Source organism: Plantibacter sp. MDV22-iso1, assembly GCF_058408345.1.
Genome location: NZ_JBZVDY010000001.1, coordinates 622,306 through 677,091 on the forward strand (window position 1 = coordinate 622,306; position 54,786 = coordinate 677,091).

At 68.8% G+C, this 54,786-nt stretch carries 59 protein-coding genes and 2 tRNA genes (1 of these 61 only partly in view); 31 read left to right on the top strand and 30 right to left on the bottom strand.

All coding sequences use genetic code 11. The features are described from left to right. Positions 1–261: hypothetical protein (locus AC4PMY_RS02930; protein WP_491621953.1), on the bottom strand; the 261-nt coding region annotated here is incomplete at its 3' end. Positions 262–390: 129 nt separating this feature from the next. On the opposite strand from AC4PMY_RS02930, the gene AC4PMY_RS02935 reads away from it, so the two are divergent. The 3 genes from AC4PMY_RS02935 to AC4PMY_RS02945 all read left to right on the top strand — a co-directional run bounded on the left by AC4PMY_RS02935 (position 391) and on the right by AC4PMY_RS02945 (position 3,052). Then, a complete protein-coding gene (locus AC4PMY_RS02935; protein WP_491621954.1) occupies positions 391–1,737 on the top strand; it encodes an MFS transporter in 1,347 nt (448 codons plus the stop codon). A gap of 72 nt (positions 1,738–1,809) precedes the next feature. Beyond that, on the top strand, positions 1,810–2,775 hold the full coding sequence (locus tag AC4PMY_RS02940; protein ID WP_491621955.1) for an aldose 1-epimerase family protein: 966 nt from the start codon (positions 1,810–1,812) through the stop codon (positions 2,773–2,775). Positions 2,776–2,800: 25 nt separating this feature from the next. Further along, a complete protein-coding gene (locus tag AC4PMY_RS02945; RefSeq protein ID WP_079001938.1) occupies positions 2,801–3,052 on the top strand; it encodes a response regulator in 252 nt (83 codons plus the stop codon). Positions 3,053–3,114: 62 nt separating this feature from the next. Here the strand turns inward: AC4PMY_RS02945 and AC4PMY_RS02950 are convergent, their stop codons facing one another. After that, positions 3,115–4,575 (bottom strand): serine hydrolase domain-containing protein, encoded by a 1,461-nt coding sequence (locus AC4PMY_RS02950; RefSeq protein WP_491621956.1) that lies wholly within the window; start codon positions 4,573–4,575, stop codon positions 3,115–3,117. A gap of 229 nt (positions 4,576–4,804) precedes the next feature. On the opposite strand from AC4PMY_RS02950, the gene AC4PMY_RS02955 reads away from it, so the two are divergent. Further along, complete coding sequence (locus AC4PMY_RS02955; RefSeq protein ID WP_491621957.1) at positions 4,805–6,268, top strand: MFS transporter; 1,464 nt, start codon at positions 4,805–4,807, stop codon at positions 6,266–6,268. Positions 6,269–6,281: 13 nt separating this feature from the next. Here AC4PMY_RS02955 and AC4PMY_RS02960 read toward each other — a convergent pair whose 3' ends face one another. From AC4PMY_RS02960 to AC4PMY_RS02975, 4 genes are all read right to left on the bottom strand, one after another. Beyond that, positions 6,282–6,944, bottom strand: coding sequence for a MurR/RpiR family transcriptional regulator (locus AC4PMY_RS02960; RefSeq protein WP_491621958.1), 663 nt, complete (start codon positions 6,942–6,944; stop codon positions 6,282–6,284). A 185-nt stretch (positions 6,945–7,129) separates the two neighbouring features. Beyond that, the gene (locus AC4PMY_RS02965; RefSeq protein ID WP_071261262.1) at positions 7,130–8,305 is read right to left on the bottom strand and encodes a mechanosensitive ion channel family protein; all 1,176 of its coding nucleotides are present in this window, start codon (positions 8,303–8,305) and stop codon (positions 7,130–7,132) included. Positions 8,306–8,641: 336 nt separating this feature from the next. Further along, positions 8,642–9,913 carry an HNH endonuclease signature motif containing protein gene (locus AC4PMY_RS02970; protein WP_491621959.1) on the bottom strand — a complete coding sequence of 424 codons (1,272 nt, stop codon included), beginning with the start codon at positions 9,911–9,913 and terminating at the stop codon, positions 8,642–8,644. A gap of 276 nt (positions 9,914–10,189) precedes the next feature. Beyond that, positions 10,190–11,365 carry a N(5)-(carboxyethyl)ornithine synthase gene (locus tag AC4PMY_RS02975; RefSeq protein WP_491621960.1) on the bottom strand — a complete coding sequence of 392 codons (1,176 nt, stop codon included), beginning with the start codon at positions 11,363–11,365 and terminating at the stop codon, positions 10,190–10,192. A gap of 346 nt (positions 11,366–11,711) precedes the next feature. Here AC4PMY_RS02975 and AC4PMY_RS02980 point away from each other — a divergent pair, with 346 nt between their 5' ends. The 5 genes from AC4PMY_RS02980 to AC4PMY_RS03000 all read left to right on the top strand — a co-directional run bounded on the left by AC4PMY_RS02980 (position 11,712) and on the right by AC4PMY_RS03000 (position 15,351). Continuing rightward, positions 11,712–11,918 carry a hypothetical protein gene (locus tag AC4PMY_RS02980; RefSeq protein WP_491621961.1) on the top strand — a complete coding sequence of 69 codons (207 nt, stop codon included), beginning with the start codon at positions 11,712–11,714 and terminating at the stop codon, positions 11,916–11,918. A 181-nt stretch (positions 11,919–12,099) separates the two neighbouring features. Continuing rightward, positions 12,100–12,945, top strand: coding sequence for a hypothetical protein (locus AC4PMY_RS02985; protein WP_491621962.1), 846 nt, complete (start codon positions 12,100–12,102; stop codon positions 12,943–12,945). Between the two features lie 46 nt (positions 12,946–12,991). After that, a complete protein-coding gene (locus AC4PMY_RS02990; protein WP_491621963.1) occupies positions 12,992–13,582 on the top strand; it encodes a hypothetical protein in 591 nt (196 codons plus the stop codon). A gap of 4 nt (positions 13,583–13,586) precedes the next feature. Further along, a complete protein-coding gene (locus AC4PMY_RS02995; RefSeq protein WP_491621964.1) occupies positions 13,587–14,660 on the top strand; it encodes an ImmA/IrrE family metallo-endopeptidase in 1,074 nt (357 codons plus the stop codon). A gap of 7 nt (positions 14,661–14,667) precedes the next feature. Continuing rightward, complete coding sequence (locus AC4PMY_RS03000) at positions 14,668–15,351, top strand: DCL family protein (protein ID WP_491621965.1); 684 nt, start codon at positions 14,668–14,670, stop codon at positions 15,349–15,351. Between the two features lie 550 nt (positions 15,352–15,901). Here the strand turns inward: AC4PMY_RS03000 and AC4PMY_RS03005 are convergent. Both AC4PMY_RS03005 and AC4PMY_RS03010 read right to left on the bottom strand, forming a co-directional pair. Further along, positions 15,902–16,342 carry a hypothetical protein gene (locus tag AC4PMY_RS03005; RefSeq protein ID WP_491621966.1) on the bottom strand — a complete coding sequence of 147 codons (441 nt, stop codon included), beginning with the start codon at positions 16,340–16,342 and terminating at the stop codon, positions 15,902–15,904. A gap of 1 nt (position 16,343) precedes the next feature. Continuing rightward, entirely contained in the window at positions 16,344–16,550 is a 207-nt protein-coding gene (locus AC4PMY_RS03010; protein WP_491621967.1) for a hypothetical protein, read from the bottom strand. 101 nt (positions 16,551–16,651) lie between these two features. Between AC4PMY_RS03010 and AC4PMY_RS03015 the strand changes: the two genes are divergently transcribed. From AC4PMY_RS03015 to AC4PMY_RS03040, 6 genes are read left to right on the top strand one after another with little or no spacing between them, the layout of a single operon-like run. Continuing rightward, positions 16,652–16,969 carry a hypothetical protein gene (locus tag AC4PMY_RS03015; protein WP_491621968.1) on the top strand — a complete coding sequence of 106 codons (318 nt, stop codon included), beginning with the start codon at positions 16,652–16,654 and terminating at the stop codon, positions 16,967–16,969. A gap of 23 nt (positions 16,970–16,992) precedes the next feature. Continuing rightward, positions 16,993–17,325: a hypothetical protein gene (locus AC4PMY_RS03020; RefSeq protein WP_491621969.1), complete on the top strand. Its 333-nt coding sequence runs from the start codon at positions 16,993–16,995 to the stop codon at positions 17,323–17,325. Beyond that, on the top strand, positions 17,322–17,681 hold the full coding sequence (locus AC4PMY_RS03025) for a hypothetical protein (RefSeq protein WP_491621970.1): 360 nt from the start codon (positions 17,322–17,324) through the stop codon (positions 17,679–17,681). The genes AC4PMY_RS03020 and AC4PMY_RS03025 overlap by 4 nt, the downstream gene beginning before the upstream one ends. Beyond that, the gene (locus tag AC4PMY_RS03030) at positions 17,678–18,409 is read left to right on the top strand and encodes an adenine nucleotide alpha hydrolase family protein (protein WP_491621971.1); all 732 of its coding nucleotides are present in this window, start codon (positions 17,678–17,680) and stop codon (positions 18,407–18,409) included. The genes AC4PMY_RS03025 and AC4PMY_RS03030 overlap by 4 nt, the downstream gene beginning before the upstream one ends. Continuing rightward, complete coding sequence (locus AC4PMY_RS03035; protein ID WP_491621972.1) at positions 18,409–18,900, top strand: hypothetical protein; 492 nt, start codon at positions 18,409–18,411, stop codon at positions 18,898–18,900. Before AC4PMY_RS03030 ends, AC4PMY_RS03035 begins: the two co-directional genes overlap by 1 nt. Next, on the top strand, positions 18,897–19,271 hold the full coding sequence (locus tag AC4PMY_RS03040) for a hypothetical protein (RefSeq protein WP_491621973.1): 375 nt from the start codon (positions 18,897–18,899) through the stop codon (positions 19,269–19,271). Before AC4PMY_RS03035 ends, AC4PMY_RS03040 begins: the two co-directional genes overlap by 4 nt. A gap of 208 nt (positions 19,272–19,479) precedes the next feature. Here the strand turns inward: AC4PMY_RS03040 and AC4PMY_RS03045 are convergent, their stop codons facing one another. Continuing rightward, the gene (locus tag AC4PMY_RS03045; RefSeq protein WP_491621974.1) at positions 19,480–20,220 is read right to left on the bottom strand and encodes a DUF4145 domain-containing protein; all 741 of its coding nucleotides are present in this window, start codon (positions 20,218–20,220) and stop codon (positions 19,480–19,482) included. 49 nt (positions 20,221–20,269) lie between these two features. Between AC4PMY_RS03045 and AC4PMY_RS03050 the strand changes: the two genes are divergently transcribed. The 3 genes from AC4PMY_RS03050 (at position 20,270) to AC4PMY_RS03060 (ending at position 23,703) form a co-directional block, all read left to right on the top strand. Then, a complete protein-coding gene (locus AC4PMY_RS03050) occupies positions 20,270–20,767 on the top strand; it encodes a hypothetical protein (protein ID WP_491621975.1) in 498 nt (165 codons plus the stop codon). After that, a complete protein-coding gene (locus tag AC4PMY_RS03055) occupies positions 20,697–21,773 on the top strand; it encodes a PBSX family phage terminase large subunit (RefSeq protein WP_491621976.1) in 1,077 nt (358 codons plus the stop codon). Before AC4PMY_RS03050 ends, AC4PMY_RS03055 begins: the two co-directional genes overlap by 71 nt. Positions 21,774–22,047: 274 nt before the next feature. Further along, positions 22,048–23,703: a hypothetical protein gene (locus AC4PMY_RS03060; protein ID WP_491621977.1), complete on the top strand. Its 1,656-nt coding sequence runs from the start codon at positions 22,048–22,050 to the stop codon at positions 23,701–23,703. Positions 23,704–23,803: 100 nt separating this feature from the next. Here AC4PMY_RS03060 and AC4PMY_RS03065 read toward each other — a convergent pair whose 3' ends face one another. Further along, a complete protein-coding gene (locus AC4PMY_RS03065) occupies positions 23,804–24,337 on the bottom strand; it encodes a hypothetical protein (protein WP_491621978.1) in 534 nt (177 codons plus the stop codon). Between the two features lie 26 nt (positions 24,338–24,363). Then, the gene (locus AC4PMY_RS03070; RefSeq protein WP_491621979.1) at positions 24,364–24,855 is read right to left on the bottom strand and encodes a hypothetical protein; all 492 of its coding nucleotides are present in this window, start codon (positions 24,853–24,855) and stop codon (positions 24,364–24,366) included. A 51-nt stretch (positions 24,856–24,906) separates the two neighbouring features. Here AC4PMY_RS03070 and AC4PMY_RS03075 point away from each other — a divergent pair, with 51 nt between their 5' ends. Continuing rightward, the gene (locus tag AC4PMY_RS03075) at positions 24,907–25,260 is read left to right on the top strand and encodes a hypothetical protein (RefSeq protein WP_491621980.1); all 354 of its coding nucleotides are present in this window, start codon (positions 24,907–24,909) and stop codon (positions 25,258–25,260) included. A 2-nt stretch (positions 25,261–25,262) separates the two neighbouring features. On the opposite strand, the gene AC4PMY_RS03080 is transcribed toward AC4PMY_RS03075, so the two are convergent. Further along, positions 25,263–25,703, bottom strand: a complete 441-nt coding sequence (locus AC4PMY_RS03080) for a hypothetical protein (protein WP_491621981.1) — start codon at positions 25,701–25,703, stop codon at positions 25,263–25,265. A 34-nt stretch (positions 25,704–25,737) separates the two neighbouring features. Here AC4PMY_RS03080 and AC4PMY_RS03085 point away from each other — a divergent pair, with 34 nt between their 5' ends. Further along, a complete protein-coding gene (locus AC4PMY_RS03085) occupies positions 25,738–26,478 on the top strand; it encodes a phage minor capsid protein (protein ID WP_491621982.1) in 741 nt (246 codons plus the stop codon). A gap of 145 nt (positions 26,479–26,623) precedes the next feature. On the opposite strand, the gene AC4PMY_RS03090 is transcribed toward AC4PMY_RS03085, so the two are convergent. The 5 genes from AC4PMY_RS03090 to galU form a co-directional block, all read right to left on the bottom strand. Next, positions 26,624–26,700: transfer RNA gene (locus tag AC4PMY_RS03090), tRNA-Ala, on the bottom strand. 51 nt (positions 26,701–26,751) lie between these two features. Further along, complete coding sequence (locus tag AC4PMY_RS03095) at positions 26,752–27,405, bottom strand: hypothetical protein (RefSeq protein WP_491621983.1); 654 nt, start codon at positions 27,403–27,405, stop codon at positions 26,752–26,754. A gap of 107 nt (positions 27,406–27,512) precedes the next feature. Then, positions 27,513–28,538 (bottom strand): hypothetical protein, encoded by a 1,026-nt coding sequence (locus AC4PMY_RS03100; RefSeq protein ID WP_491621984.1) that lies wholly within the window; start codon positions 28,536–28,538, stop codon positions 27,513–27,515. An 84-nt stretch (positions 28,539–28,622) separates the two neighbouring features. After that, positions 28,623–29,276 carry a GNAT family N-acetyltransferase gene (locus AC4PMY_RS03105; RefSeq protein WP_086474356.1) on the bottom strand — a complete coding sequence of 218 codons (654 nt, stop codon included), beginning with the start codon at positions 29,274–29,276 and terminating at the stop codon, positions 28,623–28,625. Between the two features lie 135 nt (positions 29,277–29,411). Then, positions 29,412–30,305 (bottom strand): UTP--glucose-1-phosphate uridylyltransferase GalU, encoded by an 894-nt coding sequence (gene galU / locus AC4PMY_RS03110; RefSeq protein WP_079001930.1) that lies wholly within the window; start codon positions 30,303–30,305, stop codon positions 29,412–29,414. Between the two features lie 153 nt (positions 30,306–30,458). Here galU and AC4PMY_RS03115 point away from each other — a divergent pair, with 153 nt between their 5' ends. The 3 genes from AC4PMY_RS03115 to mscL are packed head-to-tail and all read left to right on the top strand — an operon-like array spanning position 30,459 to position 31,930. After that, positions 30,459–31,058 (top strand): 5-formyltetrahydrofolate cyclo-ligase, encoded by a 600-nt coding sequence (locus AC4PMY_RS03115; RefSeq protein ID WP_491621985.1) that lies wholly within the window; start codon positions 30,459–30,461, stop codon positions 31,056–31,058. A gap of 32 nt (positions 31,059–31,090) precedes the next feature. Next, entirely contained in the window at positions 31,091–31,432 is a 342-nt protein-coding gene (locus AC4PMY_RS03120) for an FmdB family zinc ribbon protein (protein ID WP_064296543.1), read from the top strand. 51 nt (positions 31,433–31,483) lie between these two features. Then, positions 31,484–31,930 (top strand): large conductance mechanosensitive channel protein MscL, encoded by a 447-nt coding sequence (gene mscL, locus AC4PMY_RS03125; RefSeq protein WP_064296544.1) that lies wholly within the window; start codon positions 31,484–31,486, stop codon positions 31,928–31,930. A gap of 36 nt (positions 31,931–31,966) precedes the next feature. On the opposite strand, the gene AC4PMY_RS03130 is transcribed toward mscL, so the two are convergent. The 3 genes from AC4PMY_RS03130 to AC4PMY_RS03140 form a co-directional block, all read right to left on the bottom strand. Continuing rightward, positions 31,967–32,182 (bottom strand): hypothetical protein, encoded by a 216-nt coding sequence (locus tag AC4PMY_RS03130; protein ID WP_064296545.1) that lies wholly within the window; start codon positions 32,180–32,182, stop codon positions 31,967–31,969. A 16-nt stretch (positions 32,183–32,198) separates the two neighbouring features. Beyond that, positions 32,199–35,900, bottom strand: a complete 3,702-nt coding sequence (locus AC4PMY_RS03135; protein WP_231884410.1) for an AAA family ATPase — start codon at positions 35,898–35,900, stop codon at positions 32,199–32,201. A 135-nt stretch (positions 35,901–36,035) separates the two neighbouring features. Next, positions 36,036–37,250: an ROK family transcriptional regulator gene (locus AC4PMY_RS03140; RefSeq protein ID WP_082916219.1), complete on the bottom strand. Its 1,215-nt coding sequence runs from the start codon at positions 37,248–37,250 to the stop codon at positions 36,036–36,038. A gap of 116 nt (positions 37,251–37,366) precedes the next feature. Here AC4PMY_RS03140 and AC4PMY_RS03145 point away from each other — a divergent pair, with 116 nt between their 5' ends. Next, positions 37,367–38,569 carry a glycosyltransferase family 4 protein gene (locus AC4PMY_RS03145; protein ID WP_491621986.1) on the top strand — a complete coding sequence of 401 codons (1,203 nt, stop codon included), beginning with the start codon at positions 37,367–37,369 and terminating at the stop codon, positions 38,567–38,569. Here the strand turns inward: AC4PMY_RS03145 and AC4PMY_RS03150 are convergent. Then, positions 38,532–39,566, bottom strand: a complete 1,035-nt coding sequence (locus AC4PMY_RS03150; protein WP_079001926.1) for a Gfo/Idh/MocA family protein — start codon at positions 39,564–39,566, stop codon at positions 38,532–38,534. The genes AC4PMY_RS03145 and AC4PMY_RS03150 overlap by 38 nt on opposite strands. Positions 39,567–39,729: 163 nt before the next feature. On the opposite strand from AC4PMY_RS03150, the gene AC4PMY_RS03155 reads away from it, so the two are divergent. Then, positions 39,730–40,227 carry a LysM peptidoglycan-binding domain-containing protein gene (locus AC4PMY_RS03155; RefSeq protein ID WP_064296548.1) on the top strand — a complete coding sequence of 166 codons (498 nt, stop codon included), beginning with the start codon at positions 39,730–39,732 and terminating at the stop codon, positions 40,225–40,227. Between the two features lie 19 nt (positions 40,228–40,246). Here AC4PMY_RS03155 and AC4PMY_RS03160 read toward each other — a convergent pair whose 3' ends face one another. Next, entirely contained in the window at positions 40,247–41,671 is a 1,425-nt protein-coding gene (locus AC4PMY_RS03160) for a CitMHS family transporter (protein ID WP_491621987.1), read from the bottom strand. 228 nt (positions 41,672–41,899) lie between these two features. On the opposite strand from AC4PMY_RS03160, the gene AC4PMY_RS03165 reads away from it, so the two are divergent. Both AC4PMY_RS03165 and AC4PMY_RS03170 read left to right on the top strand, forming a co-directional pair. Then, positions 41,900–43,642, top strand: a complete 1,743-nt coding sequence (locus tag AC4PMY_RS03165) for a sensor histidine kinase (RefSeq protein WP_491621988.1) — start codon at positions 41,900–41,902, stop codon at positions 43,640–43,642. Beyond that, complete coding sequence (locus AC4PMY_RS03170; RefSeq protein WP_491621989.1) at positions 43,639–44,310, top strand: response regulator; 672 nt, start codon at positions 43,639–43,641, stop codon at positions 44,308–44,310. The genes AC4PMY_RS03165 and AC4PMY_RS03170 overlap by 4 nt, the downstream gene beginning before the upstream one ends. A gap of 216 nt (positions 44,311–44,526) precedes the next feature. On the opposite strand, the gene AC4PMY_RS03175 is transcribed toward AC4PMY_RS03170, so the two are convergent. The 6 genes from AC4PMY_RS03175 to AC4PMY_RS03200 all read right to left on the bottom strand — a co-directional run bounded on the left by AC4PMY_RS03175 (position 44,527) and on the right by AC4PMY_RS03200 (position 49,426). Continuing rightward, complete coding sequence (locus AC4PMY_RS03175; RefSeq protein WP_064296552.1) at positions 44,527–45,180, bottom strand: ScbR family autoregulator-binding transcription factor; 654 nt, start codon at positions 45,178–45,180, stop codon at positions 44,527–44,529. A gap of 182 nt (positions 45,181–45,362) precedes the next feature. Next, complete coding sequence (locus tag AC4PMY_RS03180) at positions 45,363–46,205, bottom strand: LysR family transcriptional regulator (protein WP_064296553.1); 843 nt, start codon at positions 46,203–46,205, stop codon at positions 45,363–45,365. Between the two features lie 78 nt (positions 46,206–46,283). Continuing rightward, a tRNA-Arg gene (locus tag AC4PMY_RS03185) sits at positions 46,284–46,355 on the bottom strand. Between the two features lie 25 nt (positions 46,356–46,380). Further along, the gene (locus tag AC4PMY_RS03190; RefSeq protein ID WP_064296554.1) at positions 46,381–46,878 is read right to left on the bottom strand and encodes an HNH endonuclease; all 498 of its coding nucleotides are present in this window, start codon (positions 46,876–46,878) and stop codon (positions 46,381–46,383) included. A 427-nt stretch (positions 46,879–47,305) separates the two neighbouring features. Then, on the bottom strand, positions 47,306–48,475 hold the full coding sequence (locus AC4PMY_RS03195) for a CHAP domain-containing protein (RefSeq protein WP_491621990.1): 1,170 nt from the start codon (positions 48,473–48,475) through the stop codon (positions 47,306–47,308). A gap of 249 nt (positions 48,476–48,724) precedes the next feature. Next, entirely contained in the window at positions 48,725–49,426 is a 702-nt protein-coding gene (locus tag AC4PMY_RS03200; RefSeq protein ID WP_064296556.1) for an iron-dependent transcriptional repressor DtxR, read from the bottom strand. Positions 49,427–49,569: 143 nt separating this feature from the next. On the opposite strand from AC4PMY_RS03200, the gene serC reads away from it, so the two are divergent. Further along, entirely contained in the window at positions 49,570–50,682 is a 1,113-nt protein-coding gene (serC, locus tag AC4PMY_RS03205) for a phosphoserine transaminase (RefSeq protein WP_064296557.1), read from the top strand. Positions 50,683–50,767: 85 nt separating this feature from the next. Here the strand turns inward: serC and AC4PMY_RS03210 are convergent, their stop codons facing one another. After that, the gene (locus AC4PMY_RS03210) at positions 50,768–51,469 is read right to left on the bottom strand and encodes a DUF3027 domain-containing protein (RefSeq protein ID WP_491621991.1); all 702 of its coding nucleotides are present in this window, start codon (positions 51,467–51,469) and stop codon (positions 50,768–50,770) included. After that, positions 51,462–51,845 (bottom strand): cold-shock protein, encoded by a 384-nt coding sequence (locus AC4PMY_RS03215; RefSeq protein ID WP_064296559.1) that lies wholly within the window; start codon positions 51,843–51,845, stop codon positions 51,462–51,464. Before AC4PMY_RS03215 ends, AC4PMY_RS03210 begins: the two co-directional genes overlap by 8 nt. Before the next feature lie 135 nt (positions 51,846–51,980). Between AC4PMY_RS03215 and AC4PMY_RS03220 the strand changes: the two genes are divergently transcribed. The 3 genes in view from AC4PMY_RS03220 to AC4PMY_RS03230 are tightly spaced (at most 51 nt apart) and all read left to right on the top strand, a layout consistent with a single transcriptional unit that may run on beyond the window. Next, positions 51,981–52,256: a hypothetical protein gene (locus AC4PMY_RS03220; protein WP_064296560.1), complete on the top strand. Its 276-nt coding sequence runs from the start codon at positions 51,981–51,983 to the stop codon at positions 52,254–52,256. A gap of 5 nt (positions 52,257–52,261) precedes the next feature. Further along, positions 52,262–54,097, top strand: a complete 1,836-nt coding sequence (locus AC4PMY_RS03225) for a helicase-associated domain-containing protein (protein WP_491621992.1) — start codon at positions 52,262–52,264, stop codon at positions 54,095–54,097. A 51-nt stretch (positions 54,098–54,148) separates the two neighbouring features. After that, positions 54,149–54,786, top strand: the start of a protein-coding gene (locus AC4PMY_RS03230; protein ID WP_121289777.1) for a DNA repair helicase XPB. Its footprint extends 1,006 nt past the window's final position; only the first 638 of its 1,644 coding nucleotides appear in the window; the start codon lies at positions 54,149–54,151; its stop codon lies off the right edge, out of view.

A 54,786-nucleotide genomic window follows, 5' to 3' on the forward strand; every position in this document is an offset into this window, starting at 1 on the left:
CTGGTACGGGTTCTGCTGCCCGCCATACGGGTTCTGCTGGTACGGGTTCTGCTGCCCGCCATACGGGTTCTGCTGGTACGGGTTCTGCTGCTGGCCGTACGGGTTCTGCTGCTGCGATCCCTGCCCGTACGGCGGCTGCTGTGGTCGCCCGCCGTATGGCTGCTGCTGCTGACCATACGGCTGCTGCGGCTGCTGACCCGTCGGCCACTGCGGCGGGCGGCCGTCAGGCTGCTGCGGGTCGGGAGGCGGTGCATCGGTCACGGGAGTGGCCTTTCGACGGAACGGCGGGCGGAGCGGGTGAACTGCCCGGCCGCGCGCCTGCAGTTCGTGCCGTCAGCCTATCTGCGACGGACCGACGCCGGTGGGCACATCCTGCACCAGAATGGTGACGTGTCCACCGCCCCCACCACACCCCGCACCCGCAGCGAGCGCCTCGACGCGCTCCCGTTCACCAAGGCCCACGGGCGACTGCTCGTCGGTTCCGGCGTCGGCTGGGCCCTCGACGCCATGGACGTCGGACTCGTGTCCTTCGTGCTCGCCCAGCTCGCCGTCCAGTGGCAGCTCGGCAACACCGAGCTCTCCTGGATCGCCTCAGCCGGGTTCCTCGGCATGGCCATCGGTGCGACGCTCGGCGGTCTGCTCGCCGACCGGGTCGGTCGACGCCACGTCTTCGCGATCACCCTGCTCGTGTTCGGCATCGCGACGGGCGCGTCGGCCCTCGCCTGGGGACTCGGCGTGCTCATCGTGCTGCGGTTCATCGTCGGCCTCGGACTCGGCGCCGAGCTGCCCGTCGCCTCGACCCTCATGAGCGAGTTCGCCCCGCCACGGATCCGCGGGCGGATCATCGTGTTCCTCGAGGCGTTCTGGGCCGTCGGGTGGATCGCCGCCGCCCTCATCGGCTACCTGGTCGTGCCGACGAGCGACGACGGGTGGCGCTGGGCGCTCGCCATCGGTGCATTGCCCGCGGTCTACGCGGCCATCGTGCGGACGCGTCTCCCGGAGTCGGTGCGCTTCCTCGAGTCGCGTGGGCGCCACCGCGAGGCAGAAGCGGTCGTCCGCGAGTTCGAGGCATCGGCCGGCGTCGCCCACCCGGAGACCGCTGATGAGACCACCACCGACACCCCTGTCAGCACCGGCCCCTCCGCCGGCGAGCGCCTCCGTGGACTGTGGGTGGCCACGCACCGCCGCGACACCGGTTCGCTCTGGATCGTGTGGTTCTGCGTCAACTTCTCCTACTACGGCGCGTTCATCTGGATCCCGACGATCCTCGTCGACTCCGGGTTCTCCCTCGTCCGGTCCTTCGGTTTCACCCTGATCATCACCCTCGCCCAGATCCCGGGCTACGCCGTCTCGGCGTGGTTGATCGAGGCCTGGGGCCGGAAGCAGACCCTCGCGACCTTCCTGGCGGGCTCCGCGGTGTCGGCGGTCCTGTTCGGCACGGCGACGACCGAACCGATGATCATCGTGTTCGGCATGTGTCTGTCCTTCTGCAACCTCGGCGCCTGGGGCGCCCTGTACGCGACGACCCCGGAGCTGTATCCGACGGCGCTCCGTGCGACCGGGGCCGGGTGGGCCGCCGGTATCGGCCGCATCGCCTCGATCATCGCCCCGCTGTCGGTTCCGGTGCTCCTCCTCGCAGGACAGGCCCTGCTCTTCTCCGTGTTCGCCGCCTTCTTCGTCGTCGCCGCGGTCGCCGCACTGTTCCTCTCGGACATGCGCGGCCGCCCGCTCGACTGAGCCGCGTCCCACCGCCCGACCCGCACCGCCAGTCGGCCGGGTCGGTCGGCTTCGATGCGACAGAATGGGGCCGTGACCGAATCCACCAGCGCCGTGTCCCCGTCCGCCTCCGTCGACCGACGTCCGATCTCGGGACGACGGGTCGATCTCGAGCACGGTGCGTACACCGCGTCGATCGCCTCGGTCGGCGCCTCGCTGCGGTTCCTGCGGCACGACGGCCGAGACCTCGTGGTCCCGTTCGACGCCGAGGAGGTCCGTCCGGCGTTCCGCGGTGCGATGCTCGCCCCGTGGCCCAACCGCGTCGTCGACGGCCGGTACACCTTCGCGGGGATCGACCACCAGCTCGCACTCACGGAACCCGCTCGCGGCCACGCCCTCCACGGGCTCGCCGCCTGGTCGGAGTGGGACCTCGTGTCGTCGAGCGCCGCGTCGGCTGCGTTCCGCGTGGTCATCGAGGCGCAGGAGGGCTATCCGTTCCGTGTCCAGGTCACCGCGACCCACACGCTCGACGACGACGGACTCCACACCGACGTCGAGGCGCTGAACCTCGGTGACGTCGACGCGCCCTACGGCACCGGACCGCACCCGTACCTCGTCGCGGGTGAGGGCCACGTCGACGACTGGACGCTCGAACTGCCCGCCGCCGAGGTGCTCACCGTCACACCGGACCGGCTCATCCCGGTCTCGCTGGAGCGGGTCGACACGGAGGCGACGGAGCACTTCGACTTCCGCGCGCCCCGGGTCATCGGCGACACCTTCATCGACCACGCGTACACGGCGCTCGATCGCGACGTCGACGGCCGGGTCACGGTGCGGGTGACGACGCCCTCCGGCAGCGGCGTCGCCATGCACTGGGGTGACGGTCTGCCCTGGGTCCAGGTGCACACGGCCGATCAGCCCGTCGCGGAGCTCAACCGACTGGGGCTCGCCGTCGAACCGATGACCTGCCCACCCGACGCCTTCTCGACCGGGACCGACCTCGTCGTCCTGGCTCCCAATACACCACACCGGGTGTCCTGGACCATCGCAGCACTCTGACAGTCGTCGGGGCTAGGCTGGCGACATGTCACAGACTCTTGCGAAACTCACCGGCGGCCCGCTCGACAGCGAGATCATCCCGCTCGAAGACGGTCAGGACGGCGAGCTCGTCCTGCCCTACGGCGAAGGCCAGCTCATCTACCGTCCCGTCGGCGAAGCGACGAACACCGGCGACCACGACGGCCCGACGACGACCGACTACGAGTACGTCGAGTCGACGGAGGACATCTCCCCGACGAACCGCAACGGCAACGGTGACGACGACTCGATCGGCTGAACCGAACCACCCTGTTCCACCTGAACGCCGGTAGTTGAGCCTCAGCTGCCGGCGTTCGGCGTTCACTCGCCCTGGTCGTCGACCGTCACCGTGAAGGTCTGGACCCGGAGCGGGAGCACGGGTGTCATCCGGACCTCCAGGCGGAGGCGGCCCTCCGTCCCCTCGACGAACCAGACCAGGTGGTCCGGCGAATCGCAGATCGGCGTCGCACGTCCCGAAGCCACCTCGGCGATGCCACCGACGGCGGTGACAGCGGCGTCGACCGCCTCGCGTCGCTCGTCCAGCGGTCGGTCGAGGGCGACGTTCTCGGCGAACAGCGACGCGGCGACGCGGTCGTCCCAATGCGACAGCAGCCCGGTCGCGGTCATGGACGCCACGAGGGTCTCCGGCCAGGGGCGGATCGCCGGTTCCAGCAGCTCGCCGGAGGCCTGGGCTCCCGCGATCGCCAGCCGCAAGGCCTGTTCGGCGGGCTTCGCCACGGCCGCGTAGCCGGCGTTCTCGAAGGCGACGACGCCGAACCCCGATGTCGGGTGCCACCGCATGTGGGCACTGTAGCCGGGGTAGCCGCCCGAGTGCGAGACGAGCGTCCCGAGGTCGGCGTCCTCCTCGACGAAGAGGCCGAAACCGTAGCCGAGCGCCAGTCTCGGCGGCACGCCGTCGAGGGTGGGCCGCGACGGAGCCAGCCGGTGCAGCTGCTGCATCTCGCGGCGGCTGGCGCTCGACAGCGGTCCGGTCTCGTCCCCGGTCCACGCGCCGTCGAGCCAGCGTCCCCATCCGATCAGGGTGGAGGCCGAGGCGAAGAGCCCGCCGATCGAGGAGAAGACCCCGGGCCCGGAGAACGGGACCTCGACGAATCGGCCGTCTTCATCGACGGCCCGTTCGCGGCGGACACGATGACCGGTCGCCGTGACCACCCCGTCGCCCTCGGGTCGCTCGAACACGGCGCCGAGCCCGAGCGGCTCCAGCAGGAGTGAGGTCACCGCGTCGATGTAGGAGCCACCGGTCACACGCTCGATGACCTGCCCGAGCAACGCGTAGCCGAGGTTCGAGTAGGAGAAGGCCGTCCCGGGCGTCGTGACGCATCGGACGCCGCGCACGAGCAGCCGCCGGAACTCGTCCACGGTGATCGACTCCTGGCGGTCACCCCACGGATCGTCCGTTCCGAGCCCACCCGACATCGTCAGGAGCATCCGTACGGTCGGACGGACGGCGATGCCGTCAGGGAGCACCGGCGCGAACTCCGGCACGAACCCGTCCACTGGCGCGTCCAGGTCGAGGCGGCCGGCGTCGCGGAGGATGAGGAGCACGGCGGCGGTGAAGCTCTTCGTGCAGGAGGCGATGCGGAACAGCGTGTCGGCGTCGGGCACCGGACCGCCCACGGTGACTCCGCCGAACCCCTGCTCGAACCGGACCCGCTCGCGGTCGAACACGGCGACGTAGGATCCCGGGGCGACGCCGGAGGTGATCCGGTCCTGGAAGACCCGCGTGATGTCCGTCTCGGTGCTGTCCTCGACCAGGTGCATGCCGCCTCCTCCTCGACGGCCCTCGGCAGCCGTCCGCGATCTCGTCGCGCTTCGAGCGTACGACCATTCCGCGCCACCGGGCGCCATCGCACGGGGTGCCGGGCGTAGGGTGCTCCTCCGCCAGGACGAAGTCAAGGGGCACCGATCGGCGACGTCCGATGCCCGCCGCGGGAGTAGCGTCATCTCCCGGATCGACCGTCGACGGGACGGCCGTGGAAGGAGTCATTCCATGTCGAACACGTCGACCTCCGGGCAGCCGGCCCCGGTGCGGAGCCTCGTCCCTGCCAGGATGGACCGACTGCCGTGGACCCGGTTCCACTGGATGATCGTCGTCGGTCTCGGCTTCTCGTGGGTGCTCGACGGCCTCGAGATCCAGATCGTCGCCTCCGCCGGATTCCAGAAGTCGTTGGGGCTGTCGGCGGCGGACGTCGGCCTCCTCGGGACGATCTACCTGCTCGGCCAGGTGACGGGAGCGCTCGTCTTCGGCCGCATGGCGGACCGCCTCGGCCGCAAGAAGCTCTTCATCCTGACCCTCGCGATCTACCTCGTCGCGAGTGGCATCGCCGGCCTGTCCCCCACGTTCTGGTTCCTCGCCATCTTCCGGTTCTTCGCCGGCATGGGCATCGGCGGCGAGTACGCGGCGATCAACTCGGCCATCGACGAGCTCATCCCGTCCAAGTACCGCGGACACGTCGACATCGCCATCAACGGCACCTACTGGGGCGGCGCCGCCCTCGGATCGGCCGCGAACCTCTTCCTGCTGAACACCGACTACTTCGCGGAGGACGTCGGCTGGCGCATCGGGTTCTTCATCGGGCCGGTCCTCGGCCTCGCCATCATCTTCCTGCGACGCCACATCCCCGAGAGTCCGCGGTGGCTCATGACGCACGGTCGGGAACAGGAGGCCGAGGCCACGGTCGACGACATCGAGGCGACCGTCCGCAGGCAGGGTGGGACGATCGAGCCGGTCGACGAGTCGAAGGCGCTCACGGTGCAGGCTCAGGGCCACATCCCGATCCGGACCATCTTCGGCGTCCTCTTCTCGAAGTACCCGAAGCGCACCTTCGTCGGCCTCGCGATGATGATCACGCAGTCGTTCCTGTACAACGCGATCTTCTTCACCTACGCGCTCGTGCTGCAGAACTTCTACGGCACGAGCCCCTCGTCGACGCAGTACTACTTCTTCCCCTTCGCGATCGGCAACCTGCTCGGCCCGCTCCTCCTCGGCAGGCTGTTCGACACCTGGGGTCGTCGCCAGATGATCTTCCTCACCTACGGGGTCTCGGGGGCGGTCCTGGCCGTGTCTGCGGTGCTCTTCAACGCCGGTGCGCTCGACGCGACGACGCAGACGATCTTCTGGTGCGTCTCGTTCTTCTTCGCCTCCGCCGGCGCGTCCAGCGCCTACCTGACCGTGAGCGAGATCTTCCCGCTCGAGCTCCGCAGCCAGGTGATCGGCTATTTCTTCGCCATCGGACAGATCGCGGGTTCGGTCGCGCCCCTGCTGTACGGGATCCTGATCGGCGACGGCACCGACCGCGGGCCGCTCACCGTGGGCTACTTCGTCGGCGCCGGCGTGATGATCCTCGGCGGGTTGATCGCCCTCATCTTCGGGGTCGACGCCGCGCGGAAGTCCCTCGAGGACATCACGGAACCCTTGTCGATCGTGCGCGAGGGGAAGGGTTCGGGAAGCTGAGCCCGGTCCGCGCTCAGTCTTCGTCGGAGACGTAGACCCCGAGCGTCTCGGCGAGGCGCTCCCGCTCCACCGCCCGTCGGCCGGCGCCCTTGGCGCTGGCCGTCGTGAGCGTGGCGAGGACGTGCAGGGTGAGCGCGATCCCGATCGAGGAACTCGGGTGCCCGTCCTCGGCACGGCCGAGCACGATCGTCTCGTCGGCGTACGGGGTCAGCGGGGCGTCCGGCGCGTCGGTGATGAGTACGAGACTGCCTCCCGCCTCGGCGAACGGGACGACGGAGTCGATCGTGTACTTCCGGTACCGCTGCAGTGACACGGCGATCATGACGTCACTCGTCCGCACGTCGCTGAGGACGTCGAGGGGACGCACGATGGTGCCGTCGATGAGTGTGACGTTCGCGAGGCCGTAACTGAGGTCCGCGGCGAGGAGCGACGCGTAGGTGAACGACTTCGACGCCCCGATGAGGAAGCGTCGCCGGGCGGAGACGATGAGGGCCGCTGCGCGTTCGAGGGCGCCGTCCGTCTTCGCCGAGGCGAGGGACTCCTCGAACTGCTTGCGTTCCTGCTCGAGGAGTCGGTGCTTCAGAACGGACGCGGAGCGTCGTTCGAGACGCTGCTCCGGGCGTTCGCCGGGGACGGCGGTGTCCTCATCGGTGAGGAAGAGGGTGTCGTCGTTCACGCGCGGTCTCCTTCGCATGCCGTCGCCGGGGTTCGGGCCGGCGCCGTCCGTTCACGTCGGCAGCAGCGCCGACGGCCCGCCGGCAGGTCACCCGGCGAGGTTCCCTTGATGGTAGCGATGGGAAGCGCATACAGGATCGCCGGAACGACAACGATTCGGTGCACACGCGTCCGGCCGCGCGACGGTCAGCGTTCGGGTTCGTCGTCCAGGTCGGGCAGGGTGATCGACGACGTGAAGAGGCTCGCGCGCTGTTCGGCCTCGGCACTGCCGCTGAACAGCCCGACCGGCTCGGTCACCGGACCGCCGCGCTTCGGCTCCGGACGAGGCTCCTGCTCGACCATCTGCACCCGGTTGCGCGGGATCGCCGACGGGTTCTGCGCCAGGATCCACTCGACCATCTGCTCGCGCACGAGGCACCGGAGGTCGAAGAGGGTCGGTGCGTCCACCGCGGTGACGAGGATGCGGATGCGCACGTAGCCGCCGACGGCGTCCGTGACCTGCAGCACCTGCGCCCGGCCGTCCCAGAGGTCGGTGCGGTCGAGGATGCGCTCCAGCTCGGTCCGCATGACCGCGGGGCTCACCCACCAGTCGAGGTCGAACTCGACCGATCCGAGCAGCTCGCTCGTGTTCCGCGTCCAGTTCTGGAAGGGCGTGGAGGTGAAATAGGTGGAGGGGAGCACCATGCGGCGGTCGTCCCAGATGCCGACGACGACGTAGGTGAGGGTGATCTCCTCGATCCGGCCCCACTCCCCCTCGACGATGACGACGTCGTCGACGCGGATCGCGTCACTGAAGGCGAGCTGGATCCCGGCGAAGACGTTCCCGAGGACGGATTGCGCGGCGAGGCCGGCGACGATGCTCACGACACCGGCGGAGGCCAGCACGCTCGCTCCGACGCCCTGGACGCCGGGGAACGTCAGGAGGATCGAGGCGACACCCACGATGACGACGACCGCGATCGCCAAGCGACGGACGAGCGCGAGCTGCGTCTGCATGCGGCGGGCGACCTTGTTGTTCGGGACGTCGATGCGGTACCGCGCCTGACCGAGCCCGATGACGAAGGCGAGCAGTGCGGCGACCAGCCATGTGGCCGCGGCGATGACCGCGATCCGGAAGGTCTGGTCGATGAACCCACGGGCGGTCTCATCGGGAAGCGTCGCCGCAACCGCGGGCCACACGGCGACCAGGATCACGAGGGCCCGGAAGGGGTGACGGGCACTCCCGGCGAGCGCTCCCGGCCACTCGCTCCGTCGCGCCGCCATCCGGAAGGAGACCGACACGATCACGATGACGACGAGCGCTGCGATCAGCGCTATCCCGGCCGCTGCGGCGACACCCCACCAGCTCTGCCAAACGAACATCCATGCCTCCTCGAGTCGGTCGTGCACCATGTGTTCCTCCGCCGACCGATGCCGTACGGCGCAAGCGTCCAGCGTAGGGGCGGGTGCATGCCGGGCTCGACCGCTTGCGCGGCCTGCCACGAACCTCTCAGGCCGTGCAGCCACTCGGGAGTGCCACGCCCGAGCGCCCTTCGACAGGCTCACGGGCCCGGAACACCCAGGCACGCCTCGCCCGGTCGCTGAGCCGGCGCGACCCGGCTGCCCTTCGACAAGCTCAGGGACCAGAGCCTTCCGGACTCACCCACACCCGGTCACTGAGCCTGTCGAAGTGCGGCGCAGCTCAGGGACCGGCGGGGGTCAGAACGGTGCGGGGTCCGGTTCCGTCCGGTACTGCTTGCCGTCAGGTGTCGTCCACTCGAGGACCCCACCCGGTCCGTGGTCGAGGTTCCACCCGGGGAGGTGCTTCAGGCGGTGGTGATGTCGACACAGGAACGCGAGGTTCCCCACATCTGTCGTGCCTCCGTGTTCCCAGGCGACGGAATGATCGAGTTCGCAAGCCCGGGCCCGTCTCCCGCAGCCAGGTGCCCGACAAGTGCCGTCCCGCAACCGCACTGCCCGTTGGAGGTCGGCCGGAACGCGGTATTGATGCCGCCCGACGGACAGAACCGCACCCGTTTCCGGCTGGACCAGGATCCGGGTGAAGCTCGGAGCGTTCACCGCGATGCGTGCGGCGGTCTCGGGGTCGATGGGCCCGTAGCCGTCGAGGGTGGCCGGGGCGTCTGAGACACCGGCCATGCTCAGTGCCGGGACCGTGATCTGCACGGTCGGCTTGATGTGCTCCTGGACCTCGATCGGGTGCGGGAGCACCGGGCTCGACATGACGTCGTCCGGTGTGACGCCGGTGAGCGCGAGCGCCGCGAGTGCGTCGGCCTGCAATTGTGCGCAGGTGCGGATGTCGCCCGCTTGGCGTGACTCGGCGGCGGCCGCCTCAATCCGCTCGACGATGCCCTGCGCGATCGGGGCCGTGGTGAAGAGATGCACCCAGGCCATACCATCCGCTGCGGGTTCGAACTCGACGCGGCGGTCGGCCTCGGAGCGGATCGCTCGGGCGGTGATGGACTCGGGGTGGAGTCGTTCGCGCAGGACGCGGGCGCGCCTGCGGAGGTTCGCGTTCGTGGACTCCTCCGCGACCGGTAAGACTTCCGAGAGGAACACCGCCCGCCCTTCGATCGGGACATCACTGAGTTGGTCGATGATCGTCTGCGCGTGCCGCGCCGAGATACGACCGGCCTCAAGGGAGGCAAGCACGGCCGGCGCTTCGTTCACCAGGCGCTCGGCGTCGTTCGTCGCACGCTGCACGATCCGCTCAGGGGTGCGGGTCGCCATCGCGAGGGCCGCGCAGGTGGAGCGGCGCGAGAGCGCCAGGCGCTCGGCCGGAGGGAAGGCCGTCGGGATGACCGAGTCGGCGTAGGCGTCCGCGTAGGCCGCTGAGCGGGCGAGGAGCCGGGCCTCTTCAGCGTCCAGGTTGGAGCGACGCCGCTGGATGTCCGCGTAATGGTCCGAGAACTCCGCGAGCTGCGCGGCGTACTCGTCGCCGACGCGGGTCGCGGTGAGGGTGGTCTCGGTCATGGGACAAGTCCACCATGGACCACTGACATTCCAGATGCCGAGTGAGGGTGAGTGTGGAAGTTGTTCGTGTGCCCTTCGACAGGCTCAGGGACCGGAAGGGGTCCCTCAGTGACCGGGGAACGATTGCTCGAGGACCCGAGGGTTCCGGGCGGACCACCCCCGGTCACTGAGCCTGTCGAAGTGCCCGCGAGAGGCCTCCCGGGCGCGGTGCCTCCGTCAGTGGTTCACCGAGAGGCCCGCCGCGGCCCGCTGCTTGAACGGTCGGCCGAGAACCGATCAGCCCGGGAGGACCTCGTGCGGGTACTCGGCCGAACGGTGCTGGAACTCGGTGATCGCAGGGTTGCGGATGACGCCGTTCTGGATCTCGACGGCCCGCTGGACGGTCAGGCTGTCGACCCAGGCGGCCGGGCCGGCCAGGACGGTGGGCAGGAACGGCAGCAACGCCTCACTGTTCTCCCAACTGGACGAGTTCCACAGCAGCGAGGGGCTGTGGTCGACCGCGTAGTAGTTGATCTCCCCGGGCCCGACGGTGAACATCGGGTCGTCGAACCCGGTGGTACGCGCCCATTCGAACGCCATCCCCTCGTCGCAGGAGACGTCCACGATGAGGCTCCCGGGCCGGAACGCGCCGAGGTCGTCCTCACGGAGATAGAGCAGTGGTGCGTTCGGGTCCTGCAGCGTGCAGTTGACGACGATGTCGCTCTCGGCCAGGAAGGGCGCGAGTGGTACGCGACCCTCGTCGGTGATGACCTCGCTCAGGTACGGGCCGTCATCGTGGTCGAACTGGATCATGCGGGCGGAGTGGATGGGCGCCGCGACCGCCGCGACCCGGCGGTTGGTGAGCACGCGCACGTCGTGGATCCCGTGGGCGTTGAGCGCGGTCACCGCACCTCGGGCGGTCGCGCCGAAGCCGATGACCACAGCGGTCAGGCGACGGCCGTAGCTGCCGGTGGAGCCGCAGAGTTCCAACGCGTGGATCACCGAGCTGTAGCCGGCGAGTTCGTTGTTCTTGTGGAAGACGTGCAAGCCGAAGCTGCCGTCGGCGGCCCAGTGGTTCATCGCCTCGAAGGCGATCAGCGTGAGCCGTTTGTCGATCGCGAGCTGCGTCAGCGCGGTGTCCTGGACGCAGTGCGGCCAGCCCCAGAGTGTCTGCCCGTCGCGGAGCTCCTGGACATCCTCGAGCTGCGGTTTCGGCAGGAGGACGACGTCGGCCTGCGCGATGACCTCGGCGCGTGTCGCGAACGAGCGGACGTAGGGCGCGATCTCCTCGTCGGAGACACCGAACCGGGCACCGTAGCCGTGCTCCACGACGATCCGAGACCGGAACTCCTCCGGGATGCGCTCGAAGTGCGCCGGGTGGATCGGCACGCGTCGTTCGTCGGGCTTCAGCGAAGTGCCGATCACCCCGAGGACGGCATCGTGCTGCACGGTCGGTTCGGATGGTGCTGGCATGACTGCTCGTCCCGTTCACGGGAACCGAAGCGGCGCCGTGCCCCTGACCGTACAGGACGCGGGGCGGATCCCCTGAGGAGATCCCGACACGATTTACCTCTCACTCTCAGCCCGTTGGAAGCTCCGAATGGCGCGGTTCAGTGCTGCAATGCCTCCCCACACAATCGCGAGAGCGACGAGCAGCCCGAGCACGATGAGCTGGTACGTCTGAGGATCGCGCCTACCCCACAGCATCACGGCCATGACTGCGAGCTCTCCCGACGCCACAATCTGCCAGGGATAGAGGGCACGGAGTCCGACGCACCACGCGGCATCGGACTCACCGACGCAGTGTCGACGCATCCCGTTGATCATCGACCGCGCACGGCAGATTACCGCCCAGCTCCTCGCCGCCGGCGTGCCCCTCACCGAAGCGATGTCCGTCGCGGCCCCCGTGTCGGCGCTCCTGAACTGGGAAGCGACGACCGGGCTCTACGCGAACCTGCTCGCGCGCGGCCGCCTCACCTCCGCCGAGGTCATCGCCCTCACCGAAGCCCTGGAGGCGCACCCGTGAGCAACCGAATCACCGGACCCGTCAACACGGGACCCATCGCGCCCGGCAGCAGCCGCGGGGACCGCCCCGCGAAGCCCTGCAAGCCGTCGTGCTGCAAGACCCCGCACGGCCACTCGACCGTGCGCGACAACATCCCGAGCTGGCACCGCGACGCGTGCCGCTGCCACCGAGAGGACGCCGCATGACGCTCGTCTGCATCACCAACGACATCCACGACCTGCGCCCGGGCACCATCAAGGGCGAGGACCACGCCAACTGCGACGGCTTCGAGTGGCGCTGGAACCGCGACGACCTCCGCCACGAGCGCGCCGCGGAGACGATCACATGGAATTTCGCCAGCCGGATGCACGAGCGCACCGACAAAGCCTGCACCGGCTGCATGCCCCGCCCGGCCGAGCACGGCATGCTGTGCTGGTCGTGCCGGAAGAAGGTCGAAGAGGCGCTGTCGATCGCGTACGACATGATGACTCACCTCCGGTCCATCGCTCGAGCGCAGCAGCAGGACACGTCCGGCGTCCGCACAGCGTCCAGCTGGGTCATCCCGGTCCCGAACACGTGGCGCATGGCCGACGAGCTCCTCATGCTCATCGGCGGACCCACCGAGGGGTTCCCGTCGACGGCCAACGTGTTCGAGGTCGACGCGATCACCGAGCGGTACCTCGACCAAATCGACCCCGACCTGTGGGTGGCGCGCGAGGCCGGCGCCGAGGATGCCGTCCGGTTCGCCCAGCTCATGCAGTCGGCCATGGCGCAGCACCCCATGGCCGAGTACGCCCACCGCATCACCAACATCCGATGCCCGAAGTGCGCCCTCCGCACACTCCTCTGGAAGCCGCCGCTCTCGTTCGAAGGCGAGATCTCGATCACCTGCCTGAACCCACGGTGTACCTCGTCTTCAATCACTCAAACGGACTACGAAGCGCTGTCCTCGGCGGCCGCGTCGGCTAGAACAGCACCCGCTGCGTCGGATCGAGAGCAACGGAGGCCGCGTGACCTTCTCACTGCGGAACCAAGCGAGCGTGATTAAATTCCGAATAGTTGACAGCCGAGAATTTATACCCGATACTGGGGTCATGCTCGAAGATATCCTGGCCCTCCCCGATGCGGAAGCCATCCTCGCGCCCCACCTCGATGCGATCCGGGAGGCCGTCACGCAGGGATGGTCTGACTGGCATGAAGCTGTACGTCAAGCACCGAAGCTGGCGTCGTCGAGACCCACCACGCGCGCCAATTTTGTCTACGATCGCATCACTCTGTACGCCGAGGCCTACTTTGACGCGCAGGGTGTACCGACCGAGCGGAAGAGTCAGTTGCTGACCGTCTCCTTAGATGACGGCCGAATCATCCTGCGTTTCAAGAAGTTCCGCGGACGCACCTTGAAAACCTCTGGCGTGCCAACCCAGCAGAGGCTCGAGTTCGAATACCAGCAAGTTGTACTGGACGGAACAGCGTCGACCTACGTTGTCGCCGGCTATCTTCCCGACGAGCTTGGCGACGGCCTCGATGTCGTTGCGCTCGCATGTACCTTTGGCGGCGACGTCCTCTGGAGGATCGACTTGGACGAGCACCTGTCTGCTACGGTCGCACCGGTACGAGCAGAATCGCCCGCCGGCCCCCCTGTCCGCAGCACCCGCCCGGCCGCACGTCAGGAAGACGAAGGATAGATCGATGAATCCGCAGATGCTCACCCTTCTGCGCGAGTCCCGGGGATACAGCGGCGCCCAACTGGCGAAGCTGTCTGGCATTCCACAGCCGACGCTCTCGAAAGTGGAGAACGGCCTGGCGGTGCTCGACCCGGCCAGACTCGAGCAGCTGGCAATCGCACTCGACTACCCTGTTGAGGCCTTTAGCTGGTCCGACCCGATCTACGGCTTCGGAAGCGCAGCCTTCTACCATCGGAAGCAGCAAGCGCTTCCGCAGACAACACTGAGGAAGATCCAAGCGCAGGTGAATCTCACTCGGATGCGCCTCGACAAACTGCTCCGTAGCATCGAGATTGGCACCCAGTACGTCGTGCCGTCCCTGGAAGTGGAGGAGCACGGCAGCCCGGCAGAGGTCGCGCGCGCTGTCAGAGCTCTATGGCGCATGCCCATGGGCCCGGTTCGCGACATGGCAGCAGCTCTGGAACTTGCCGGCATTATCGTGGTCAGAAGCAACCTCGAGTCGCCCAAGATTGCGGCGATCAGCCTGGACAACGTCGGCACCTATCCCGCACTGATCATTCTCAACACGGGCCTTCCAGCTGACCGCGAACGATTCACCCTGGCGCACGAACTCGGGCACCTCGTAATGCACTCAGTCCTTGTGACGACCGACGAAGCAGAACGCGAGGCGGATGCCTTCGCGGCGGAGTTCCTCATGCCGGGGGCCGAGATCCGCACCGAGTTGAAAGGCATCACGCTCGCTCGCGCGGCTCAACTCAAGGTCGTCTGGCGAGTGTCTATAAGCGCGCTCGTCCGCAGAGCCCGCGACCTCGGCGTCATCGATGAGACTCGATACCGAAGCTTGATGGTATCGATGTCACAGAAGGGCTGGCGGAAAGCCGAGCCCGTGGAAGTCTCACGCGATCATCCGACGGTCGTGTCATCGCTGATCGATGTCCACCTCGCCGACCACGGATACACATTCGACGAACTTGCCCAGGTCGTCGCACTGAACCGCGACGAGTTCACGATGCGCTTCGAGCCTCGCTCTGCGGCCAATGGTGACTCGCGCGGCAACCACCTACGAGCATTGAAATGAGTCGATGATGGCAATTCCCTTCGTGCTTCCCTCCAGGATCTTCAAGAGTCGAACTGCAGCCAAGAACTTCATCAGAGATGAAATACTTCATACCTACCCCGTGAGAATGCCCATCCCACCAGGAGCTCACGACCAGCTACTCAGGGAGGTGTTAGAGCTTCACTCCGACGCTGAAGAGAAGATGGGCCCCGGTGTCGATCACTTCTATGTCGAGGAAACGTGGAGACTGCCGGGGAAGGAGGCGGTGGGACGGAAGCAGCGTGCGATCATCGCAGTTCACACGGACGGTGACGAACGGGACTGGAGCTACCACCACGTGATCGACCAGCCCACCGTCGCCGCCAATGTGAAGAGCGCCCTAGCATTTGCTCTTGACGATGGAAGGCTGCGACGTCGCGATGCCGACTTCGCGAGTGGCCAGCCGCCGGTGCACTGCGCCCTGACCGGCGACGTGATCGAACAGAAGCACCAAGCGGACACTCGCCACCTCGACCCCTCGTGGGGCGAGCTGACTCAGCAGTTCGCTTCTGAACACGGCGGGTGGGAAGCGATCGAAACGCACAGCGGAAATGGGTTCATCTTCGTCGGTCGGGACGTTGAAGACGAAATGCTACGGAACGCCTGGCTCGATTTCTACGCAGCCAATGCGAATCCTGTCTATGTGAAGAACGAACTCCCTACGCGCCCATGAGGATCTGCTGCGCGAGACGAGAAGCGCACACCCGTCGGGCCATGAGCAGAAAAAGCATCTGTCACTCGTGAGCACGGAGCTCGCACCCTCACGATCGACGGCGAGCAGCGGGTCGGCATCCCCGAGGCCGCCCACCTCGTCGGCCGTACAACCCGCACCATTCGACGATGGCGCGACGCCGGCTGGATCCGGGTACACCGTCCAGAGCATCACGTCTAAGTGCCCGTGGCGGACCTCGAGGCGACCAACCGGGCTCTTCTGGGCGGACTGCTCCCGCAGGATCGATCAAAATGTGAGTGAAATGATCATTCTGCGCACAATGTGTGCGACACTTGATCGAACACGTGTCACAATTTCATGCAACGGCAGAGGTGTCTGTTAATCCAGACAGACCTCAACCGCGCCCCGGCAGGAGCGAGCGAGCCCCCACGGCACCCTCGCTTCGCCGGGGCCCTTCTGCTTCTCGGGGGCGTTTACGCGACGGAACAGCGCGAAGGATGCCCACAATCGCTCAGCCTCCGGGGGCGAGGTACACCTGCGCCCTTGAGGGTCACTTCAGGATCTCGCGGAGTCGCTTGATTCGCCACGCCCGCCGGCGGCGATAGCGCATGATGCCAGCCGCTACGGAGAACCCTATGACGAGCAGTTCGAGCAGGACGTGCTGGACGACCAGGTCAAAGTCCGGTTTTCCGACTATGGGCACGGCAACGAGGAACGCCGCGTTGACGAAGACCATGATTGCGAAGTATGAGCTCCACAGGAGCAACGCGACCTCCCGCGGAGCCGTCTCGGCCAAACCGACTCGCAACGCGAGGTCATCCTGGACCAATTGGAGGGCGCGGCGCGCCCGCGACGGATCGTCCATGCTCTCGACTAGTGGCGCGACTCGTTCGAGCCTTCGTAAGGGGGCGCGCTCTCGGAGCATTGCCACGACTGCGGCGAGTATTGCGAGCGGCACTCCAGCGATTGCCGCGATTCCAGCAAGGTCCACGTCAGGGTTCCTTCCGGGGCTTCGGCATTACGCCGCCATTGAGGCGCTTCGCGGTGTTTTGGACGGCGACGATCGAGAGACCAGCGGCAGCCGCGATCGCCCCCCACTGGTAGTCGTCGAGACGAGCTTCGAGGATGAGCGCGTCGCGGCGCTGGGTGTTCGCCACGGCGAGCTGTGCGGCCTGGGTCAGCTCGGAGAGATTGTCCATACGCACAAGGTATCAATGAACAAGTGACTTGTTATGTATGTCCCTGTAAATCAACCTGAATGGAGCTATGCACAACAAGTCGCTTGTTATGTGTTTGCAGCATGACCACCTCATCCAACTGCCCCTGCATCCCGCTGCTGGATGCCATGGTCGCCCGGAGCATCAGGGGCGGCGGCACAGAGCAGGAGGCTCGCACCGCCCTTGCGCGCATCCTCCGCGAGCACACCGGCGACAACCTCGCCTTCGCGCTCGTCCATGAGGGCTTTGCGACCGAGAACAAGGCCTATGCGTTCCTCCATTCGATCCCGCGCCCGCTCGGATGGGCCGTCAAGGGTTTGAGCGCGAAGGACCTGTGGGAAGACCGCCACATGCGCGACCCCGCCCACCGCGTCGCCCAGTCCGCCGGTGGTGCCGAATGAGGCAGCTGAAGGTCGGCGACCGCGTGTCCGCCATGCGGCACCTGCCCGGGACCATCGCTCTCGACTACTCCGGCGTCGTGACCGCCGCCTATGACCGCAGCCGCACCGAAGAGCGAATCTCCGTTCGCTTGTCCGATGGCGCCGAAGAGACCATGTCGGCTCACCCAGACTTCGTCGAGGACCTCACCCGGCCGTTCGCGGCCGCCCGTGAGTTCCGCCGCCTCGCCCCCGACCTGGAGCCCAGTCAGGAAGTCGTGCAGTCGGTGCTCGCGGATGCGCGGCCGGCGTTCACCTGGTGGGACATCCGATATGCCCTGCATCTGCTGCAGTACTCGCCCGCGGAGGTCGCAGCGTGAGCACGTTCCCGGAGGCGGCCGCAGTCGTCGCGGCGCTCACCGCCGCTCAGGTCGCCGCCGAGGGTTTCGCGTTCCCCGCCCTCATCGAGGCCGAGGTCACCGATAATGGTGAGACCTACCGGACGCTCCGGTGCCCGTGGTGCGACTCGCTCATCACCGGAGACGCTGACCTCGCTGCCGTGGACTACGCCGAGCGTCTGTCCTACTCGAACCTGATCGGTGATGCCGAGTTCGACCGGTCCAGCGTCTCGTTCGACCACTCGGGGGATGCCGACTTCGGCGACACCCTGTACTACCAGACCGAGTGCTGCGACAACCCCGTCGCGCTCCCTGAGGGGTGGAGGGAGAACGCATGACCACCATCATCAAGGGACAACCGACCTCCGCCGAGATCCGCACCCAGCTCGCCGCCGAGGGGTGCACCGTGCTCGTCGCGTTCTCCGGCGGGAAGGATGCGATCGCGACCGAGCTCGCCCTCCAGGATGCCGACGTTGAGACCCGTCTCGCCGCGCCCTACTACATCCCGGGCCGCGAGCCCGGCCGCACCCTCCAGTTCGTCGAGGACGGCTACGCACGCCTCGAGGACGCCCTCGGAAAGCAGATCCACCGCTACCCGCACCCGTCGCTCTACCGGTGGCTCAACAACTTCGTGTTCCAGCCGCCCGAGCGCTGCGAGGTCATCGAGGCCGCCCAGCTCCCCACCGTCACCTACGAGGAGATGTGGTCGTACATCCGTGAGGACCTCGGCCTACCCGCTGACACCTGGGTTGCCGATGGCGTCCGGGCCGCCGACAGCATCGTCCGCCGCGCCTCACTCTCGAAGCACGGCGTCATGAAGAAGCACCTCCTGAACGTGTCACCCATCGCCGACTGGCTGAAGGCGGAAGTACTCGGCCGCATCACTGCCGCCGGCATCCAGCTCCCCGTCGACTACGACCCGGACATGTTCGGCCGCTCGTTCGATGGCATCGACTACCGGTTCCTCAAGCCGATCAGCGAGCGCTTCCCCGAGGATTACCAGCAGATCCTCCGATGGTTCCCGCTGGCTGACCTGGAGCTGTTCCGAGCCGAGATGGCCCGCTGATGCTCCGGACCAGTGCGAGACAGCACCTCACCATCGACGAGCGCATCGAGGCCATCGGCTGGGATGTCGTGGAGCGTTGCCCCGACCTCGGTCCCTGCCATGAGTGGCGCGGCGGCAAGCACGAGAGCGGATACGCGCTCCTCCACGTGCGCCCCCGAATGATCAAGGTCCACCGGCACATCCTGGAGTGGTCACTCTGCCGAGAGCGGGGCGAGGAGTTCGCGCTCCACCGCTGCGACAACCCGCCGTGCATCCGTGAGGAGCACCTCTACCCGGGCAATGCGAGCCGCAACCTCCGGGATGCGCTCGACCGAGGCCGGTTCCAGCCGTCCACCTTCGCCCGCGGCCCCCGGAAGGAGACCGCAGCCGTCGAGGCGGCCATTCGCGCAGACCTCGCAGCAGGCATGACCCGCAATGCGGTCGCGAAGGCCCATGGCCTCTGGTGGCCCACCATCGACACCATCGCCCGCCGAGCGGAGAACCCAGCATGAACACCAACAACCTCGATGACCTCCTCGGAGGCTCCAAGCTCGACGACCTGCTCGGCGGCCCCGTCGACGTCGGCCTGGACATCGACACCGATGATCTCCTCGGGGAGGCCCCGCTCGGCGAGGTCGAGTACTCAGGCGACCTCGCCCAGGATGCCGCCGCCGAGCTGACCGCACTCGAGCAGGGCTACCGCGATCGCGCGAAGCAGGAGAGCAACCGCTTCCGCGATGCCACCGACTCGGAGTACTGGTTCGCCGTGTGCTTCAAGACCCGCGCCGAGAAGGAAGCCTTCCTCGCGAAGTACCAGCTCGACCAGCTCGGCGACAAGTACCTCGACGGCAAGAAGGTCGAAAAGATCCTCGACCGGCGCTGACCGTCCATCCGAGCGACCTGAGGGGGTGAATCCATGCGCAATGTCATCTCCCGAGCCCGCGCCGGTGTCGGCCGCGTCCTGAGCCGTCTCCGCGGCGGCCGCCGTGCAGCATCCGCCGCCGGCGTCCGCACCAGCGGCTCCTAGCTTCACCCGAGCGCCCGGGGGCAGGTCACCGACCCTCCCGGGCGCTCCCCGATTGCCTTCGGACCTACTCGCCGGACTGCTTGGACGCTTTGGACGCCTTCGACTCCGCGTCAGCGCGGACACCGCTGGGGATCATCTCGTAGAGAGCGTCAGCCTCCCGTGGCTGGGTTATGAGCTCTTCGACGACCACATTCATCGCCCCGAAGTACGGCTCTGCGACGGTCGCTCCTTCACCATCAAGGAAGAGCGCCACCAGTTCCTGCCCGCTGTCGCCGTGCAGCGTCGCGTTACCAAGGTGACGGAGTGCGGTGAGCACCTTCCACAGCCGCACCCCAACCTCTCCTTGCAGGCTGGCAATCAACTCGTCCAGGCGCTTCTTCGAGCCGCCTCCAGTGATCTCGCGCAACAAGCTCTCAAGGGCCGCCCGCGCCAAAGCTGCAGACGCTCGTCGGGAGTGAGGGAAGACGGCCCGCGCTTCCTTGTAGAGAGCAGCCGCTTCCGCAGGCATGTCGGGATGCGGTTCTTCGATGGGTGACACGCTCGGAAACACGAGCTGGTCCCCGCGCCAGACGGAAGATCCCAGGCAGGACACGCACAGGCTCGCCCTCCACTCGGGACCTGACTTCGCCGTAGAGAACCACTCCGTGCCCCTCACTTCGAAATCACCTTCGAAGTCCCTGAAGGTCATGATCGCCCGACTCTCCAGCCACACCGACAACGGGCGCCATGCCTGATGGCTGAACGTGTTGCATCGCGGGCAATTGAAGCGTTCGAGTCCCACAGACGGGGCGACGTATTTCTGCATGAGCGAAGCCTAGCCACCGTCCACTCCTTTCGATGCAGGAGGAAACCCCATGGCGCAGGAAACGGATCCAGCCCAGAGCGCCGCCGAAGTTGCGGAGGCCGCTGCCCTACGTGCGGCGAACGCGCTGAAGCTCCGGAAGCTCCGCGTCTCCTACGACGACATCGCGAAGCAGCTCGGCTACGCGAACCGATCGGGCGCGTACAAGGCGGTCCAGAAGGCGCTCCAGGACATCACGCGGGAGCCCGCAAAGGAACTGATCGAGCTGGAGCTCGACACGCTCGACATGATGCAGGCCTCCCTCGCGAAGCGCATCCAGCAGGGCGACGACATCGCGATCAACACGGGTCTGAAGATCATGGGCCAGCGGGCGAAGCTCACCGGCCTGTACGAGGCGTCCGAAGACACGAGCAACCTCGCTGAGATCAGAGCTGCACTCCTCGGCTTCAAGGAGAAGCTGGGGGAGGCGGACCTCGGCGATGGCAGCAACGACAGCGGTTCCCACGCTCCTCGCGTCGATGAGCCCGAAGCAGGCGCGGTCGGTCCGTGACTGCACGGGCACGGTCAACCTCTGGGAGGGGTCGATGCGGTCCGGGAAGACGTACTCGTCGATCCTCGCCTGGCTGATCTACATCGCTGACGCCCCGACCGGCGGCGAGCTGGTCATCATCGGGAAGAACCGCGACAGCATCTACCGCAACGTCTTCAAGCCCATCGAGGAAGCCGACGGCCTGAAGCTGTTCGCCCCGCAGGTCTCCTACCGCAACGGCGCGACGACGGCGATCATCCTCGGCCGCATGGTCCACATCATCGGCGCGAACGACGCCAAGGCCGAGTCGAAGATCCGAGGCATGACCGTCGCCGGCGCCTACGTCGACGAGGTCACGGTCCTCCCCCGCGAGTTCTTCATGCAGCTCACGGGCCGCATGTCGGTCACCGGCGCGCAGATGTTCGCCACCACGAACCCCGACAGCCCGGCGCACTGGCTGAAGACGGACTACCTCGACAAGCTCGGCTCGCTCGAGCACTGGCGACGCTTCCACTTCACGATGGACGACAACCCGTCGCTGTCCCCCGAGTTCATCGCCCAGCGCAAGGCCGAGTTCACGGGCCTCTGGTACAAGCGCTTCATCCTCGGCCTGTGGGTATCCGCCGAGGGCGCGATCTACGACATGTGGGACCCCGACCTCCACGTCGTCGAGTGGCAGAACCTCCCCCGCATGCGCCAGCTCATCGGCGTCGGCGTCGACTACGGCACCACGAACGCGACCGCCGGCCTGCTCCTCGGTCTCTCCGACGAGAAGCAGTTCGGACGGCCCGCGTCGCGGCTCTACATGATCGACGAGTTCCGCTACGACTCCCGCGCCACCGGCCAGCGTCTCTCCGACGCCGACCTGTCGCTGCGCTTCGGCCAGTGGCTCCGGCAACCGCACCTGCCGTACCGCACGGACCTGGAGATCGAGAACATCTTCCTCGACCCGTCCGCTGCCTCGTTCCGCCAGCAGCTCTGGAACGACGACATCCCCACCCGCAAGGCCGTCAACGACGTCAACTAGGTTATCGGTCTCACCCCCGCCCTGCTCTCGCAGCAGCACCTCGCCGTCGCCGACCGCTGCAACTGCTGGATCACTGAGGCCCCGGGCTACGCCTGGGACTCGAAGAAGTCCGGCCAGGGGCTCGACGTCCCTGTCAAGGTCGCCGACCACTCCCTCCACGGCGGCCGCTACGTCCTCACCTCCGCCGAGATGCAGTGGCGCGACGAGATCACCTGGACCTCAACGCTCGCCCTGGCGGCCTGACCCGGAACACCTACGAACCGAAGGAGGCATCGTGCCGCTCCCCCTCGAAGGCACCCCATGGCCCCCTGTCGAACTCTCGCCCGCGTTCGCGCGCTACGACGAGTACGACGCCTGGCTCGTCGGGGACATCAACCGCCTGCAGCAGATCTACTCGCAGCAGACGGCCGCCCCGACGCACACCCACGACGGCGTCCCTCACCGCGGCGGCGCATACGGCGTCATCGCATCCGGGTTCTCACGCCTGTTCTGGAGCAAGCGGGTCCAGACCGAAGCGTCACGCACCGTGCTGCACGTGCCCATGGCCGCCGACGTCGCCACGATGTCCTCCGACATGCTGTGGGCCGAGCCTCCGACGTTCACCGCCGCGATCGAAGACGAGAAGGGCAAGCGGTCCCCCTCTGAGGACCAGACGCAGTCGCGCCTCGACGTCATCATGAACAGCCCGGACGCCCACGAGATGCTCAACGAGTCCGGCGAACTGACATCGGCGCTCGGCGGCACGTTCCTCGCCTGCGAATGGAACATCGCCGCCCGCGAGCACGTCTACGTCCGCGCCTACGACGCCGACACCGCCGTCCCCGAGTTCTCCGCCGGCCGCCTCACCGCCGTCACGTTCTGGACGTCCCACTGGGACGCCGACGGGCAGCTCTACCGGCACCTCGAGCGCCACGAGGTCGGTGCCGTCATCCACGCCCTGTACAAGGGCGAGGAGGGCGAGATCGGCGAACGCGTCCCGCTCGACACCCTCGACGCCACGGCGTGGCTCCTCGAACCGGCGAACGGCAAGATCGTCAGCCCTGCCGAGGTCACCCTGCAGACGGGCATCCGCCGCCTCACGGTCACGTACCAGCCCAACGTCCGCAAGAACCGCGAGTGGCGGAAGGCCGGCGGATCGCTGGCTATGCTCGGACGCTCCGACTTCGCAGGCATCGAGCCCGAGATGAACGCACTCGACGAGGCATGGTCGTCGTGGATGCGGGACCTGAAGGTCGCCCGCGCCCGCCTGTTCGTCGACGAGACGGCGCTGAAGAACCGCGGTCGCGGCCAGGGCGCCTACTTCGAGGAGGAGCAGGAGGTCTACACGACCCTCCGGTCCCTCGCGTCGACCGACACCAAGCAGATCGAGGCGCAGCAGTTCGAGATCCACGTGGACGAGCACGAGCGCACCACGGCCGCTCTCGTCCGCGTCATCCTCCGCAACGCCGGCCTCGGATCGCGCGACTACGAGGAGAAGGCGGGCCAGGTCACCGCGACGGGCGAGCTGCGCCGCGACAAGCGCGAGGAAACGGCGCGCGACAAGAAGAAGCGCTACGCCGCCGCCGCGACGAGCTACATCGCCTCCGTGGCGCTGGAGCTCGACGGCATCCTCTTCCCAGGCAAGGGCGGACGCCCCGGCATCGAGGTCTCCGCGGAGTTCCCGTCCGAGTCGCAGGTCGACGACGAGAAGGAAGCCCGCGTCATCGGCCTCCTAAACACGGCCCGGTCGATCAGCCTCGAGACGAAGGTGCGCCGAGCGAACTCCGAGTGGGACGACGGCCGCATCGCCGAGGAGGTCACCAAGATTCGCGCCGAGGAGAACCTGCGGAACCCGCTGCGACTCGATCCGGACGACGAGGACGACGAACTCGAAGCCGACGACCAGAAGCGCGCCGAGGCTGAGCGCGCCGAGCGAGAGGCCGCAGCGTGACTTACGACGAGGCGATCTGGCTGATGGGCGGGGCAGCGATCGTCTGCGCGCTCATGCTGGGCGGCCTGTTCTGGCTCAGCCGCCAGAACGGGCCGCGCGGCTAGACATAGCTGTACGAGACAGTCGCGTCGCTCGTGCGCTTCTTGCCTCCAGCGTCTGTCCACTCGACGCGCGCGCGTCGACCCTGCCAGAAGGCAGGGTCCCCGATCGGGTAGTCACCGATGGGCACAACCTGCAACTTGTCGTGTCCATGAAGTGGCCCGCTGCCGCTGAAGTACAGATCCTGCGGGTGATCGGGGTGCAGCACATGCACCGACGGGTCGAGGACGGTCGCCTCGCCGCTGTTGTAGAGCGTCCAGACGGGCTGTATCTCGTACTGCTTCTCCTGCGACCCAGAATCGCTGATGCCTACGCCGACGAAGGCAGGAGGGTTGGCGGCCCGCTCCGCTTCTACGCGAGTCGTGGACGCGACGAGCTGCAACCACACTCGGCTCTTATCCGCCCGGTTCAAGTAGTTCACGCGCCAGTTGAGGAGAGAGATCAGCAGAGCCGCTCCGGAGACGAATAGGGCGATCCATGGCAGCCAGTCGAATGCCGCGGAATCGGCGGACATCGGGACGGGTGAGGGCGACATGTGCTGAGCCTACCGACGGGCCTCTATCACGTCGGCGGCATCGTCGGGTCGAAGTACGGTGCGTGGGTTCGCCGCAGGCGTCTACCGTCGTTCCAAGTGACCGTGACATCGCTACCAGACCAATCGCCCTCAAGCGGGGCTTCATTTCCCGGGGCGAGGTAGACAACGAGCGATCCCCCGCCGACCAAGGGTCCGCTTCCGCGGAACTTGGTCCTTCGACCGTCCCGCGCCTCCACCACTACGACGGGCAGCATCACCGTCGCGTTCCCACCATTGTGGAGGGTCCATTCCGCGGAATACCCGACGTAGGTGTTCTGCATGAGAGTCGTCGCGGACTTCCGCGTTCCCCTCACGAGCGACAGCATGACGATCTTCGCGTCAGCGCGGTTTCGGTAAGCCACCAGCGCTGTGATTCCCGAGAACGCGAGAGCGCACAACGAAACGACCAGAGCCGCGATCGGTATCCACTGGGGGACACCCGCCGCTCCGACGATCTCGGGAATGGGTGACGGTGTCATCCCGCGAGCCTACCGACCCACCACACTTCCCGGCACAAGGTCGAAGCGGCGATGACCGTGATGGCCATCGCCGCTCTCGGCACGATCCGCTACCGGATCACCTGCGACGCGGATGAGTGGCTGCGCATCGAGCACCGCACGAAGACCGGTGGCTACTACGGCCACTCCACGCACCTCGACTCGACGATCTGGCTCAACCCGGAGTCGAGCCCCGATGTGCTCCGGCTCACGTTCTGGCATGAAGCCCTGCAGGCCGTGATGGAGGCCGCCGCAGGCTGCCCCGACTGGACAGAGCTCGGTGAGGACCGCAACGCCCGCGAGGAGACGGTCATCCGCCGCATCGAGTCGCCCACGCTCGCCCTCCTCCGCGACAACCCGGAGCTGGTCGCTTACCTGACCGTGTGAGGTCAGGCGTACGTCTGCGCGACAGACGCGACCGCTGTCCGCTTCTTCCCGCGTGAGCCCACGTATTCGACCCGGGCCCTCCGGCCCTGCCAGTAGTACCGGCCATCCGTGTGGGAGTTTGGCATGGGGTAATCGCCGACGGGTACGACCTGAAGGCTTCCGTTGCCAGGAAGGACACCGGCCGAGGTGAAGTGCGACTCATGCCCATGCTCGTCGGCCTCGACGATCACTTCGGGGTTCACTGCCGAGGCCTCACCCGCGTTCACCAACGTCCACTCCGGGTTTCCTAGCTCCCAAGCTCTCGACGGGTACTCGACCATCTGAGTCCGGCCGACGAGCACGAACGACACGTTGCGCTTGTCGGCCCGATTGCGCCAATTCACCCAGGCGTTCAGGACGCCGATCAGCAAGGCGAAGCCAGAAATCACGAGGGCGATGTCCATTCGCTGATGCTAGCGCGCGTCGAGGAAGTGTCGGGTGCACCTGTACATCCCGGACTCCGACGCCGACCCGACGCAGCTCGTCGAGGATCTCGCCCGCGCGCTGACGAACATCTACAACGGCATCGAGGTGCGGCTTCAGCAGGAGATCGCACGCCGCCTGTACCGCGGCCTCGACATCTACGCCGACCTCTTCACCCGCCTCCGCGCGCTCGGGGAGCTCGACGACTTCACCGCCGCCGTGCTCGCCGAGATCAACACGGACGCCCTGGCCCGCAACCTCATCGCCACGGCGTTCAAGGCCGGCACCGCGGCCGCCGTCTCGCAGCTCGGCCTCGCCCGCCACCTGCCACGCGAACTCGGCATTACGACGACCGCGCAGAACGCCGCGGCCGCGCTCGCCATGGACCTGTCGAACAAGCTGGAAGACCTGCACCTGCGGATCCTCCGGTACCCGCAGGACGCGTTCCAGGCGATCGTCGCCCAGTACACCCCGCAGGTGCTCGTCGGCGGCGCCTCGCTCCGCACGCTCGAGCGCGCCACGGTGCAGGCGTTCCTCTCCGAAGGCATCACCGGGTTCGTCGACAAGCGCGGCCGACGATGGCGCATCGGCTCCTACGCGGAGATGGCGACCCGCACAGCGACGATGCGCGCCTGGCAGGACGCCGGCGTCGAGCGCATGCGCCAGTCCGGCATCACCGCCGTCGACGTCGTCATCGGCCGATCCGGGTGTGAGCGATGCTCGGCCTGGAAGGGCAAGACGCTATCCATCGCATGACTGCTCGTCCCGTTCACGGGAACCGAAGCGGCGCCGTGCTCCCGACCGTACAGGACGCGGAGCGCAGCCGAAACGGCACAGGACGCTGCCGACACCCGGAAACACGACAACCCCGCACCGTGAGGTGCGGGGTTGTCGTTGCAGCTGGTGGACCCAAGGGGATTCGAACCCCTGACCCCCTCGATGCGAACGAGGTGCGCTACCGGACTGCGCCATGGGCCCAACTACTCGACCAGGCTAGCAGAACCGACGACCCGTTTCGAACCGGCCGCGCTAGTCCTCGTAGGGGTTCGGGCCGTCGTCGACCGGCATGCTGCCGTCCTTCGGGTTTGCGGCGATGAGGGCAGCGAGGTCGAGATCGCGGAACCAGCGGAGCCGCTGGCTCCGGGCACGCCGATAGTGCTCGTCGACGACCGGCTCGTCGAGGACCCGGTCGAGCTTCGCCTGGATGGCGCGCTCCAGGTCGCCCCACGCACGCTCACGAGCGGATTCCGCGATCGCCGCGACGAACTCCTCGTCCTTGCTCACCCGACGGAGTTCGGTGGCGAGGCCCGAGTACACCTCGCGGCGACGGGACAGGGCGCTCAGGTCGCCCGCGCGGTAGTCGTGCTGGTGACGTGCACTCCCCCGACGCTGGAACGCCGTCTGGCGCGCCTCCCGTGCGAGGTCCGCGTACTCCTCCTGCTCGTCCGCCATGCGCCCCAGCTCGCGCCGGACAGCCGCCTGCGTCGCCTCGGCGTCGTAGGACGCGCCGTCGCGGAGTGCGCGCTCGATGATCCAGTTCGTGACCTCGACCACGGTCCACGACCGCGCGATGAGGAGGCCTTCCTCGACCGCGTGCTCGACCGGCGGCGGAGCCACCTCAGGGGGCGCGACGTAGGGCTTCATCGGCTTCCGCCGGCTCTTCCGCCACACGCCCATGGTCACCTTTCGCGTTCCAGGGCGTCGACAAGAACCGAGCGACGAACCCCCTCGACGAGTCTATCCGTCGCCGGTGACCGGTTCATGAACGACCGGACGGGCGTGCGCTCGACTCAGCCCGCGGCGCGGCGACGCTGCAGCAAGGTGGAGCCGCCGGCGGCGATCTCACCCTCGTCGATGACACCCATCGAGGCGAAACGACTCGGGGCCGACTGCGGTTCGACGCGCTCGGGCTGCGGAGCGGCGACGGGCTCCGGACGACGGACGATCGTCGGCACGACCGGCGCGAGGCGCTCGGCGCGAGAGGCGATGGCCTCCTGCATGGCCGCCTGGCGAAGGCGGTCGTAGGCGTCGGCCTTGGCCAGCTCAGCGGCAGCCGACGAGCCCTCGGAGAGGTGCAGCGGTTTCGGGATGGACGTCGGCGTCCAGGTCTGCGCCTGCGAGGCCGCCTTGACGGGCTCGTTGTACTCGAAGAGCGCCGACTCGACGCGCCTGGTCGTGACCGCGACCGCCGGTACCGGCGCGACGGCACGGTGGGCGATACGTGACATCCGAGAGAGAGCAGAGAGCGCGAGCAGCCCGACGACCGTGGACGTGATACCGAGCACGAGACCGCCACCTGCGAGGAACGCGGTCACACCGGAGCAGAAGCCGATGATGGAGGCGACCAACACGGTGGTCGCGAGCAACCGCGACCGACGACGGCTCCGCGCGAGCTTCGCCGCTCGGGCATTGCGCTGGACCGCACGGGCTGCGGCAGCGGCGGCGCGACGAGCATCCTCCGCGGCACGGGCGGCGGCTTCGGCCTGCACGGCCCTGGCCTCCTCCTCGCGACGGATCCGATCGGCTTCGGCGAGTTCGACACGTGCCGCGGCCTCGGCCGTCGCCTTCGTCCTGGCCTCGAGCTGCTTGAGGAGCTTGCGCTGCGCGGCGACCTCACGCGACGTCGCCTCGAGCCGGACGGCCTCCGGGACCTCAGCCGTCTCGGCGAGCACACGGAGCGTCTGCTGCAGCCGGATCGCGTTGCGCTCGCTGGCCGAGAACTGACTGTCGCGCACCCACGACGGCACCAGGTACACCAGCCACAGCATCGCTGCGACCAGAATGATCACCCCACCGCTCAGGAATCCGCCGTCCATGTCCCTGACCGTAGCGGGTCGATGACCTGAGACCGATCAACAGGTGGGTGTGTCCCCGGATGGAGGGGGAAAACGGCTACCTGCTCAGCGAGTGGGGAACGGCGACGCGGCCGCGAGACGGTCGGCTTCGGGGATCACACACGCGTCCTTCGGGACCTGGCCGTCCAACCACCGGTTGAGGACGCCGCCCGGGACCTCTTCGCGGACGAGGCCGAAGCAGAAGTGGTCGCGCCAGTCGCCGTCGATGTGGATGAAGCGGCGGCGCAGACCCTCGTACCGGAACCCGAGCTTCTCGACGACCCGCAGGCTCGGAGCGTTCTCGGGCCGGATGCAGATCTCCAACCGATGGAGCTGCAGGGCGGTGAAGCAGTGGTCGGTGGCCAGAGCGGTCGCGATCGGTGTGGCACCGAGACCCGCGAACCGCTGGGAGACCCAGTAGCCGATCGACGCCGAGGCCAGCGATCCGTACGTGATGCCGGAGACGTTGAGCTGGCCGGCGAACTCCCCGTCGACCTCGATGACGAACGGAAGGCCCGCGCCCGAGCGCGCATGGTTCTGCAGCGACCGGATCGCCGCACGGCTGTCGGCCGGGACCGGGCCGTAGGGACTCGTCGCCTCCCAGCGGCGCAACCAGGCTCGGTTCTCCGCGAGCTCGCGCTCGAGCGGCCTCGCGTCACGGACCTTGATCGGCCGGATGCTCACTCGCCCACTGCTCAGAACGGGTACGACCTGCGCCACCGTGCCACCCCTCTCGCGTTCTGTGGTGAGCCTAGTGGAGCGCTCACCGATGCACCGACACCACGTCGTCGACAGCATCGCGCCCCGAGATCCGCTGTTGCGGACCCGGGGCGCGGCGTGTGTCGTCGGCTGGAGTCAGTCGAGGTCCCCGGCGAAGTCCTTGAGCCACGGACGCAGCTCGGGACCGAGGTCCTCGCGGTCGACCGCGAGCTGCACGATCGCCTTGATGTAGTCGAGGCGGTCGCCCGTGTCGTAGCGACGGCCACGGAAGATGACGCCGTAGACGCCGCCCGTGCCTTCGACGTCGGCGGCCATCTCCTGGAGCGCGTCGGTCAGCTGGATCTCGCCGCCCTTGCCCGGCTCGGTGCGCTCGAGGATCTCGAACACCTCGGGCTTCAGCACGTAGCGGCCGATGATGGCGAGGTTGGACGGGGCGTCCTCCTTCGCGGGCTTCTCGACGAGGCCGGTCACCCGCACGACGTCGGGATCGTCGGTGGCCTCGACGGCTGCTGCACCGTACATGTGGATCGAATCGGGGTCGACCTCCATGAGGGCGATGATCGTCGCGTTCCGCTTGTCCTGCTCGTCGAGCATGCGCTCGAGGAGCACGTCGCGGGCGTCGATCAGGTCGTCGCCGAGGAGCACGGCGAAGGGCTCGTGGCCGACGTGGCGCTTGGCCCGCAGGACGGCGTGGCCGAGGCCCTTCGGATCTCCCTGACGCAGGAAGTGGATGTCGGCGAGCTCGCTCGACTCGTTGACCTTCTCGAGGCGCTGGGTGTCGCCCTTCTTCGCGAGGTTGAGCTCGAGCTCGGTCACGCGGTCGAAGTGGTTCGCGAGCGCGTTCTTGTTGCGGCCGATGATCATGAGCACATCGGCGAGCCCGGCGCTGACCGCCTCCTCGACGACGTACTGGATGGCCGGCTTGTCGACGACGGGGAGCATCTCCTTCGGCAGGGCCTTCGTCGCCGGAAGGAACCGGGTGCCGAGACCTGCTGCGGGGATGACTGCTTTGGTAACACGAGTGGTCATGAGGAAAAACCTATCGTGTGGAGTCGGTGAAGTACCCGAATACCCCCTCGATCGAGGGTGAAATCCCCCGAACCCCTGGACGAGGCGGCAGATGTCGAGTAGGGCGTCGGTCAACGAGCCGTGCGCGACGACGAGCCGTTTAGAATGGGTCGCATGACGAGCCCCGCCGAACACGAGAAACGAGCGCTGCGCGCCGAGCTCCGTGAGCGGCGGGAGCTGCTCACCTCCCTCGAGAAGGAACGGTCGACCTCCGGCCTCACGGACAACCTCCGAGCCCTGGTCTCCCGATTCGGCGCGAGCTCGATCGCCTGCTACCTCTCCTCCCCGAGTGAGCCCGACACCAGGCCCTTCCTGCAATGGGCGCAGGAGTCGGGCATCCGCATCCTGTTCCCCATCACCCGCACCGACGGGCTCCTCGACTGGACGATCGGCGAAGAGGGCATCGAGACGGTGGGCTTCGCCGGCACCCCCGAGGTCGTGGGTACCACCCTCGGCCCCATCGCGATCAACGACGTCGACCTCATCCTCGTCCCCGCGGCCGCCGTCGACGCCCACGGCATGCGCATGGGCTGGGGTCGCGGGTACTTCGACAAGACGCTCGGCTCGATGGAGCGCTGCCCTCCCGTCTACGCCGTGCTGTACGACACCGAGATCCTCGACGAGGTCCCGAGCGAGATCCACGACGAACCCGTCGGCGGTGCCGTGACCCCGAGCCGCATCCTCGACTTCGACCAGGTCCGACCGCGCCGCTGAGCGCGCCGACCCACCACATCCCAGGAGACCCCGTGCCCACCTACGCCTACCGCTGCACCGAGTGCGGCAACGCCTTCGACGTCCAGCAGTCCTTCACCGACGACTCCCTCACCGAGTGCCCGGCGTGCTCCGGCAAGCTGCGCAAGCTGTTCAGCGCGGTCGGTGTCACGTTCAACGGCTCCGGCTTCTACCGCACGGACTCCCGCGCCGGTGCAGGCAAGGGCTCGAGCTCCATCCCGGCCTCCTCGAAGTCCTCGGAGGGGTCGTCGAGCTCGTCCTCGTCGGACACCACGGGCGGATCCTCCTCTTCGGGCGGCTCCTCCAGCTCCGGCTCCAGCGCCACACCGGCCTCCGCCGGGAGCGCCGCGTCCTGAGCCGGTAGCGTAGCCAGGGTCCTGTCCATCCCCGATCCTCAGGGAGACCCCATGCTCAAAGGCTTCAAGGAGTTCATCCTCCGCGGCAACGTGATCGACCTGGCAGTGGCCGTCGTGATCGGGGCCGCGTTCACCGCCATCGTCAACTCGCTCGTCGAGAACATCTTCAACCCGCTGCTCGGGGCGCTCTTCCGGGCGGAGAGCCTGAACGACGCGTTCAACGTCTCCATCCCGACGGTCGACGGCGACCCTGCCGTCATCCACTTCGGCGCGTTCATCGGCGCGACCATCCAGTTCCTGTTGGTCGCCGCCGTCGTCTACTTCGTCATCGTGCTGCCGATGAACCACTTCAAGCGCGTCACGACGAAGCCGACGATCGCTGATGAGCCGGCAGCACCGAGCGAGCTGTCGCTGCTCACCGAGATCCGTGACGTGCTGAAGACGGGCACGAGCGCTCCGCTGCCGCCCGCACGCGACGACACGACCGACGGGCGCTAGTCCGGCCCATCCCGCACCGTCGACGTCCCGTCCCGCTCACCAGTGGGGCGGGACGTTGCGTTGCAACTCGTCGTCGTTGCCACCGCCGCCAGCGGGTTTGGCGGCTCCGCCCCAAGCGGCGTCGGTGTCCTCCGCAGCCTTGACGGGATCGGCCGGCAGCTGCGGCGCGGGATCCGTGCCGGGAGCACCGGGGCGGATCGCCCGCCTCGATCCTCGGGGACGGACGATCCGTGGCTCCTGATCGTCCTGCATGATCAGTGTCCGACCATCAGTGGCGTGGGACCTGCACGGCGATCGGCGCGGTGTCGAGGTGCTCGGTCGTGTTGAGCCCGAGCACACCGGCCACGCGCTGCGCCACCGCCTCGGCGTCGGCGAAGAGGTCGAAGCTGTGCACGCGGACGTAGTGCCAGCCGAGACGGCGCAGGACGTCGGGGCGGAGCCGCAGCGACTCCCGGAGGCTCGCGTCACCCAGCTCCTCGTCGCACTCGACGACCACGGCTCGGCCACCCCACGAGGCGACCAGGGCGAGCTTGCCGCGGTAGCCCATGTCGACCCGCATCCCGAGTGTCTCGAGGCGCGTCGCGAGGTCGACGAGCATCGGCTCGGCCTCGTGCGTCGCCTGATCCTCGGAGGCGCGGCGCGACGTGTCCGTGAGGATGCGTGCGAGCGCGAGGATGCCGTGCTGGATGCGGTTCTGGTCGAGGTCCTCGGGGCGGACACACGAGACGATCACCATGGACCGCCGTGCGCGCGTCATGCCGACCGCGAGCAGCCGGTCGCCGCCGGGCTGACCCAGTGCGCCGAAATCGGACAGGACCCGTCCGTGCGGAGTGAGGCCGTACCCGATCGAGAAGATGACGCGGTCGCGGCTCTCGGCCACGGACTGCTCGAGTGTCAGGACGGTGAACGGTTCAGCCCGCTCGCGCAGGAGGAAGTCGGAGAGGTCGGCACGACGGGAGAACGCTGCGAGGACCGCCTGCTGGACCCGGACCGCGTGCTTGTCGCTCGCGGTCACGACCATCAGGGATTCCTTCGGGCGGTTCGAGGCGTGCTCGAGGACGAGTTCCACGACCCGTTCGACCTCGACGTCGACACTCTCCACCGCTCCGGTGACCGGGTCGGGCATGCCGAGCCCGCCGGGCACGTAGTCGAGGCTCAGGCTGCCGTGGCCGAGGAACGAACCCGCCCACGGCAGGGAGTCGATCTGGCCGCCGTAGAACCGCTCGTTGACGAGTTCCGCGAGGTCCTCGCCTCCCGCGCGGTAGGAGCGCGTCAGCATGAGGGTCGGCAGGACCGAGCTCAGCTGTTCGAGCGCGGACTCACGGTGTAGCTCGGCGATGTCGGCGTGCTGCTCGGGCGTCGCCTCCTGATCCGTCAGACGGATCTCGAAGGGCGAAGGACTCTGCGTCACGGGGTCACCGAAGGCGACGACCTGACGCGCACGACGGATGGCGTCCACGTTCTCCGCGAGGAGCGTCGCCCCCGCGTCGACGAGGAAGACGGCGTCGAAGGACGCGCTCTCGGGGATGCGGGGCACCTCGTACGGCGAGACGAGCCAGACCGGCGCGAGGACGCGGGACAGCGTCGGAGCCGCCTGCTCGAGCTCGGCCGCTCGGAGCGGTCGATCGCGCTTGAGGAGCGAGCGGAGCGCCATACCTTCGGTGGCGTGGTCGACGAGACCGATCTTCCAGGTGTCGGCCAGCAGCGAGGCGAGGAGCTGCCCGGACGCGGACGCATGCGCCTCGTCCACCAGCCGGAAGTCGGACTCGAGGCGCTCGACGACGCTCGTGTTCGCGCCGAGCAGACCGCGGTCCTCGGTGAGCACGAGTTCGAGCATCGACTGCCACCAGGCGAGTTCGAGCTCGTCGGCGAGGCGCGTCCGCGGCACGTGCCGCTGGGACAGGTCGACGATGAGTTCACCGAGGCCCTGCTCGCGCAGGCCGGCGAGGATCGCGGTGCGCTCCTGGAGGTTGTGGAGGACCTCCGACTCGGCAGCGAGCTCGGAGATCGTGCGGACGAGACTCGGGATCGCGAGGCGGCCGAGGCGGTCCGGGGTGTCGGCGATGCCGAGCGGCTGGTCGACCAGCTCGAGCTTCGCGGCGACCGTCTGGTACGCCTGCTCGACGTCCGCGATGCCGAGCGGCACCTCGGGCGGCGCACCGGTCGTCACGTAGCGCTGCCACAGGGTGCGCTGCTGCTGGATCCGACGGAGCGCGGCGTTCATGTCGGGCACGTGTGCGCCGGGCCGCAGGTACTCCTTGGCCAGCGCCTTGAGTCGCCGGCGGCTCGCCGACGACATCGCGGCGGAGTCCTTCCGCGGGCTCGTGGCGACGATGAGGTCGGCGAGCGACCGGTCGAAGACGTCCGGCTGGAAGCGGTCGAGCGTCTCACGGATGTCCGCGAGGAGTCGCAGGTAGATACCCAGCTCGTCGATGGACTCGAACGGCCGCATCTGCGTCTGCCCGATGAGGCCGTACGCACGCTCCAGCAACTGCGGCAGGTCCTTGCGGTGCAGGCGCTTGGCGAGGTCGTGGGTCTCCTGGGCTTCCGCGGTCGTGTCGAACGACGCGCCGTACCAGGGCGAGTCGCCCGGTCCGTAGCGGAACTCACCGAGGGCGGCCGCGCCTTCGAGCGCCTCCGCCGCGCGGGAGCGGCCAGCTGCGAGTCCGACGAGCGTCTGGCGGTCGAGGCGGACCAGGGTTCCCGGAGGGTGCGGCAGCTTGGAGAGCTTCGAGAGCGCTTCGAGTGCGTCGATGACCGAGACCCGCAGATCGGGGTCCTTCGCCTGCAGCGAGGTGCGGTAGTCGATGAGGACCCGACGCAGCCGGACGAGCGCGTCGTCGACCTCGCCGACCTGCGGCGGGATCGCCCGCTCGTTGCGCGTGATCGCCTGGATGAGGTCGCGACGGAGGGTCGACGGCGACGCGCACAGGCCCGGCAGACCGACCTTGGTCAGGCGGTGGCGGATGCCCTCCAGCGTGGAGCGACGGGGGCTGACGACGAGGACTCGCTTGTGCTGCGAAGCGAGCACGCCGATGGCGTTCACGATGGTCTGCGTCCCGCCGGTGCCCGGCAGCGTCGTGACGACGAGCGAGTTGCCGGCGCCGATCTGGGCGATGACGTTCTCCTGCTCGACGTCCGCGTCGAGCAGGAGGGTGTCGGTCGACGGCGGGCGGTCGTCCTGGCCTGGCGCGTCGACGGGCGTGAAGCTGCTGCGCACGAGGCCGATGGCCCCCTCGTCGCCGGCGACGGCGTCGAGGATCGGGTGGTCGAGCTTGGCGGCGTCGTCGAGCAGCGAGTGACCGACGGCGGCGAAGGAGGAGACGAGCAGACGCGGCTGGACGGTGAACCATTCGAGCCCGGCGGCGAGCGAGCGGAGGCGGTCGATGACGGGCTGGGGCTTGAACACGCCACCCGATTCACTCAGTGCGACGAACTCGTCCGGATCGAGGACGATGCCGAACTGCTCGCGGAGGGCGCGGACGAGCTCCGGGTTCGCGGTGGTGGCACCGCGCAGCTTGACCTCGAAGTCGCGACCGTACCGGCGGATGGCCAGCGGTCGGAGCAGGACCGGCGCGCTGAAGTCCTCGCCCTGATGCGTCCACTGGGCGAGACCGACGGCGAGGTGGACGGCGTCGATGCCGCGGACGGTGGAGAGCTCGATGCCCTTCGTCGTGATGCGATCGGCGGCGCGCTTCGCTCCGCGGAGCGCGATCTCGTCGCGGATGAGGTTCGACAGCAGCGTCGACTTGCCCGAGATGAACTGCGGCAGACCACCGGGATGCGTCGAGCTGAGCTCCACCCGGGTCGTCGGGGCGTCCACGAAGTGGAGCAGCGGCGAGGGGCCGCCGACCGTGCTGAGCTGCTGACGCCAGGCGTGCAGCGCCGTGTCGACCACGCCTGCCGATGCCGCCACGGGACCCTCGCGGAGTTGCGCCTCCGCTGCTTCCCGTTCGACTCCGGACGTCACGTCGCCGTCATCCCGTCTCTTCTCTAGCCGCCACACACTTGCACCATACGTGCCCGGTAGTGGAAACACCGGGAAGCGGTGCGGTTTTTCGCCGAGTCCGCCGAGGAAATGTGCGACGCGCGCGTCGTCCGAGGGTCAGGAGACGCCGAGGAGGCCGGAGAGCACCATCACCGCGGTGCCCCGCAGGACGATGTCGGCGCCCTGCTCGCTCATCCGGATCTGGACGCCGCCGTGGAACTCGGTCATCGTGCGCGCCCGCACGGTCTCGATCGCCGCGTCGAGGAGCACGCCGGCGAGCAACTCCTCCGGGCCGCTCACCACGATCTCCGAGAGATTCAGCGCACCGACGATCGCGGCGAGCGAGACACCGAGTCGCTCCCCTGCCGCGCGCAGGATCTCCTCGCGACGCTGCTCGACCTCCGCGGTCGGAAGATCGCTCGCCTCGGCCGCCGCGAGGAGCTCGCGCAGGTGCGGCACGGCGAGCCAGGCCTCGAGGCACCCACGCTTCCCGCAGGCGCACAATGGTCCACCGTCGGTGCCGACGACCACGTGGCCGATCTCACCGGCTGCGAACCGGCTCCCGAAGAGCGGGTGACCGCCCACGAGCAGCCCCGCCCCGACGCCGTTCCCGACGCTCACGAGCATGAGGTCGCCGTCCGCCCCGCCGAAGCTGTACTCCGCGAGGACGGCGGCATTGGCGTCGTTCGCGACGAGGACGGGTACCTGGGCGACCTGTTCGATCGCCCCCTGGAGGTCGACGTCGGTCCAGCCGAGGTTCGGCGCGCTGCGGACCGTGCCGGTCATGTCGACGATGCCGGGCGAGCCGACCCCGATGCCCAGCACCTCGACCGTCGCCTCCTCGACGAGATCTGCGGCGAGCGCGACGGCCTTCGCGATCGCGTCCGCCCCCATGGCGCCGTCGAGCGGCACCTCGAGCATGGTCACGACCTCGCCGTCGAGCGTCAGCACCGCGCCTCGGAACACCTCGGTGTCGGAGAGGTCGAGGCCGACGATCTGGAACTCGTCGCGGTTGATGTCGATGAGCGTGGCGGGCTTGCCCGGGCGAGAGGTCTCGCGGAGCCCGACCTCGACGATGAGGTTGTCCGCGATGAGCGAGGCGACGAGGTCGGAGATGCTCACCCGGGTCAGGCCGGTGGCTCGGGCGATGTCGGCCCGACTCATGGCCCCGCTGGCGAAGAGGGTCTGGAGCACGAGCGCCCGGTTGTGGCCGCGGGCGTGTTCCGGCAGGACCTTCGCGTTCGGCCGCAGCCGCCGCGCCGGGGTGTACGAGAAGGATTCGATCCGCTCCGACGCGCTCCCGCCGCCGCTTCCGAATCCACCAGCACTCATGCGATAAGTAAAGCAGGCTGCGCCTCATCGTGCGGCACCGCGATGTCACCCGATGGTCACCGACACGTCGCCCGCCGGGCACCGCTGCGACCCGTACGACGCGGAGCATCATGGGTGTGAGGATCGCAATCGTGACCGAGTCGTTCCTGCCGCAGATGAACGGCGTCACCCACTCCCTGCTCCGCATCATGGAGCACTTCGCGGACCGAGGGGATGAGGTGCTCGTCATCGCCCCCGGCGCCGGAGCCTCGACGCCGCGGCTCCACGAGGGCTTCCGGGTGGACGGCGTCCCGTCGATCCCGCTCCCCCGTTACCGGAACGTGCGGGTCGCCGCCGGCGGGGTCGGCCGGATCACGGAGCTCCTCCGCGGCTTCCGCCCCGACGTGGTGCACCTGGCCTCGCCGTTCGTCCTCGGCTGGCGCGGTGTCCAGGCCGCCGAGCGCCTGGGCGTCCCGACCGTCGCCGTGTACCAGACCGACATCCCGGCCTACGCCGGACGGTACGGGTTCCCGGTCGCCGAAGCGCTGCTGTGGCAACACGTCGAGCGCCTCCACGGCCGGTCGACGCTCACGCTCGCGCCGTCACGGCAGTCGATCGCGCAGCTGGAGGCGCACGCCATCCCGCGGGTCCGCTTGTGGGTGCGGGGCGTCGACGCCGTCCGGTTCTCCCCGGAACGGCGCAGCGAGGCCTGGCGTCGGTCCATCGCTCCCGGCGGCGAGCGCATCGTGGGCTACGTCGGTCGACTCGCAGCCGAGAAGCAGGTCGAGGACCTCGCGGTGCTCGGCGGACTCCCGGGCGTGAAGCTCGTCATCGTCGGCGAGGGGCCACTGCGTGCCTCGCTCGAACAGCGACTTCCGAACGCGGTCTTCACCGGATTCCTGGACGGCGAGGAGCTGGCGGTCGCGATGGCCGGGCTGGACGTGTTCGTCCACCCCGGCGAGTCCGAGACCTTCTGCCAGACCATCCAGGAGGCGATGGCCTCTGGCGTCCCCGTCGTCGCGACCGGTCGGGGTGGGCCGGTCGACCTCGTCGACTCCAGTCGCACCGGGTGGCTCTATGAACCCGGCAGGCTCGAACAGCTGCGCGGGTTCGTCCAGGACCTCGTGGGTGACGAGGTGAAGCGGGCTGCGTTCGGTGCCGCAGCTCGGGCAGGCGTCCTACCGCGCAGCTGGAAGAGCGTCAGCAGCGCCCTGATCGGGCACTACAGCGACGCCATCGAGTTGCACGAGGGTGCTCGGGCACGACGGATCGGTCTCGACCCGCGTGTTCAGGCGCCTCGGGTCATTCGCCCGGGTACCGGACGCCGATCTGGCGCCTGACCTCGTCGAGGGTCTCCATGATCGCGACCGTCTCGGCGAGCGGCATGATGTCACCGGAGAGCTTGCCCTCGGAGGCGAGCCGTTCGAGCTCCCACGCCTGGAAGTGCATCCCGCGGCCGTCCACCTCGGAACGGTAGGTCTCCACGACCTCGCCGTCGGTGCCGAACACCCGGAACGTCGTCGCCGTGTACCAGACGCGGTCGAACTCGATCCAGCCGTCGGTCCCCACGATGGCCGCGCGGTTCGGGCCGACGGTGTTGCTCGCCGACAGGGTGTTCGCCACCTGGCCGTCCGCGTAGCCGAAGAGGGTCGCGACCTGCATGTCCGCCCCCGTGTCGCGGAGCGCGGCCGTGGCCTGGATCGTCGTCGGGGTCCCGAAGACGGACGACGCGAAGGAGACCGGGTACACGCCGAGGTCGAGCAGCGCGCCGCCGCCCAGCTCGAGGTTGTTCATGCGGTGCTCCGGGTCGTCGGAGAGCAGCTGGGTGTGATCGGCGACGAGGCTACGCGGCTGTCCGATGACACCGTCGGCGAGCAACTCGCGGAGCCGGACCATGTGCGGGAGGAACCGGGTCCACATCGCCTCGAGCACGACCAGGCCGCGCTCCGCGGCGAGCGCCACGACCGCCTGCGCCTCGGCGGCGTTGAGAGTGAAGGGCTTCTCGATGAGGACGTGCTTCCCGGCGTCGAGCGCCAGCACCGCCTGCTCGGCGTGGAACGGGTGCGGGGTCGCGATGTAGATCACGTCGACCTCGGGGTCGGCGGCGAGCGCCTCGTACCCCACGTGGACGTTCGGGATGTCGAACTCGGCGGCGAACGCGGCTGCGGTCTCGGCAGATCGCGAGGCGACGGCCCGGACGTCGAAGCCGTGCCGTCGGAGGTCGGCGGTGAAGCTCTTCGCGACACCGGCAGGGCCGAGGATGCCCCATCGCAAGCCGGTGGACGGTCCTGCCGCGGGGGTTCCCGTTCCGGTCCGGTCGATGTCCTGCTCCGTCATGGCTCTCCTTCGATGCGCGTTCCAGCAGCCTACTGGAGGGCCCCCGCGCTCGGGATTTCGGGGCTAGCCCTGCTCGGACTCGCCGCGCCTCGCCGTAGGCTGAGGGTTCGACCGAGCCCAGCCGACCGCGTTGCGGGCCCGGTCCATCCTGGGGGGATGCGCTGTGGGGCCGAAGGAATCGACCGGGCGTCGACGTGCGCTGCCGTACGCCCGGAACCTCGCGATCGGCGTGGCCGGTCTGTTCACCCTGAGCGGCTGCGTCTCGCAGCCGGCCCCGCCTCCGGTGACGGTGGTCGTCACCCAGCAGCCCGACCCGTCGCCCTCGGTCGCCCCGGTGCCCACCTCGACCGCGCGCGACGCCCTGCCTCCTGAGCCGGCACCGATCGTGCCGAACGCGCCGGCGGAACCGGCGGAACCGCTTCCGGAGGGCCCGGCGTTCGACCTCGGGCCGCGGGACGGCGCGCTCGGCCCGGTCGCCACGGATGCCGAGGGCAACCCGCTCACCTACACGGTGGTCGCCGGCGACGTGTTCTTCGACATCGCGCAGCGTTTCGACCTGCCGCAGCAGCAGCTGCTCCGCATGAACCCGTCGATCCCCGGCCTCGGACTCGACATCTACATCGGCGACGTCGTCAACCTCGACTGGACGACCACGCGTTGAGCCGCGGTGCCCGCCGGTGTCAGCCGAACGGGATGGTGCCGACGAGCACGCCGACAACGAGCATCACAAGCGAGACGATCGCGGCGCGCCACAGGACCTTCTTGTGGTGGTCGCCGAGGTTCACGCTGGCGAGCGAGACGAGCAGGAGGATGGCCGGAACGAGCGGGCTCTGCAGGTGGACCGGCTGACCGGTGATCGACGCGCGCGCCATCTCGACCGGTTCGATGCCGAAGGTCGAAGCGCTCTCGGCCAGCACCGGCAGGATGCCGAAGTAGAACGCGTCGTTGCTCATGAAGAACGTCATCGGGATGCTGAGCACCCCGGTGATGACCGCGAGGAACGGACCGAGCTCCGTCGGGATGATGTCGACGATCCAGTCGGCCATCGCGGAGACCATGCCGGTCCCGTTGAGGACGCCGATCAGCACACCGGCCGCGAGCACCATCGAGACCACGCCGACGATGCTCGGGGCGTGGGCGACGATCTCCTTGGACTGCTGCGCGAGTCTCGGGAAGTTCACCAGGAGGGCGATGGCGGTGCCGACCATGAACACGTAGGGCAACGGGACGAGGTCGAGCACGAGCAGCGTCATGACCGCGACCGTGAGCACGAGGTTCACCCAGATGACGCGCGGGCGCAGCGTGTCGCGTTCGGGGTCGAGCATCGTGTCGGCCATGGCCGTGTCGTCGGGGCGGACGAGGGTCGCGAGGCGCCCACGGGCACTGGTCGAGAAGGTCGTCGACATGCCGCCGGTGAGCGGGTGGTCGGCGGGCCCGGAACCCGAACCCGGTGCGGCGACGCCGGAGGCACCGTCGCCGAGGAGGTCGACGCCCGCGAGGCGCTTGCGCTCCCCCAGCCCGAGGAACCAGGCGAAGGCGAACACGAGGACGAGGCCGGCGGCGAGCGACGGCAGCATCGGGACGAAGATCTCGGTCGGCGAGACACCCAGGGCCGAAGCGGCGCGGACGGTCGGCCCACCCCACGGGACGATGTTCAGCGTGCCGTTCGCGAGCCCGGCGACGCAGGTGAGGACGACCGGGTTCATGCCGAGCCGCAGGTAGATCGGCAGCATCGCGGCGGTCGTCACGATGAAGGTCGTCGACCCGTCGCCGTCGAGTGACACCGCGCCCGCCAGGAGGGCCGTACCGACGACGATCTTCGCTGGGTCGTTGCCCAGCGCACGGACGATGAACCGCACGAGCGGGTCGAAGAGCCCGACGTCGATCATGATCCCGAAGTACATGATCGCGAACATCAACAGGGCGGCGGTCGGAGCGAGGCTGCCGATCGCCTCGATGACCATGTCGCCGAGCCCGAGTCCGGCGCCGGCGAACAGCCCGAAGACCGTGGGGACGATGATGAGCGCCACCATCGGGGTGAGGCGCTTCGTCATGATCAGCACCATGAAGGTGAGGATCATCGCGAATCCGAGAATGACCAGCATGTCGACTCCTTCGTCTGCGTGCACCGCGGTGTGCACGATGGGACGTCACGCGGCGACACGGGCGATGGACCGAGCGCGGCGGGCGTTCCCGGAACCGTACGGGAGTGGCACGGAACTGTCTCGCTTGTGGGCGTTCGGCTCGGATCTGCGGGTTACACGACCTTCTGCGCATTCTGCTCATCACGCGGTCGACACCGCCCATCGCCCCGGCGACGTACGATCGGAGCCATGATCGGCGAGGAAGCGGAGCTGCCAGGTCGACGACGGGCCGGGCGCTCCAGCTTCGCGGCGCAGGTGCTGGTGCTGCAGCTGGTCGTCGTCATCGCGGTCGTCGCCGTGTGCACGGGCGTGTTCGCCTGGATGAGCAGCGAGCGCCTCGTGCGCGAGGCCCAGTCCACCGCCCTCGCGATCGCGCAGAGCGTCGCGAGCGATCCCGACGTCCGGACCGCCGTGACGCTCGAGGCACGTACCCCGGGGACGCCGACGGCGGCCGACCTCCGGACCGGTCCCCTGCAGGAGCTCGGCACGGAGGTCGGCACACGGACCGGGGCGCTCTTCGTGGTCATCACCGACGAGCGCGGGATCCGTCTGGCGCACCCCGACCCCGACCAGCTCGGGCTCCGGGTGAGCACCAGTGCGGAAGCGGCCCTGGCCGGGACGGAGTCGGTCTCGTGGGAGACCGGCACCCTCGGGCCGTCCGCCCGCGCCAAGGTGCCCGTCTTCGCCGCCGAGTCCTCCGACACCGGTGGGGCCGTGGTCTCGTCCGGCGCCGGCGAGGTCGTCGGCGAGATCAGCGTCGGGTTCGCCCCGCAGCGCGTGTTCGCCGACGTCGTGGGCGAGACCATGCTGGTCGCGGGCGCAGCGCTGCTCGCGCTGACGATCGGTCTGATCGCTTCGATGCTCATCCGGCGGCGGCTGCGGCGGCTCACCCTGGGCCTCGGACCGGAGGAACTCGCCGCGCTCGTGCAGAACCAGGCTGCGGTCCTCGGCGGGGTCGGCGAAGGCGTCCTCGGTGTCTCGCCGGACGGCGTCGTGACGGTGTGCACCGAGCAGGCGGCCAGGCTCCTCGACATCGGGTCGGTCATCGGGCGTCGGTTCGACGACCTCGATCTGCCCGAGCGACTGGTGGACCTCGTCGCGGACGACGCCGCGAGGCCGACCTCGGCCCAGCTCGTCGTCGGGTCCCGCGTCCTCTTCGTCGACGTCCGGCCCGTGTCCCGGGACGGCGTCGACCTCGGGCGAGTGGTCGTCGTCCGCGACCGCACCGACGTCGAGGCGCTCACCCGGCGGCTCGACGCGGTCGCGACGATGACGACCGCCCTCCGCGCGCAGCGGCACGAGTTCGCGAACCGGTTGCATGCGATCTCCGGCCTCCTCGAGACCGGGCAGGACGCCGAGGCCCGCGAGTATCTCGCCAACGTGCTCGACCACGGACCGCTGAAGTACCCGGTGCAGCACGCGGACCGCCTCACCGAGCCCTACCTCCAGGCCTTCCTCGGTGCGAAGGGGGTCGAAGCCGCGGAACGCGGGGTACTCGTCACCATCGGCTCCGAGACCCTCGTCACCGGCTCCCTGTGCGATCCTGAGGACGTGACCACCGTCCTCGGCAACCTGCTCGACAATGCGGTGAACGCGGCCGTCTCGGGCCGGGTCCGACCGGCCTGGGTGGAGGTCGAGGTCCTCGACCACGGCACCGAGCTGCACTGCTCCGTGATGGACTCGGGTGACGGCGTCGCGGCGACCGGCCAGGACGACGCGCCAGCCGCCGCCCCGACCATCGGCCTTGGCGACCCGGACGACATCCACGGCCACGGGTTCGGTCTGCCGCTCTCGCGCGACGTCGCGCGTCGTCGAGGAGGCGACGTCTGGTTGGCGTCCCCCGGCGTCCGCGGCGAACACGGAGCGGTCTTCTGCGCACGGCTCCCCGGGACGGTCGAGCCGGCGCAGTCCCTGGCGGGAGAGGGATCGTGACGGCCGATCTCACCGTGCTGGTCGTCGACGACGACTTCCACGTCGCCCGCCTGCACTGCCGGATCGTCGACGAGGTCGACGGCTTCCGCGCGCTCAGTCCTGTCGGGTCGGCCGCCGAGGCCGCGCGGAGCATCGCCACCGAGCCACCCGACCTCGTGCTCCTCGACGGCTATCTGCCGGATCGGAACGGGCTCGAGCTCCTCGTGGACCTCCCGATCGACACCATCGTCGTCTCCGCAGCGTCGGACGGTGCGTCCGTGCGCCGAGCGCTTCGCGCCGGGGCCCTCGGGTACCTGGTGAAGCCGTTCGCGCCGCAGGTGCTCCAGGACCGGCTCGCCGCCTACGCCCGGTTCCGGAACGTCCTCGGCGAGGCGGTGAACGCCGACCAGGAGACGATCGAGCGCGCCCTGCGCATCCTGCACTCCGGCGACGCCGGGGCGACGACCCGGTCGAGGTCCGCCACGGAGACGGCCGTCCTCGAGGCGGTGTCGGAGGCGGACGGCGAGCGCTCGGCCGCCGAGGTGGCCGAGCTGGTCGGCGTCTCACGCGCGACGGCGCAACGGTACCTCTCCGCGCTGGCCGCTCGAGGTCTCCTGACGACGCAGCTGCGGTACGGGACCACGGGGCGTCCAGAGCACCGATACGCGCCGCAAGCCATCGGCCGCTGAGGCGTCCACACGCCGTCGGCTGGGCGATCCCCCCACGACATCGCCCAGCCCGGCACGTGAACCAACTCTTCGCCGATGGAACGCGGAATGCCCCCGCACACCGTGATCCATCCGTCGTCGCACGACGATCAGCAAAGTGAGTTAATCACCCGATTCAGTTTAGGGTGACCTCACGGCGCGTGCGTCAGGGCTACCCCCTAACGTGCACCCGACCGCTCAGGCGTCCTGCGCGTCGAAGGCGGCGTCGAGGACGGCGAGCACCTCGGCCTGGCGGTCCGCGACGATGACCGCCGCGATGAGGATCCGCCACATGGTGTCGACCGCGTTGAGGAGGTCGGTCCGACCGGCCAGCAGGTTCGAGATGAGCTGTGTCCCGGTGAAGAACGCGACGAAGGACCTCGCCAGTTCCGCCGGCTCGAGCGGAGACTGCAACTCACCGAGCTCGATCGAGGCCCGCACCCGCTCCTCGACGCTCGCGATCCACTGCTCGTGGAACGCGGTCGTCGGAGCCTGGATGACGCCCTGCTCGAGGGACAGCCGCAGGCCGGCGCGGGTGATGGGGTCGGTGAGCAGCTGCTCGGTGATGGCGCGGGAGGCCTGGACCAGCCCGCCGAACGGCGAGGGCGCGGTGGTCGGCGCGGTCAGCGCAGCGATCGAGCGCGTGCTCTGCTCGTTGATGACGGCGATCGCCAGTTCCTCTTTCGAGGGGAAGTAGAAGTACAGCGAGCCCTGCGTCGTCCCCGCCTCGCGGGCGATGTCCGACAGGCTCGCCTGTCCGTAGCCGACCCGGTCGAACATGCGCGCGGCACCTTCGACGACGGTCTGGCGTCGTTCATGACCTCGTTGCTGCTGTGGTCGTCGTTCGGGCATGTGCGTATCCTGCTTCTGTCATCCCCCGATTCAGGGATAAGCGTACCCACTCCGAGCTGAGAACACGGTGTCGAACGCGGCAGAAATCCGGAACAAGTCGACCGACTTGATCGGGAGAAGATCCCGGTCGGGTCGCAAAAGGGCGTGTGGAGGGTGTCATCACCAACCGGCCCCGAGCGGACTCACTCGCGTCGTGTGACCAGGGCGAACCGCTCGCGGAGCTCAGGCGCGTCGGCGAACGGCCGCCAGCACAGGCCGTCGCCCTCCCGCATCGCGGCCACCGGACGGAGGGCGACGAGTCGCTCACCGAAGCGCAGGGCGTCGAGGAACAGCGTGTCGTTCCCCGCGTCGATCGTCAGGGAGCGCGGGTACCAGCCGCGCGCCGCGAGCGCGCCGGCCAGCCAGGCCGAGTACGCCGGGTCCTTGCCGGGCTCGGGACGAAGCAGCTCCTGGTCGGCGAGATCGGACCACTCGATGACGTCCTTCGCCGACAGCGGGTGCGCCGCTCGCATGACGACCCCGAGCGGGAGTGCGGCGATCTCCTCGGCGGCGAGCTCGTCCGGCAGCTCGATCGGCAGGCGCACGATGGTGGCGTCGAGACGACCGGTGGTGACGAGGTGCAGCTGCTCGACCGGCTCGATCGTGACCGCGATCGCCGGGACGTCGATGCGGCGACCGGCCTCGGAGACGACCGCGTCCCACGTCGTCGGCGGACGGCCGACCCGGATGTGCCGCGCCGGTGACGCCGGGTCCATGTCGGCGACCACGTCGATGAAGGTGCGGACCTTGAGCAGGAAGCGCTGCCCCTCGCGCGTCGGGCGGTACTCCTCCCCCAGGACGCTGAACAGCTCGACCCCGAGCGCTGCCTCGAGCCGCCGCAGCTGCTGCGCGAGGCTCGGCTGTGCGACCCCGAGCAGGTTCGCCGCGGCGCCGAGCGTCCGAGCATCCGCGACGACCACGGCCGACCGCAGCTGACGAAGAGTGATGGCGTCGCGTTCGAGTTGGCGGTGGAGGTCGTGCGTCATGCTTCGAGCCTACGGCGTGCTCGCAGCCCTACCCGACATGCGAAGCCGTGCTCGCCTGGACGGCCGCACCTCGGACAGTGCCCCTGGAGGGACTCGAACCCCCAACCCTTTCCTTAGGACGGAACTGCTCTTCCATTGAGCTACAGAGGCTGACCCGTCGAGTGTAGCCGGTCGCTCAGGCGGCAGGCGCCAGGTACTGCTCCCAGTCGGGCTCCGAGCGCTCGACGCCCCGCACCATCCACTGCGAGCCGTGCGGCGTCCGCGGCGAGACCCGGAGGCTCCAGTTCATCTCCATCGGCGTGCGATCGCCCTTCACGTTGTTGCAGCGCAGGCAGCAGGCCACGAGGTTCTCCCAACTGTCCACACCCCCGCGCGAGCGCGGCTGCACGTGGTCGATCGTCGTCGCCGCCTTCCCGCAGTAGGCGCAGCGGTGGCCGTCGCGGCGCAGCACGCCGCGGCGGGTCACGGGCACCCGGCGGGCGTTCGGGATCCGGACGTATCTGGTGAGCAGGATGACCGACGGCCGGTCGAACGATCCACTCGTCGCCACCACGGGATGCGAGGAGTCGATCTCGACGACGGTCGCCTTGTGATGCATCACGAGCACGAGGGCCCGCTTGAACGAGACGATCGCGAGCGGCTCATAGCCCGCGTTCAACACCAGTGTGCGCATGCACGTTCCCTTCCGAAGGGCCACGACGGCTGCCGCGACCGGTCGACGATCATCACCTGCTGCGTCCCTGACGCGGCGGATCGAGTCGTTTCCGGGGAACAAAAAAGGGCACTGTCATGACGACAGCACCCTCTTGATCCACGGCGGAGCCACGGCACGCTTGGCTGGAATGCCGCAGCACGTAGAGGCCGCGACCATTCGCGACCACGTGGCGACGTATAGCGTGCATCAGCTCCTGAACCTCTCCGAGTTGCAGAGCACCAGATTAACCCACACCGACCGGATTTCCGCACGTTGCAGGAGAATTCCCCTCCGCGCCACCTCGGCTTCGGACGACGGACACCGCTCGGTCGCGAACGGTCACCGCCTACGACGACGAATCGCGTCCCTCCGACGGAGGGACGCGATCCAGGTCGAGCGGGTCGGATCAGCCGACGCCCGGCGGGTAGAGGTAGAGCGCCACGGCGCTGGCCGCGATGGTGCGCGTGTTGTAGCTGTGCCGTGCGGATCCCCAGTTGTACTCCTCCAGGGTGACCGTCCCGTCGGCGTTGACCGACTGCACATAGGCGACGTGGTTGTAGTTGAACCAGGCGACGGAGCCGGCGATGGCGTTGGTCCCCTTGTTGTACTGCCACGAGTCGGCCCAGCCGTAGGCGCTGCTCGGCGGCAGGCCGTTGCCCCAGGTGAAGGCCCAGTTCCCACTCGGCGTACCCGCGTCGCGGTTGAGTCGCCAGGCGACGAAGTCCACGCACTCGCGGTAGTAGTACCGCAGCGGCGAGAGCCCGCCGCCCTCGTCGTCGGTCGCCTGGTCGAACCAGGGGTAGTCGTCGCCGGCCTGACGTGCGCCCACGGTGATCGAGTAGGTGGCGTTGCTGGCAGCTGCAGCGGCGTCGAGCTGCCGCTGGCGCTCGGCGAGCTCGTCCGGCGTCGTCGCGCTGTAGAGGTCGCGGGAGATCGGTGCGTCGGCCACCTTGTCGGAAGCGACGACGCTCTGGGCACCGGAGGCCTTCAGCTGCTCCGAGGCGGACGTCCCGTACTCGGTCTGCGCACTGCTGCTCGCCGCATAGGCTGGGAGGGCGACGGTGGCGACCAGTGCCGGCACGAGGAAGGCCATGGTGGCGACGCCGCGGACGGAGCCGGGTCGGGCTCCGGACGGCTTCGGCTTGCGCACGGCGACCGTCGACGCGGACGGCTTGACCGGGGGCTTGTTGCGGGCGACGCGATCCGCACCGGTGCGGAGCGGAGCGACGGTCGCGAGCGAGGCGTCGGTGGCGGACGTCACGGTGAAGGACTGCGGGGCCGTCGGCTCCGGTGCGGCGGGCTTCGTCAGCGGCCGCTGGTCGACACGGACCTCACCGGTTGTGACGGCGGCGTCGACCTCCTCGACCACGGCATCGTCGAGGACGATCTCGGGGTGGTCGACGGTTGTGTCCGGAGCGACCTCGGTGACGAGCGCGTCGTCTGCTTCCGTCTGGGACGGGGTGGTCGCCTCCGCCTGCTTCGCGGCCTGCTCCTGGAGTCGGAGCTGCTTCCGGGTGAGGGGGACGTTCGGGGTCGTCTCGGCCTGGTCGGGGCCGCTCTCGCCAGCTGCAGTCAAGTGGATTCCTCCGGCACCCCGCATGAGCGACGACGATCGCGGTCGTGCGATCGGCATGGCGCAGCCCCATCCGACGATTGATGTCGGTTCGTGTGGCCGAGGGACGGGCTAGGGGGTGCCTCGGTCGTCTTCCTTGAGCCAGATCATGGCCTTCAGGACGAGTGACAGCCTACGGGTTACCCCTCAGAAAGTCACGTTTCGATCACGGGAAAACGGGCACATGAGGGAATCCTCATACGCGTCTCATGCTCACGCGGCAGGGGTCTCCACGAAGATGTGCGTCGCGAGCTCGTTGGGCAGCTCGAGGCCGCCCTCGACACCGTCGATGGTGACGAGCACGTAGCCGCCCGCTGCCGCGAAGGTTCCCGCGCGACCCGGCATGACGCCGGCTTGCTTGAGCTGCAGGAGCAGCTCGGGGTCGACCTGCGCCGGTTCGCCGAGACGTCGGACCGTCGCCGTGACCGGCTCGGAGCGTCCTTCGACGAGACCCACGATGTTGATGACGCCCTGCGAGAAGGCGACGGCGGGGCTGTCGCCGAACTCGTCGAGTCCGGGGATCGGGGTGCCGTACGGCGACTCGGTGGGGTGGTTGAGCATGTCGAGGAGCTTGCGCTCGACCTGCTCACTCATGACGTGTTCCCAGCGACAGGCTTCCTCGTGGACGAACTCCCACTCCAGGCCGATGACGTCGCTCAGGAGGCGCTCCGCCAGGCGGTGCTTCCGCATGACGTGGACAGCCTTGCGACGACCCGGTTCGGTGAGCTCGAGGTGCCGGTCCCCCGACACGACGACGAGTCCGTCGCGCTCCATCCGACCGACCGTCTGCGAGACCGTCGGTCCGGAGTGCCCGAGGCGCTCGGAGATCCGCGCACGAAGCGGGATGATGTTCTCCTCCTCGAGCTCCAGAATGGTGCGGAGATACATCTCTGTGGTGTCAATCAAATCGGTCATCGACGCCCTCCCTGCCCGATTGCACGTTCCCGGTAAGCCTAGTGCGCAGCGGCGACGTTCCCGCGCCAAGCCACTCCGCCCCGCGTGGACGCATCCGGCTGCGTGGCACGACGCCATGAGGCCCCCGCCTCTAGAATCGCCGTATGCCGGAGATCACGATTCCCACGTCCCTTCTGCCCGCCGATGGTCGATTCGGCTGCGGCCCCTCCAAGATCCGACCCGAGCAGATCGCAGCGCTCTCGGCGGCCGGCCTGTCCCTCCTCGGCACCTCCCACCGACAGGCTCCCGTCAAGCAGCTCGTCGGCCGTGTCCGCGCCGGCCTGGCCGAGCTGTTCCGCGCTCCCGAGGGCTACGAGATCATCGTCGGCAACGGCGGCTCGACCGCGTTCTGGGACGCCGCCGCCTTCGGCCTCATCGAGCAGCGCAGCCAGAACCTCGTCTTCGGTGAGTTCGGCGGCAAGTTCGCCAAGGCGGCCGGCGCCCCGTGGCTCACCGCCCCGGACGTCCGCGAGGTGCCGGGTGGATCCCGCATCGATCCCGAGGTGGTCGAGGGCGTCGACGTGTACGCCTGGCCGCACAACGAGACCTCGACCGGTGTCATGGCCCCGGTGCGACGCGTCTCCGGCGACGCCGGTGCACTCACGGTGATCGACGCGACGAGTGCCGCCGGTGGTGTGGACTTTGACGCGAGCCAGGCGGACGTCTACTACTTCGCACCGCAGAAGAACTTCGCATCCGACGGCGGCCTGTGGTTCGCCCTCTGCTCCCCCGCAGCGATCGAGCGCATCGAACGGATCGCCGCCAGCGGGCGTTACATCCCGGAGTTCCTGAGCCTGAAGAACGCGGTCGACAACTCCCGACTCGAGCAGACGCTCAACACGCCTGCCTTGTCGACGCTCGTGCTCCTCGAGGAGCAGATCTCGTGGATCAACGGCAACGGCGGCCTCGCCTGGGCGTCGGCACGGACGGCCGAGTCCTCAGGCGCCCTGTACGAGTGGGCCGAGCGCACCTCCTACACGACGCCGTTCGTGACCGACCCCGACCACCGCTCCCAGGTCGTCGTCACGATCGACTTCGACGACGCCATCGACGCGGCGCTGGTCGCGAAGACCCTGCGGGCGAACGGCATCGTCGACACCGAGCCCTACCGCAAGCTCGGTCGCAACCAGCTGCGCGTCGCGACCTTCACCGCGATCGACCCCGCAGACGTCCGTCAGCTCATCGCGAGCATCGAACACGTCGTCGGCGCACTCTGATCCGACACCCCACTGCACGCCGAACGGGCGGTCGAACCCTCTCGAGGTCCGGCCGCCCGTTCGTCTGTCGCGTGGTGGGCGAGTGCTACTCGTCCTCGAACCGGTCGTCGTCCTCGTCGGAGTCGTCGTCCTCGTCGGAGTCGTCCTCGTCGTCCTCGTCGGAGTCGTCGTCCGATTCATCGTCGTCGTCGGAATCGTCCGACGCCGCATCGACGTCGTCTTCGTCGTACTCGAGCTCGATGCCGTCGCGGTCGCGGTCGCGGGGATCCCCGGACAGCGCGACGTCGTCGTCGAACTCGTCGGTGTCATCAGCGTCGTCGAGCGCGTCGTCAGCCGCGGCAGCGGCCGCGGCCTCCTGCGCGGCGCGGTAGTCCGCCAGGCGCTCCGACCACGGCACCCACTGCGGAGCCAGCAACGCGCCGTCACCGGGCATCAGCTCCGTCTCGAGCACGTTGGGCGCGGCGTCGTCGGCGGTCCGCGAGAGCGTCACCGTCCAGAACCATCCCGGGTAGCCGGCCATCGTGTTCGCGAACAGCAACGAGACGACGTGATCGTCGACCACGACGTGCCCGGCCGGCTCACCCACCGTGCTCGCGGGCGTGATCTCCTGCAGCGCTTCACGCGCGAGCTCGACGGCCGCGATCAGGGTCTCGTCCGGCACGGGTGCCGGGGTCGACTCGCCGTCGGCGCCGTCGTCCGAGCGGTGCTCGTCCGACGCGGGTCGGGCGTCCGTGTCCGCCGTGACGTCGCGATCCTCGGCCGGTGTCTCCTGGCCCGCGTCAGGCATCCAGCTCGTCCGCGACCTTGCGCAGCACGGCAGCGATCTTCTTGCTGTGGCTGCTGTTCGGGTACTTGCCGCGGCGCAGGTCGCCACCGATGCCGTCGAGGAGCTTCACGAGGTCCTCGACGATGATCGCCATGTCGTCGGCCGGCTTGCGCTTCAGCTTGACGAGGCTGGGAGGAGCCTCGAGGACGCGCACGGACAGCGCCTGGGCGCCGCGCTTGCCGTCGGCGATGCCGAACTCGAGCCGCGTCCCCGGCTTCACGCCGGCCGTGCCCGCGGGCAGTGCGGAAGCGTGCAGGAAGACCTCCTGGCCGTCATCGGAGCTGATGAAGCCGAAGCCCTTCTCCTCGTCGTAGAACTTGACCTTGCCGGTGGGCATGGGAACCTCGCTGTGTGTCGTGCGCAGAAATGCAGCGCCGTGCGGTGATCGCGCAGGACGCGCGATCGAGAGGACCATCGGTCCTCGGCCCCCAGCCTATTCGGTGCAGCAGCCGCGTGCCTCTATCCTGGGAGCGTGACTGATGAGCAGACGCCGAGCATCTCGCGGCCCGAACGGATCCTGGCCTACATGGTCGTGACGATCGTCGCCGTGTCGATCGCCGCGTTCGTCGCGGTGATGGTCGGCACCGCCACCGGCCTCGAGCAGGGCGACTTCGCCGTCGGCGCCTGGCCGGTCGTGACCATCCTGCCGCTCGTCGGACTCCCGATCGCCTTCCTGATGCTGATCACACTCATCATCGTGGGTGCCGTACGACGGTCCCGCGAGTCCCGCGGTCAGTCACCGCGCTGACGACCATGGGCGAGGCCTTCGCGATCGCGCGCCGCCTCCGGGAGCTCCCGGACGACGCGCTCCGCAGGCTGACGCCCGACCGCAGGGCCTCCTCAGCCCGCATCGCGGACTTCTTCGACTTCGCCGAGGCCCTGTTGGACGACGCGAGCGTCGCCCGCCGGATGGCCCTGCTCGACCGGGACACCCTCGCCGTGCTCGCCGCCGCGCTGGACGGGATGGAGCCCCAGTCGCTCGCGACCACGCTCGGACGCGACGAGTCGGAGGTGGATGCCGCCCTGGAGCGGCTGGAGCACGACATCCTCGTGCTGGACGACGGTGCCGGTCCGATCAGGCCGGTGAGCGCGGTGGCCGCGGTGTTCGAGGAGTGGGCGGCGAGCGGGAAGCCCGGCCGGGCCGAACTCCAGCTTCCGGCTGAGGCGCCGACGTCCCACGCGACCCGGCCCTCGCCCGACACGGACGCCCTCGCGAGTGAGCGTGCGGCCGGCGCCGTCGGCATCGTGGGCGAGAGCCTCCACGAACTCGACCGCGAGCCCGCCCGTCTGCTCGGCCGTGGGGCCCCGTCCATGCCCGACCTCAAACGGCTCGCGGCCGCGGCGGCGAGCACGCCCGAACAGATCGAGCTCGCCCTGTCCGCGGCGTCGTCGGCCGGGCTCACCGATGCGATCGGCTCCGCCATCCGCCTGAGCGAGGTCGGCGAGGCCTGGCTGGCGTCGGCCACCGCGGAACGCTGGCTCCGCCTCGCGACGGCCTGGCGCGACGCGATCCCGGCCACGGTCCGCGACCACGTCCTGACGGCGTACCGGCGCGGTTCCGTCGACCTGGTCGAGGAGCTCAGCTGGTGGTACCCGTTGGCGGAGGATGCCGTCGTGGCACCGACGCGGGCGGTCGACGCGGTCGCCGAGCTGCTCGGGATCACCGTCGACGGAGCGACCAGCGGGTTCGGACGACTCCTCGTCGAGGACCACGCGGCCGACGCGGCCTCGACGCTCGCGTCCATGCTCCCCGCCGAGGTGTCGCAGGTCGTCCTCCAGGACGACCTGACGATCATCGCGCTGGGTCCCCCGACAGCGGAACTCGACGTCCGTCTCCGATCCCTCGCGGAGCCGGAGGGGCGCGCCCAGGCGTCGAGATACCGCATCACGACCTCGAGCGTCACCCGCGCCCTCGCCGACGGGGACACGGCCGAGGACCTGCTCGCCTACCTCGAGTCGATCTCCCTGACCGGCGTCCCCCAGCCCCTGCGGTACCTCGTGTCCGAGGCCGCATCCCGATTCGGCCTCGTCCGCGTCGGGACGATCCGCGCGTCAGCCGACGCCTCGGCCGATCCCGGACGCAGCAGCTACATCCGCTCCGACGACGCCGGCCTGATCGCGGCGATCTCGGTCGACCAGAGCCTCGTGGCGCTCGGTCTCCGGCCGAGCGACGAGCACCGGCTCACCAGCCGGATCGAGGCGGCGACGGTCTACTGGGCCCTCCACGACGCGCGCTATCCGGTGGTCGCGGAAGACGACGACGGCGCCCCGCTCCGGATCCGCCGGCAGCCGGTCATGCGCGCCGCGGTCTCCGCTCCGGCCGCCTCGACGGAACCGGACCTGGTGGCGCGGCTCCGCGCCGACGACCGCGGGGACACCAGCTCCGCGTGGTTGTCCAAGCAGCTGGAGATCGCCGTCCGCGACCACACGCCGGTCACCGTGCAGCTGCAGCACGGCGAGCGACGATCCACGTTCACGATCGAGCCGGTGAGTCTCGCCGGTGGTCGTCTGCGCGGTCTGGACCGGACGGCCGACGTCGAACGCACCCTGCCGCTCGCGATGATCACCGAGGTCCGGATCGCCGGCTGAGCGCCCACTCAAGGGGGTTGCGCACCGGATCCGCCGGTAGACTCGACCGTTATGTCTGATGGACCGCTGATCGTCCAAAGCGACCGCACCGTGCTGCTCGAGGTCGCCCACCCGCTCGCCGAGGACGCCCGCCACGATCTCTCGGTGTTCGCCGAGCTCGAGCGTGCGCCGGAGCACATCCACACCTACCGGATCACCCGTCTCGGACTCTGGAACGCGCGGGCCGCCGGGCACGATGCCGACCAGATGATCGAGACGCTGGAGCGGTACTCGAAGTTCTCCATCCCCGCGTCCGTGACGATCGACATGCGCGAGACCGTCAACCGCTACGGACGGCTCGTGATCGAACGCTCCGAGGAGGGTGAGCTCGTCCTCCGCTCGACGGACCTCCCGATCCTGACCGAGGTGGCCGGCGCCAAGAAGATCGCGCCACTGCTCATCGGGCATCCGACGCCGGACACCTTCCTCGTCGAGCCGTGGGCACGCGGCGCGCTCAAACAGGAACTCGTGAAGCTGGGCTGGCCCGCCGAAGACCTCGCCGGATACACGGCCGGCACGCCGCACCGGATCGACCTCGTCGAGGACGGCTGGCACCTCCGCGACTATCAGCAGCAGGCGGTCGACAACTTCTTCTCCGGCGGTTCCGGCGTCGTGGTGCTCCCCTGCGGTGCGGGCAAGACTCTGGTCGG

What these genes read in the sequence shown, in the direction of transcription:
- galU (WP_079001930.1), bottom strand. Translation starts at nt 30,305, where the DNA reads ATGACCACTCGTGTTACCAAAGCAGTCATCCCCGCAGCAGGTCTCGGC.
- AC4PMY_RS03010 (WP_491621967.1), bottom strand. Translation starts at nt 16,550, where the DNA reads ATGGACAATCTCTCCGAGCTGACCCAGGCCGCACAGCTCGCCGTGGCG.
- AC4PMY_RS03225 (WP_491621992.1), top strand. Translation starts at nt 52,262, where the DNA reads ATGGGCGAGGCCTTCGCGATCGCGCGCCGCCTCCGGGAGCTCCCGGAC.
- AC4PMY_RS02955 (WP_491621957.1), top strand. Translation starts at nt 4,805, where the DNA reads ATGTCGAACACGTCGACCTCCGGGCAGCCGGCCCCGGTGCGGAGCCTC.
- AC4PMY_RS03175 (WP_064296552.1), bottom strand. Translation starts at nt 45,180, where the DNA reads ATGCCCGAACGACGACCACAGCAGCAACGAGGTCATGAACGACGCCAG.
- AC4PMY_RS03050 (WP_491621975.1), top strand. Translation starts at nt 20,270, where the DNA reads ATGGCGCAGGAAACGGATCCAGCCCAGAGCGCCGCCGAAGTTGCGGAG.
- AC4PMY_RS03045 (WP_491621974.1), bottom strand. Translation starts at nt 20,220, where the DNA reads ATGCAGAAATACGTCGCCCCGTCTGTGGGACTCGAACGCTTCAATTGC.
- AC4PMY_RS03215 (WP_064296559.1), bottom strand. Translation starts at nt 51,845, where the DNA reads ATGCCCACCGGCAAGGTCAAGTTCTACGACGAGGAGAAGGGCTTCGGC.
- AC4PMY_RS03210 (WP_491621991.1), bottom strand. Translation starts at nt 51,469, where the DNA reads ATGCCTGACGCGGGCCAGGAGACACCGGCCGAGGATCGCGACGTCACG.
- AC4PMY_RS03160 (WP_491621987.1), bottom strand. Translation starts at nt 41,671, where the DNA reads ATGCTGGTCATTCTCGGATTCGCGATGATCCTCACCTTCATGGTGCTG.
- AC4PMY_RS03080 (WP_491621981.1), bottom strand. Translation starts at nt 25,703, where the DNA reads ATGGACATCGCCCTCGTGATTTCTGGCTTCGCCTTGCTGATCGGCGTC.
- AC4PMY_RS02950 (WP_491621956.1), bottom strand. Translation starts at nt 4,575, where the DNA reads ATGCACCTGGTCGAGGACAGCACCGAGACGGACATCACGCGGGTCTTC.
- AC4PMY_RS03015 (WP_491621968.1), top strand. Translation starts at nt 16,652, where the DNA reads ATGACCACCTCATCCAACTGCCCCTGCATCCCGCTGCTGGATGCCATG.
- AC4PMY_RS02965 (WP_071261262.1), bottom strand. Translation starts at nt 8,305, where the DNA reads ATGTTCGTTTGGCAGAGCTGGTGGGGTGTCGCCGCAGCGGCCGGGATA.
- AC4PMY_RS02970 (WP_491621959.1), bottom strand. Translation starts at nt 9,913, where the DNA reads ATGACCGAGACCACCCTCACCGCGACCCGCGTCGGCGACGAGTACGCC.
- AC4PMY_RS02990 (WP_491621963.1), top strand. Translation starts at nt 12,992, where the DNA reads ATGCTCGAAGATATCCTGGCCCTCCCCGATGCGGAAGCCATCCTCGCG.
- AC4PMY_RS03115 (WP_491621985.1), top strand. Translation starts at nt 30,459, where the DNA reads ATGACGAGCCCCGCCGAACACGAGAAACGAGCGCTGCGCGCCGAGCTC.
- AC4PMY_RS03190 (WP_064296554.1), bottom strand. Translation starts at nt 46,878, where the DNA reads ATGCGCACACTGGTGTTGAACGCGGGCTATGAGCCGCTCGCGATCGTC.
- AC4PMY_RS02995 (WP_491621964.1), top strand. Translation starts at nt 13,587, where the DNA reads ATGAATCCGCAGATGCTCACCCTTCTGCGCGAGTCCCGGGGATACAGC.
- AC4PMY_RS02985 (WP_491621962.1), top strand. Translation starts at nt 12,100, where the DNA reads ATGACGCTCGTCTGCATCACCAACGACATCCACGACCTGCGCCCGGGC.
- AC4PMY_RS02975 (WP_491621960.1), bottom strand. Translation starts at nt 11,365, where the DNA reads ATGCCAGCACCATCCGAACCGACCGTGCAGCACGATGCCGTCCTCGGG.
- mscL (WP_064296544.1), top strand. Translation starts at nt 31,484, where the DNA reads ATGCTCAAAGGCTTCAAGGAGTTCATCCTCCGCGGCAACGTGATCGAC.
- AC4PMY_RS03180 (WP_064296553.1), bottom strand. Translation starts at nt 46,205, where the DNA reads ATGACGCACGACCTCCACCGCCAACTCGAACGCGACGCCATCACTCTT.
- AC4PMY_RS03065 (WP_491621978.1), bottom strand. Translation starts at nt 24,337, where the DNA reads ATGTCGCCCTCACCCGTCCCGATGTCCGCCGATTCCGCGGCATTCGAC.
- AC4PMY_RS03150 (WP_079001926.1), bottom strand. Translation starts at nt 39,566, where the DNA reads ATGACGGAGCAGGACATCGACCGGACCGGAACGGGAACCCCCGCGGCA.
- AC4PMY_RS03000 (WP_491621965.1), top strand. Translation starts at nt 14,668, where the DNA reads ATGGCAATTCCCTTCGTGCTTCCCTCCAGGATCTTCAAGAGTCGAACT.
- AC4PMY_RS03070 (WP_491621979.1), bottom strand. Translation starts at nt 24,855, where the DNA reads ATGACACCGTCACCCATTCCCGAGATCGTCGGAGCGGCGGGTGTCCCC.
- serC (WP_064296557.1), top strand. Translation starts at nt 49,570, where the DNA reads ATGCCGGAGATCACGATTCCCACGTCCCTTCTGCCCGCCGATGGTCGA.
- AC4PMY_RS03140 (WP_082916219.1), bottom strand. Translation starts at nt 37,250, where the DNA reads ATGAGTGCTGGTGGATTCGGAAGCGGCGGCGGGAGCGCGTCGGAGCGG.
- AC4PMY_RS03075 (WP_491621980.1), top strand. Translation starts at nt 24,907, where the DNA reads ATGACCGTGATGGCCATCGCCGCTCTCGGCACGATCCGCTACCGGATC.
- AC4PMY_RS03030 (WP_491621971.1), top strand. Translation starts at nt 17,678, where the DNA reads ATGACCACCATCATCAAGGGACAACCGACCTCCGCCGAGATCCGCACC.
- AC4PMY_RS03040 (WP_491621973.1), top strand. Translation starts at nt 18,897, where the DNA reads ATGAACACCAACAACCTCGATGACCTCCTCGGAGGCTCCAAGCTCGAC.
- AC4PMY_RS03055 (WP_491621976.1), top strand. Translation starts at nt 20,697, where the DNA reads ATGGCAGCAACGACAGCGGTTCCCACGCTCCTCGCGTCGATGAGCCCG.
- AC4PMY_RS03165 (WP_491621988.1), top strand. Translation starts at nt 41,900, where the DNA reads ATGATCGGCGAGGAAGCGGAGCTGCCAGGTCGACGACGGGCCGGGCGC.
- AC4PMY_RS03130 (WP_064296545.1), bottom strand. Translation starts at nt 32,182, where the DNA reads ATGCAGGACGATCAGGAGCCACGGATCGTCCGTCCCCGAGGATCGAGG.
- AC4PMY_RS03200 (WP_064296556.1), bottom strand. Translation starts at nt 49,426, where the DNA reads ATGACCGATTTGATTGACACCACAGAGATGTATCTCCGCACCATTCTG.
- AC4PMY_RS03100 (WP_491621984.1), bottom strand. Translation starts at nt 28,538, where the DNA reads ATGGACGGCGGATTCCTGAGCGGTGGGGTGATCATTCTGGTCGCAGCG.
- AC4PMY_RS03035 (WP_491621972.1), top strand. Translation starts at nt 18,409, where the DNA reads ATGCTCCGGACCAGTGCGAGACAGCACCTCACCATCGACGAGCGCATC.
- AC4PMY_RS02945 (WP_079001938.1), top strand. Translation starts at nt 2,801, where the DNA reads ATGTCACAGACTCTTGCGAAACTCACCGGCGGCCCGCTCGACAGCGAG.